Raw genomic sequence first — 55,828 nt, forward strand, 5'->3', positions numbered from 1 at the left:
ACAGCGCCCCGCCCCCCTGGGCGGGCGCTTTCCGTTTCCGCTACTTGCGATGGGCCGGGGCGCCCGGGAGCAGTCGCAGCGTGTACAGCTTGACGAAGCCCTGCACGTCGCGCTGGTCGTACACCGAAATCTCCCTGAAGGCGTGGAGGCGGAAGCCTGTTCGGGCCCTTGCGGCCGGCCACGATGACGTTGCCCTTCCAAACCTTCAGCCGGACGGTGTTGTTGTTGACCCGCTCCATTAGATGCCAAACCAAACATATTCGGCGGGAGCACTGATCCTGAATCAGCGAGCGGATGCAGTCGGTCGCCGCTCGGGGAGCAATATAGGGAGCTGGGTCGCCAGATCCTCACGGAGACCTACGTGAGTAACCATTCCTTGAAGGATTCAGCTTTGAGACCTTTCCCTCTGACTTCCGCTATTTGGGGAATTCTGTTGATCAGCGGCGTGGTGAACGTGCTTGCGCTGATCTCGCCGGTGTTCATGCTTCAGGTCTACGACCGCGTTCTGGCAAGTGGCAGCGTATCGACGCTAGTGGGGCTCGTCGTGCTTGCTACAGGGCTTTATGCGTTCCAGTGCCTGCTCGACATTTTGCGCGCGCGCGTGCTGCTGCGGATTGGCGAGCGTTTCGATGAACAGTTTTCCGGACGCGTTCACGATGCGATCGTTCGCCTTCCGCTTTCAACGCGCATGCCGGGCGACGGCTTGCAGCCGCTACGCGATCTCGACAATGTTCGCGGATTCTTAGGTGGAAACGGCCCGACAGCGTTCTTCGATCTGCCATGGATGCTGCTTTATCTTGGCATTTGCTTCCTCTTTCATTTCTGGATCGGCATGACGGCACTTGTCGGGGCGATCGGTCTCACATCTCTGACACTCCTTACCAACACTCTCTCGCAAGGGTCGATACGCGATACCATTGACCACAACATGGTACGCAATGGTCTACTGCAAGCAGCGCGTTGCAATGCCGAGGTCGTGCAAGCTCTCGGTCTGGGAAAGCGGATCGCTGCCCGATGGCACAAGGCCAATGCCAAGTATCTGGCCGCCAGCCGGAAAGCCGGGGACGTGGCAGGTGGGCTGGGTGCCATTTCAAAGTCGCTGCGCGTGCTGCTGCAATCGGCCATTCTTGCCGTCGGCGCGTACCTTGTGATCAGGCAGGAGGCTAAGGCCGGGGTCATGATTGCAAGTTCGATCATGATGGGGCGTGCGCTGGCTCCGGTCGATCTGGCCATTTCAAGCTGGAAACCCTTCCTCATGGCGCGCCAGGGTTGGGCGCGGCTGGAGGACCTCCTGGGAAAGGTTCCTGAAACCGCTCCTGTTATGCCAATGCCTGCACCTGAACGCGAACTCCGCCTCGAAGGCGTGACAATCGTTCCGCCCGGCGAAAGGAAGCCGACCGTGACCGGCCTTGCGTTTGCCGTTCAGGCGGGAAGCGCACTCGGGATCATCGGTGCATCGGGTTCGGGCAAGTCGACACTCTCGCGCGCCATCGTCGGCGCATGGACGCCGGTCGCCGGAAAGGTTCGCATCGACAGCGCAAGCCTCGATCAATGGGACCGGGAAGCGCTAGGCCGTCATATCGGCTATTTGCCGCAAGGTGTTGAACTGTTCGACGGCACCATTGCCGAAAACATCGCTCGTTTTGAAGATAATCCTGACCCTGAGGCTATTGTCACCGCGGCGAAAGCAGCGGGCACGCACGAACTGATCCTCCGATTTGAGCACGGCTACGAAACTCCGATTGGTGAGGCCGGATCGGCACTTTCCGCCGGGCAGCGCCAGCGTATCGGTCTTGCCCGTGCTCTTTATCGAGATCCTTTCCTTGTTGTGCTGGATGAACCCAATGCCAATCTCGATGCGGAAGGCGAGGCTGCGGTCGTCAAGGCGATCGCCTCCGTGCGCGGGCGCAAGGGCATTGCGGTTGTCGTCGCCCATCGGCCGAGCGCCATCCGCGCCGTGGATTTTGTGTTGGTCATGGAAGGTGGACGGCAGCGAGCATTCGGTGCGCGTGATGAAGCGCTTTCCAAAGTCTTGAAGAGGGCAGCGATGGCACCAGGCGCTGGCGTCAAGGCCATCGAGTCTACACAGGATAACGTGGGAGAGCGCGCTGACATGGAGGATCCCGGTGTCCGGCATTCATCAGAACAATGACGTTTCCAGGTCCATTCGCCGGCACCTGGTGGCGGGCCTGCTGGCGAGCGTGATCTTTGTGGGAGGAGCCGGAGCCTGGGCGGCCTTCACGAATCTCTCCGGCGCGGTTGTCGCGTCCGGACACTTTGTCGTCGATTCCTATGTGAAGAAGGTGCAGCACCCGACCGGCGGGGTGGTGGGAGAAATCCTGGTGAGCGAAGGTGATAGAGTAAAAGCCGGCGACATCCTCATGCGGCTCGACGCCACCCAGACGCGCGCCACTCTCGCTGTAGTCACCAAGCGGCTCGATGAGCTGGCCGCCAACCTGGCACGACTCGAAGCTGAGCGTGACGATCTGGCGGAGATCGCCTTCCCGGACTGGCTGCTCGCCCGCAGAGATGTTCCGGACGTAGCTTCGGCAGTACATGGCGAGACGCGGCTGTTCGAATTCCGCAGACAATCCCGCGACGGAAGGCAGGCGCAGCTAGCGGAACGCATCACTCAATATGAGCACGAGATCGAGGGGCTCAAGGCGCAGGAAATCGCTTGTGAGAAAAGCACCGAGATTCTCGAAAAGGAAATTGCTGCCTTGAGTGGGCTGCGCGACCAAGGCATTGTCTCGGACCAACGCTTGAACAGTCTGAAGACGCAGGTTGCCACTTTCGGCGGCGAACGCGGTGAGAAGATTGCACATCAGGCACAGACGGCAGCCCGCATATCCGAAACGCGCCTGCAGATCCTGCAGATGGATCCGGATTTCAAGACGGAAGTCGGCCAGGAGCTCAGAGAGGTTCAGGCGCAGGTTGGGGAGTATGTTGAGCGCAAGGTGGCGGCTGAACAGGAACTGCGACGGATCGATATTGTCGCGCCGCAGTCAGGCGCCATTCAACAACTCGCAGTTCATACGGTCGGAGGAGTGATCACGCCCGCCGATCCGATTATGCTAATCGTGCCGGAAGGCGACGATCTTGCGCTTGAAGCACGAATCACCCCGAAGGACATCGACCAAATCCAGCTTGGTCACAAGGCCGTGCTGCGGATGTCAGCCTTCAATCTGAGGACCACGCCGGTATTGAACGGATATGTCAGCCGGATCGCAGCCGATCTGGCGACGGACGAAAAAAACGGCGTTTCGTATTACCTGGTGCGTCTGTCGGTTCCGCATGCGGAACTGACGAAGCTCAAGGACCTGACGCTCGTGCCCGGCATGCCGGCCGAAGCGATGATCCAGACGGGCGAGCGTACGGCGCTTTCTTATTTTGTGAAGCCGCTGTCGGACCAAATCAGTCGCGCATTCCATGAGGAATGAAAGTGATCCACAGAAATATTTTGTTGGTATTCTTGTTGGTTGTTACGCATGCATGAGAGTCACAACCGTCTGAAAACACAACCATGCGTTCCTCAGTTGGATTGCGCCTCTGACTCAGATACGTGGTTCCGCGGTCATTTTGCCCTTGCAAGTCGCCGCCCATTCAGTTCTTGGCCTCGAGCGCATTAAGATACCCATCATCGTACACAAAGGCTGGAAAAGAGTCCGGTGTCTTGAGCGATCCTAGGTCTGGAGACCTAGGGTGAGCCTGCAAGCACAGGGCCAGGACATGATTGAGCGTCTGCAATATTCGGACAGGTGCATAGAAAGACAGGCAGGCGCCAAAGACGCGCTTTCAACGCACTAAACCGATGCTGCGCACCCCGAGCGTCTTGCCGCCCTCGCTCCCGCCGGTAGGAATCAATCGCGAGCAGGCTGCGACGTTCATCGGCGTAAGCTCAACGACCTTTGATGAAATGGTCCAGGACGGCCGGATGCCGCAGCCACGAATGCCGAGCAAGGGGCGCATTGTTTGGGACGTCGAGGAACTTGTATTGGCGTTTCGAAAGCTCCCTCACCGCCAAATCGGAGGAGCACCAAAGCTTGACGAAGATTCGCCGCCACTAGACAATCCTTGGGATCGAAAACCACGAACATGACGGATGAGCCCGTGAAGGTCGCTCTTAAGGGCGTAGTGAAGGACACTGATCGCCACGGCAATGATCGGTACTATTTTCGCGCACCGGGTCGGAAGAAGGTCCGGCTCCGTGAACCGACCGGCAGCGACGAGTTCCTCGAGGAACTGCGGTGCGCGCGCGCCGCGGTCACTTATGTTCGGCCCGGCACTCTTCCCGAGATTTGCCGGCGCCTCCCCAAGCCTTCCGAGCCAGCGAAGAAAGGCACGTTGCTGTGGCTTTGCCAGGAGTATTACCGTCGGGGCGGCACGGAAATCACCCAAGACACTATGGCGCGCCGACGAGCAATTCTGGAGCGCGTATGCGAATTACCTCATCCCCTCGAAGGTGACCCGGATCCTCAGTATCCCACCAAGGGATCTCTGCCATTCGCCGGTATGAAACGGTCTCATGTTAAGGAGATCAGGGACACCAGGCTCGACGCCCTTGGCGCGGCAAACAATATCGTAAAAGCCATCAGCGCGATGTTTGAGTGGGCAAAGGACACAGAGATTCCGGGCGTCGACTCCAATCCCGCCCGCGGCATCAGACGGCTAAAGAGCGGCGACGGCTGGCACCCATGGGACGTGTCGGAGATCGTTCAATATGAGAAGCGGCATCCGCTGGGTACCGCAGCCAGACGTGCGCTCTCGATCTTCATGTTTACTGGCCTGCGGTTGTCCGACGTCGCGATCTTCGGTCGACAGCACATCACGCTCGTCTACAACGAGGAGACCGAGCAGTGGGAGAAGTGGATCAGAATTAAGCCTGGGAAGACCAGTCGTAACAAGGATGCGGTGTTGGTGGAGCTCCCGCTTCTGCCCGAACTAGAGGCGGAACTTGAGCACACGCCCTCCGACCAGATGACCTTCCTGGTCAATGAGTATGGTCGCCCGTTCTCGGAGAACGGTCTGGGCAACAAGATGCGCCAGTGGTGTGATCAAGCTGAGCTGCCGCACTGCAGTGCTCATGGAATTCGCAAGGCCGGCGCGACGATCGCCGCTGAGAACGGCGCGACGCACGAGCAGCTGAAGGCGATATATGGGTGGACTACGTACCAGCAGCCCGACCACTACATCAAGAAAGCGCGTCGCCGGAAGGTAGCGAGAGCGGCGAAATACCTGCTGGTTATCGATCGAAAAGAGAACAAAATTGTCCCACTTTCTGAGGGGGTTGAAAGAGGTGGGACAAAAATGGCCAAAAAATCCAATTAAATCAAGGGCCACAAAAGCCAATGGTGGGCCCGGAGGGACTCGAACCCCCAACCAAGCGGTTATGAGCCGCCGGCTCTAACCATTGAGCTACAGGCCCCACGGCGTTGGATTAGTGTTTTTCCCTGAAACGCACAAGGCTTTCAGAACGGCTTTCCGAGGGGGCTGGCCGAGACCGCCAAATCAGCCCATATTGATAACCTATTGCACGTCCCCCATTGGAGCCGCTCGACACTCGGCAGTCTTGGGATCGCAGATCGAGGAGATTTCATGACCAGACGTATTTTGCCACTGGCGATTGCCGCCGCAATCGCATTTCCGGCGATCGCCGGCGCCGCCGATTCGCCGCCGCCGCCGCGCATCGTCGTCACCGGCGAAGGCGAGGCGGCAATAGCACCCGATCTGGCTCTGCTGACGCTCAGCGTCATGCGCGAGGCCAAGACGGCGCGTGCCGCGCTCGATGCCAATAACGACGCCATGGCCGCGGTGATCGCGGCAACGAAATCGTCCGGCATCAAGGAGCGCGACCTGCAGACCGCGGGCATCCAGATCAACCCGCGCTATAACTACACCAACAAGCCCGACGGCAGCCAGGAGGCCGAACTTGTCGCCTATCAGGTGACCAACACGCTTTCGGTGCGCATCCGCGACATCGACAAGACCGGCGACATTCTCGACAAGGCGGTGTCGCTCGGCGTCAACCAGGGCGGCGGCATCTCCTTCTCCAACGACGATCCGGCGGCAGCCGTCACTGAAGCGCGCAAGAAGGCCGTCGCCAATGCCATGGCCAAGGCCAAGACGCTGGCCGAAGCGGCCGGCGTCGGCATCGGCCGGGTTCTGGAAATCACCGACCAGAATTTCGCACCGCCGCCGATGCCAATCAACGCCAAGGCTTTCGATGCGGCCGGCGCATCGGTCCCCGTGCAGGCCGGCGAGAATTCCTATACCGCGCAGGTGACGGTGACTTTCGAACTGAAGTGATCGTCGATCGCAGCACATAAAAAAACCCCGGAGGACCGATCCTCCGGGGTTTTCGAGCCGCACCTTTCCGTCCTGGCGGAAAGAGGCTCCGCTACTTTACCGACTGAAAGACGCCGGCCGCAAAGCTTCGACGGGCTTAGCGATAGATAATCGGACAACCGCGCTCGTTGGCGAATACGATCACCACGCGGTCGCCGTACTGGCGGCCAGCGACCTTGACCGTGCGGCGGTTGATGTCGACGATGCGGGCGCGGCGCAGGCCCATACGTTCGGCCTTGTCGAGGGCACGCTCCGGCGAACAGGAGCGGCGCCAGTTGCGCTCACGGCGGTGTTCGCGATAGTAACCATCATCTTCGTCGCCGGTATAGACGCCGACGCGCGGATCTTGGTTGTTGCCGAAGCCGAGATAGATACTGTCTGCATGGGCTGGGATGGCAGCAAGCGTGCCAAGGCCGACAAGAGCCGAAAGAGCAGCCGTCTTGATGGTGTTGAACATTGTCTTCTCTCCTTGTTTGAGGGTTTCCACCCGTTTTCGTCGAACCGATGGGAGGAGAATGCACCCGCCTGTCTGAATTTTTTGCGAACCGGCCGTTCATCTCCGGTTCATGCGGCAGAACCGGGATAGTCTCTCGCTTCCGGAACCGGTGCTATGGACGGCGGTCCTACATAGGGTGGACCGGCATGGGCGGATAGGCAACGTCCGTTTTGCTGTCGGTTCTGGGTCCTCGATTCCGGAGTAAATCCTAAGGCTCGTCTGCAAGCATATGGTCGAAATAATCCTCCGGCTCGGCAAGCTCCGTCTCGCTGGCGCTGACCCGGCCGCGCATCGAGATGCCGGCCTCGTGCACAGTCTCGTCGCTTCCCGACACCAGCCTGTGCCACCAATAGAGATCGCGGCCCTCGGCAACCAACCGGTAAGCGCAGGTCTTGGGCAGCCAGCTGATGGTGCGCACATTCTGCGGCGTCAGCCCGACGCAATCCGGAACACGCGCCAGCCGGTTGGTATAATCGGAGCAGCGGCAGCTTCCAGCGTCGAACAGCCGGCAGCCGACGCTGGTCCAGTAGATATCTCCGGTGTCCTCGTCTTCGAGTTTGGACAGGCAGCATTTGCCACAGCCGTCGCAGAGCGATTCCCACTCGGCCGGGGTCATCGCCTCCAGCGTCTTGGTTTTCCAGAACGGCTTTTCCATCGTCGGCATGTGGACCTCGGAGGCGTCAAGGTCAAGCGCAGCAACCCATGCACCCTCGTCCGAACAATACGCCGGGACCATACGCCAAGACCATACGAATGACATGAAGTCGCCTTCAAAACGCCGGTCAATCGCCCTGTGCCACCGCTAAGACCTACAAACAGGAACCAAACATGGTTGCTGAAAGTTTGGGCAGGGATGGGACGCCACAAGGAGTGTTTATGATGAAACGCCAACCACGGATTCTGGCAGGCACGGCGCTTGGCCTGTTGATGGCGTCCGCGCCGTTAGGCGCGTTCCCGCTGCCAGGCAGCGCCGCATTCGGCCCCGCTCGGAACAGCGCAGTGCTTATCCCGGCGCAGTCGAATTGCGCCGAAGGCGAGTCGGCCGAAGCCTGTGCCCAAGGCGGGCAGGCGGAGCCGGAACAGAAGCCCGGCAAGAGGCGCGAACGGCAGGAGCGAACCGAAGCACCCGCCGAACAATCAGGCGAGTCCGAGCAAAAGCCGCGCCGGAACAAGCGCGAGCAGCAACAGACCGAATCCGCGCCCGCCGAACAACTCGCGCCCTCGGGCGGAGAGGAGCAGGGCAATCAACGCAGGAAAAAGAGGCAGCAACAGCAGATCGAAGCCGAACAGCCGGCCGAGCAGGCTGCACCCGCGAATGACGATCAGCAGATCAAGCCGCGCAGGAAGAAGCGCGACCAGCAACAGCGGGAAGCCGCACCTGCTGAACAGCCGGCCGAGCAAGCTGCGCCCGCGAGCGACGATCAGCAGCAGCTCAAGCCGCGCAGGAAGAAGCGCGACCAGCAACAGCAGGAAGCCGCACCTGCTGAACAGCCGGCCGAGCAGGCTGCGCCCGCGAACGACGTTCAGCAGCAGCTCAAGCAGCGCAGGAAGAAGCGCGACCAGCAACAGCAGGAAGCCGCACCTGCTGAACAGCCGGCCGAGCAGGTTGCCCCTGCAAACGACAACGAGCAGGGCAATCCGCGCAAGAGGAAGAATAAGCAGGACCAGCAGGCGGCGCCGGCTCTCCCACAGGCCGAGCCACGTCCAACCGACAAGCAAGCCGCTCCTGCTCAAGCCGAACAGCCCCAGGACCAGACGAAGAAACGCGGCAAGAAGCCCGTTGGGGAAGAGCCGGTGACAGGCGAACAGCAGCCCGCAACCGGTGAGCAACCCGCCACCGGCGAACAGGCAGCACCCGCCGAGGGTGGGCCCCCTGCTTCGGGCGAAGCCGCGGCCAACCCGAACGAGGCGCCCATACTGGACAGTCAGAAGGATGTCAGGCGCAGGCACGGCAAGGACCAAGGCGGCCAAAACGCGGGTCGCCAAAATGGCGGCAAAACGGGTGGTCAGGAAGGCAACCAGCCCGTCGAGGAGAACGGCAACCAGGCGGAAGTCTCGAAACCGGCTCCGGTCGACCAGGGGCCGCCCCCGACCGACGACCGGGCAGCGCAGCAGGAGATCAAACCTGAAAAGATCGCTCCCGTGACCGAGGAAAAAGGTAAGCGCGTCGAGCGCTCAGCCGATTTCGAGGATGTTCGTCGTCGTCGGCGCCCGCAAGGCACCAATGTCCTCAGGGAATTCGGCGACCGCGTCATCCTCCAGTTCAACAACCAGACGTTCGTCGAAAGCAGCGACGCCCCGCGTATGCACCGCGGCGCCAGGAATGTCTATTATGAGGACCTGTCGGGCGATCGCACCCGGGAAATCGTGGAGCGTGACAACGGTTTCCGGATCGTCACCATCCGCAACCGCTACGGCGACGTGATCCAGCGTTCACGCATCGCGCCTGACGGACGCGAATATGTGCTGAGCTATGTCGACGAGCGGAACTATGACGATGATGCAGACTGGCGCGACCCGGGCGACGACCTGCCGCCGATGCGCCTTACCATCCCGCAAGAGGAATACATTCTGGATTCCGAAGAGGTCGAGGATCCGGACGACTACTACACCTTCCTCGAACGACCGCCGGTGGAGAAGGTCCAGCGCCTCTATTCGATCGACGAGGTCAAACGCTCGGCCCGCGTGCGCGACATTGCCCGCCGCATCGACCTCGATACGCTCAACTTCGAATTCGGTTCGGCTTCGATTTCCGACACCGAGGTCCAGAAGCTGGAGGGTGTTGCCAACGCCATGGACAAGCTGCTGAAGAAAAACCCGGCCGAGACCTTCCTGATCGAAGGCCACACGGATGCAGTCGGCAAGCCGGAAGCGAACCTTGCATTGTCCGACCGCCGCGCCGAGGCAGTCGCCGAAGCCTTGACCAATGCCTTCGGCATCCCACCGGAGAACCTGACGACACAGGGCTATGGCGAGGAGTATCTCAAGGTAGACACGTCGGGACCCAACCGTGAGAACCGCCGCGTCGCTATCCGCCGCATCACCTCGCTGGTGGCGCCAGTGGCCAGCGCCCAATAAGCGGAATGTGAACCGCGCGATCCGATCAACCATTGAATCGCGCGGTCACCAATCTTGAAACGTGAGGTCACCAATCCCAAATTTTGGAAAGGGCGTCCCTGCCCCGTCCCGACTCCAGCGGGACACACGAGCCCCGCCGGTTCCCCTCCCCGGCGGGGTTTCGTTTTTTAGAACCTTGCAAACCGCCGCAGCCTGCCCGAAATACGGCACTCCGACAACGGAGCCCGGAATCGCCGCATGAAGCGCCTCGAACTCGCCATCGAATCGATCATTCTCGCCTCGCGCTGGCTGCTGGTCGTCTTCTATCTCGGACTGGGCGCGGCGCTTGCCATCTATGCCGTGTCCTTCGGCAAGAAGCTGTTCGAGTTTGTCTCCGTGGCCTTCACGCTCGACGACACCGATACCATCCTGAAGATCCTCGGCCTCATCGACGCCGCGCTGGTCGCCTCACTGGTGGTGATGGTGATCATCTCGGGCTACGAAAACTTCGTAAGCCGCTTCGATGAAAATGACGGCAAGGTGCATTGGCTGGGCACGATCGATGTCGGCTCGCTGAAGGTCAAGGTCGCCTCGACAATCGTCGCCATCTCCTCGATCCACCTCTTGCAGGTTTTCCTGAACTCGGTGTCCTACACGACCGGCCAGCTGATGTGGCTGACCATCATTCATCTGGCCTTCGTTCTGTCGGCACTGATGCTTGCCTATATCGACCGGCTGATGGGTCTTGGCAAAGCCAAGAAAGCCGAAGGCTGAGCACGCGTCTGTGCCGGTCTTTAAGAGATACGCCTGTCAGCTAGATGCTTTCCATCAGTAAATACCTTTGATTTTGGTATCAGTCCGCTCGAACACCTCGTCCGGCACAAAAAAGTCGCCGGCGAGCGGGCCTGTCGCGCCCGGCGCATAGGCTGAGAAATCGCTGACGCCTTCGGCGCGCAGCACTTCTTCGTCGATGTAGAAATTACCGGTTGCCCCGCGCGACGGCCTGACCAGGATGGCGTGTGCGGCATCGGCCATGATGTCGGGCGAACGGCTCATCGTCGCCACCGTCGCCCCGCCCAGGAGGTTGCGCACCGCCGCCGTGTCGATGGTCGAGATCGGCCAGAGCGAATTGACCGCAATGCCATCCCTAGCGAACTCGGCGCTCATGCCCAGCGTGCACATCGACATGCCGAACTTCGCCATCGTGTAGGCGACATGATTCTTGAACCACTTGGCCTTCATGTCTAGTGGCGGCGCCAGATTCAAAATGTGAGGATTTTCCGCCAACCTCAAGTGTGGAATGCACATTTTGGAGACGAGAAAAGTACCGCGCGTGTTGATCTGGTGCATCAGGTCGTAGCGTTTCATGTCGGTCTCCAGCGTGCCGGTGAGTTGGATGGCGCTGGCATTGTTGATGCAGATATCGATGCCGCCGAACGTCTCCACGGTCTTGGCGACGGCTTCGGCGACCTGCGCTTCATCGCGGATGTCGCACAGCGCCGGCAGCGCCTTGCCGCCGGCCCGCTCGATCTCTTGCGCCGCTGTGTAGATCGTCCCCGGCAGCTTCGGATGCGGCTCGGCGGTCTTGGCCGCGATCGTCACATTGGCGCCGTCGCGCGCGGCGCGCAGCGCAATCGCCAGCCCGATGCCGCGTGACCCGCCAGAGATGAACAGCGTCTTTCCCTTGAGCGACATCCTCGCCCCTCCCTGTGCTACTCTCTTTTCTACCATCTTTTCTCCTTGCGATCCTTGCCTGCACCGCCGGCGGATACAAGCGCCCTTAACCCGCAGCGGTGGTGTGACGCTACGGAGGGTCGTGGATTTCGCGGGAGCGCGCGTTGAATCTGTCGGGCAAGTTGGTATATATTCTATACGAAAAGGGAGAATATATAAATGGCCTTATCGATCAAGAATATGGCGGTCGAGCAACTGGCACGTGAGCTCGCCCGCCGGCGCCAGGTATCGGTGACGGAGGCCATCCGTCAAAGCCTCGAGCGCGAGGTTGCGCGCGAGCGGCTTGTGCCGCGCGACGAGACCGGTGACCTTTTTCAACGTCTGATGGCGATTGCGGAACGAGCTGCACGAATACCGGAGCGCAAAGACGCGATGAGCGACGATGAAATTCTCGGTTATGACGAACTGGGTATCCCGACGCGATGATCATCGATTCCTCGGCGCTGGTCGCCATTTTACGCACGGAGCCGGGTTACGACCGCTTCGTTTTGGCGATCACCCAGGCTGAAAGACGTTTGCTTCCGGCACCGACACTGCTTGAAACGACAATGGTGCTCGTCGGCCGCTGGCAGGACCAGATTATCGATCGCTTCGAAACTTTTTTGCGCACCGCCTCGATGGAGACGATCCCCTTCACGGCCGATCACGCCGCGGTCGCTCGTCAGGCGTTCCTGCGCTATGGCAAGGGCCGGCATCCGGCCGCCCTCAACTTCGGCGACTGCATTGCCTATGCTGCGGCACGTATCGAAGCCATGCCGTTGCTGTTCAAGGGTGACGATTTCCGGCTGACCGACATCGAACCGGCTGTTTGATCCACGGCTAGACCAGCACCAGGCCCTGCCGCATGGCGATGGCGATCGCATCGGTGCGGTTGGCGGCACCGAGCTTCGTCAGGATCGCTGCGACGTGGAATTTCGCCGTATGCACGGAGATGTTCAGCCGCCGCGCGATGACCTTGTTGGGCGCGCCTTCGGCGAGCAGTGCCAGCACCTCGCTTTCGCGCGGCGAAAGCGTCGGCCGGACGATTTGCTCGTTACTCGGTTCCTCGTCGAACCGGTCGCTGTCATGAAAGGTAAAATCGTGCCCGTCTGACAGAGCGTGGCTGTCACGCCAAATCCGGTAGCCAGCCGCCGCCAGCCGCGCCGCAGCGGCGATCAGCACGTCGTCCGCTGCCACCGGCAGCACGGCAAACACTGTATCGGCCGGCCGCTCCCCGGCCGCTCGCGACGATAGCAGCACCCGAGGCATAGCGGCGTCGACGAGCCCGCCTTGCACCCCATGATCATCGACGATGGCGACATCCGCCGCCCAACGCCCGTCGACTTCGCCCGCCAGAAAAGGCTGCAGGTCATCGGTCGCAGCGAGAGCCGCGGACAGACTTCGCGCGCGCTCGACGTCACCGAGCACGATCAGCACCGTCAGCCGTCTGCCAGCGACCTCACCGCTTACCATCTATCCCTCAGCTCAGTGGTTTTTCACCGATGGTCAGTGAGACCTCACGGTTCTCGCCGCCGCGCACCACGCCGAGTGTCACCAAGGCACCGGCGCTGTCCGGCCCGAGCTTGCGGATCAGCTCGCGCGGGCCATGCACCGTCTCTGCGTTCCACGATACGATGATGTCGCCGAGACTGAGACCGGCGGCTTTCGCCGGGCCGCTATCGTCAAGGCTCATCACCATGGCGCCCTGTGTATCACCATTGCGGACCGGATGCAGGCCGGCACCAAGATAGCCCCTCGCCACATGACCCTTCTCGCGCAGCGTCGTGACTGCCCGCTCGATCGTTTCGTAAGGCATGACCAGCGCCCGCCGGCGTGGCCCGAACAGCAGCATGCCGATCAGTCCGCCCTTGGCGTCGAGTACAGGGCCGCCCTCGAAACGGCCGCCGGCATTGACGGCAAGGTTGATGCGCCGGTCGATCGTGCCGCCGCGCATTGAACGCCAGGCCGGGCCGACCTCGCCGACCGTGCCGAAGGTAGCGAGCGAGGTGCCGTCGCTATTGCCCGCGACGATCGCCAGATTGCCCGGCCGCACTGCATCCGCCTTCACCAGGGACGGCACGCTTGGTGCGCCGGTGGGTTTCAAAACGGCCGTGCCGGTGGACGGGTCGCGGCCGACCAGCTCGGCCTTGACGGTTTCGCCCGAAGGAAACGTCAGCTCGATCTCCTCGCCGGCCTCGACCGCCTCCTCGGCAGTGACGAAATAGCCGTCCTGCCAGTGGAAAGCGGTAGACGTGCGGTGGTGGTGCGTCGCGAAGCTGGCCGTCGCTGGAGCCGCGGCTGCGGCGATGTCGGCAATGGCGTCGGAAAATGTGCTCAGATTGAAATCGCTCATGATTTGTCTCCTGGGTTCCTCGTGACCCAGATATCGCCCGGCAGGGCGTTGGCGGATACTCGCCTGACGGCTAGTTGGGCGTTTGACTGGCCATCTGGTCAGGTCGCGGCCGGTCCGGCCGCTCCGCACATATAGGCATTGTTCATCTTGTTCCAAAAGCTACGGAGCCCCGCAGATGGCCCTGCCCGCCCAGCAATTGCAATATGACGATGCCCTTCTCGATGCCTATTCGGCGACGGTCGCCGATGCCGTCGACCGCATCGGGCCCGCCGTCTGCCGCATCGAGCGTGTCGGTGGCCCGGGCGGCCATGGCTCAGGCTTCGTCATCACGCCGGACGGGCTGGTCGTCACCAACTTCCACGTCGTCGGCGATGCGCGCAGTGTGCGCGTGTCGATGCCGGACGGCGCCTCCAGGGAAGGCCGCGTGCTCGGCCGCGACCCCGACACCGACATTGCGCTGGTGCGCGCCGACGGCAACTTTGCCGACGTTGCGCCGCTTGGCGATTCCAAGCGTTTGAGGCGCGGCCAGATTGCAATTGCCATCGGCAACCCGCTCGGCTTCGAATGGACCGTCACCACCGGCGTCGTCTCGGCGCTCGGCCGCTCGATGCGTGCCTCCACCGGCCGGCTGATCGACGACGTCATCCAGACTGACGCCGCGCTCAACCCCGGCAATTCCGGCGGACCGCTGGTGTCCTCGGCCGGCGAGGTGATCGGCGTCAACACCGCGATGATCCACGGAGCGCAAGGCATCGCGTTCGCGGTTGCCTCCAACACCGCCAATTTCGTCATCTCGGAGATCATCCGCTTCGGCCGCGTGCGCCGCGCCTTCATCGGCGTTTCCGCCGACACCACCAACCTGCCGCGCCGCGCAGCACTCTTGTCGCAAGTGTCGAGCAGCACGGCGGTGCGCCTGCGCAGCGTCGAGAAGAACAGCCCGGCGGACAAGGCCGGCCTCAGGGAAGGCGACATTATTGCCGCCATCGACGGCCGCCCGGTCACCGGCGTCGACGATCTTGTGCGCATGCTCGACGCCGAGCGCATCGGCCGCGAGACACTGTGCACGGTGGTGCGCCGCTCCGGCATTGCCCAGGTCACGGTGATGCCGTTGGCGAGGGCAAGCTAGCTCGCTGCAGCACCCTGCGCATATTGCGCCAGGAATTCCGGGCTCGGCGGGATCGGCCTGATCACGTCGATCAGCACGCCGTTGGGATCCTTGGTGATGAAATGGCGCTGGCCGAAGGGTTCGTCGCGCAGCGTTAGCAGGATCGGCAGGCCGGCGGCGGTGATCCGCTCATAGACGGCTTCGGGTCCCTGACCTCGAAATTGATCAGCACGCCAGACGCGCGGCCCCGCCCCTCCTCCGGGATCGTCTCATGATCGCCCTGGACGATGCCGAGGTTGACGCGGCGATCTTCGGCTGAGCGCAGATGGATGTACCAGTCGGCCTCGAACAGCGGCTTGAAGCCGAAATGCGCGACATAAAAGGCTGCAGTGCCGGCAACATCGCCCGTCATCAGCACCGGATAATAGCTCGTCGTCCTCATCTTTCCTTCTCCCGGCGAACAACATACAATCTGCATGTAAATGTAACTAACATACAGGCTGAATGTATGCTACAGCGATCCGCTCGCCGCTCCAACCGTGATCGCACCGAAGCGACACGCGCCGAGCTCATCGCCGCGGCGCGAAAACTGTTCACCGAAAAATCCTATGCCGAGACCAGCACACCCGAGATCGTCGCCGCTGCCGGCGTAACGCGCGGCGCGCTTTATCATCACTTTGCAGACAAGCAGGCGCTGTTTGCCGCTGTGGTCGAACAGGAGGCGCAAGCCGTGGCGGAAGAGATCGAACGCGCGTCGCCGCCTTCGCTATTTGCCCGCGATGCGCTGATTGCCGGCTCGGATGCCTATCTGGCTGCCATGCGCGCCCCCGGCCGAACTCGGCTCTTGCTGCTTGATGGCCCCGCCGTGCTCGGCCGCGCCGCCATGGATGCGATCGACAATCGCCATGGCAACCGTTCGCTGCGTGAGGGCCTTGTTGCCGCGATGCGCTCGCACTCTATGACGAGATTGCCTGTGGAAGCACTGACCGCTTTGCTCGCCGCTGCCTTCGACCGCGCAGCGCTCGCCATTGAAGCTGGAGCATCGATCGAAGACTATCGCGCCGTTCTCATCGCGCTGATCGACGGTCTGTCTCCGGCTCCTCCTTAGGCACCTCACCCGGCTCGAATTCGTTGAAACAACCAAGCTGGCGCTTGAACTGATCGATCAGCCAGGCGGCCGCCGGTTTCGGGCTGCGATCGGCGCGGTGCATGGCATAAAGCGGCGAGCGGACTTCGCTGTAAGGCTCGAGATCGAGTTCGACGAGCCGGCCGTTCGCCAGATCATCGGCAATCAGCCATCGCGGCAGCCCGCCCCAGCCCAGCCCCTCGCGCATCAGCACGTGCTTGGTGCGCACATCCGTCAGCCGCCAAGTGCGGTAGGCGAAGACGCCATAGTCGCGCCCGCGCGTACGCTCGGACTGGTCCGAGACGACCAGTTGGATGTGTTCGCGGACATCCTCCAGCGCCACTGGTCTGGGCAGCAGCGCCAGCGGGTGATCAGGCGCTGCGGCCGGCACCAGGGAGAAGAAACCGATGCGCAGCAGATTCACGTCCGCCTCGCCCAGAAGCCCTCCGATGCCGAGATCGGCCTGTCCGCCGACAACATGATCGAGGATAAGGCCAAGCGAGCCGATATGCAGACGCAGTGTCACGGCCGGAAACTGCACCTCGAATGCCTTTAGCACCCGAACCAGCACCGGCGACGGTAGCGTCACGTCGACCGACAGCGCAACTTCCGCCTCCAATCCCTGCCGATATCCGTCGATACGCGAGCGGATGCGTTGCAGCACGCCGACCATGCGCCGCGCATCTTCCAGCGTCGCCTTGCCGACATCGGTCAGTTGCGGCTCACGCGTGCCCTCACGCTCAAACAGCTTCAGCCCAAGCTGCGCTTCGAGGTTGGCAATGGCGTAGCTGATGACCGACTGCGCGCGGTTGAGCTTACGGCCGGCAGCCGAGAAGGAACCGGTGTCGGCCACCGCAACCAGGATCTGCAGTTGGTCAAGCGTCGGGTTGGGCTGCATCTTTCAATCCACAATTTAGATGGATCATATACAAAATATGCCAGTTTTTCAAATGGGTCTGCGCACACATATTTGCCGGGAGATTTTAATCCAACCCTGGAGAGTCACCATGTCCATCCTTCTTGTCACATCCAGCCCACGCGGCGCCGCCTCGCACTCGACCCGCGTCGCCAACCCGCTGCCGCATATCGACCCCGACTATTCGACCGGCATCTATACGCCGGCCGAAGCGCGCACCCAGCGCCAGGCTGAGGTCGTCGGCGTTTCCGATACTGTACTGGACGAGCTGTTTGCGGCCGACACCGTCATTCTCGCCACTGGCTTCATCAACTTCAACATCTCGTCGACGCTGAAATCCTGGGTCGACCACGTCGCCCGCTCCGGCAAAACCTTTGCTTATGGCGATGCTGGCCCGAAAGGCCTCGTCACCGGCAAGAAAGTCTATATCGTGCTGGCCTCGGGCGGCATCTATTCCGAAGGTGCAGCCGTGCAGTTCGATCATGCCATTCCCTACCTGCGCAGCGTGCTCGGCTTTCTCGGCATGACCGATGTGGAGGTCATCCGCATCGAAGGAGTCGGCATGGGCGCCGATGCGGTAGCAGCAGCGCTGGCCAAGGCCTCGACCAAGGTCGACGCCATTGTGGCTGCAACCGGAAGCGCCGAGCGCGTCGCCGCCGCGGCGTAAAGCCAGCATCGTTTGAATTGAACAAGGGCAGGCGCTCGGTGCCTGCCCTTGCTGTCGTTGGCGACAACCTATTGTGGTGGGCCAACAACTGCCATTGGTTATTCCGCTTGTCTGCGCTATCGGTCGCGGATGTTCCTGTCCGTTGCCACAACGCACCGTCCGGCCACCGATCTCGGTTTCCTGCTGCACAAGCATCCCGATCGTTTGCACGAGACCGACCTCTCCTTTGGCAAAGGGTGGCTATTCTATCCCGAAGCGACCGAAGAGCGTTGCGAGGCAGCACTCCTGCTCGATGTCGACCCGATAGGGCTAGTGCGCGGCAAGGGGCGAGCGGAAGGCTTGCTGGACCAATATGTGAACGACCGGCCTTACGCGGCATCGTCTTTCCTGTCCGTGGCGCTAAACAAAATGCTGCGGACGGCGATGACCGGAATGTCAAAGGAGCGCCAGGAACTGGCTAGCGGCGAACTGCCGCTGGAGGCAGTCGTGACTCCACTGCCGATGCGCGGCGGTGAGGCTCTGGTTCGAAGCCTGTTCGAACCCTTGGGCTGGACAGTCGATCTGACGCCAATCGAGGGAATCGGGTCTGGTGCAGGCGAGTCCCGGTACGGCCATCTGAAGCTGACCGGCACGGGCCGGCTCAGCGCCTTGTTGAACCACCTCTACGTGCTGATCCCGGTGATGGACGATGCCAAGCATTATTGGGTCGGCGAAGCAGAGGTCGACAAGCTGCTGTCCAAGGGAGAGGGCTGGCTGGAAAAACATCCCGCCAAGGACCTGATAGTTCGCCGATACTTGCGCAACCGCGGTGCCTTGGCCCGCATCGCTCTGGAACGACTGGTTCCTGAAACGGCCAGGGAGACTTTGCCGCCCGAACTGCGTGTCACACCTGAGGAAGCGCTGGAGACGCCGATCCGGCTCAACGATCTGCGCATGGAAGCTGTTGTCCGAGCCATCCAGGCAACGGGTGCAACCACGGTTGCGGACCTGGGATGCGGCGAAGGCAAGCTACTTTATCGGCTCGTGCGCGAGCGATGGGTCCATAAGCTGTTCGGGTTGGATCCAGCGGCACGCGAACTGGAATGGGCTGCAAAGCGTCTCAAGCTGAACGAGTTTGGCGGGCCGCCGGAGGGCCGGGTTACGCTGCTGCACGGATCTCTGACATACCGGGACGGCCGCTGGGCGGCAGCCGACGTCGCCGTGCTGGTCGAGGTCATCGAGCATCTCGACGAGGACAGGCTGCCCCTGGTCGAACGCATCGTTTTCGGCGAGACGGCGCCTAAATCCGTCATCGTGACCACTCCGAACGCGGACTACAACGCTCTGTTTCCCAGATTGGCCCCTGGCGCATTTCGCCATCCCGATCACCGTTTCGAATGGAGCCGGGCTCAGTTCGAAACCTGGGCGGCCAAAATCGGTGAGATCTATGGCTATGCAGCCACCTTCAGCGGTATCGGAGCCCAGGATTCTACCCTCGGCGCGCCCACGCAGATGGCGGTGTTCACCCGATGAGAGAACTGGACAAGACCGATCTCGCCATTCCTGACTTTGCCCTCGTCGTGCTGATCGGCTCGACCGGATCGGGCAAGTCGACTTTCGCGGCCAGCCATTTTCTGCCGACCGAGATCATCTCCTCGGATCAGTGCCGGGCGCTGGTCTCCGACGATGAGACCGACCAGGACGTCTCTGCAGATGCCTTCGATCTGGTGCGCGAAATAGCCGGCAAGCGGCTTAAACACCGCAGGCTGGCCGTCATCGACGCCACCAACGTGCGAGCCGCCGACCGCAAGGCCTGGATTGAGCTGGCGCGCAAGTGGCACGCTTTGCCCGTCGCCGTGGTCCTCGATCCAGGCGTCGAGGTGTGCGTCGCACGCAATGCGGTGCGAGCCGACCGGCCGGTCGGCGCCGGGGTCGCCCAGCGCATGACAACCGAGATCCGCAAGGGTCTTGGCGGCCTGCAACGCGAGGGCTTCCGCCAGGTCTGGACGCTTACCAGCGAGGCCAGCATCGACGCGGCCGAGGTGTCGCGGCAGCCGCTATGGACCGACAAGCGCGACGACCACGGCCCGTTCGATATCATTGGCGACATCCACGGCTGTTCGGATGAACTTCAGATGCTGCTCGCTCGACTGGGCTACAGCGTCGCCTGGTCTGAACATCAGGGCGACCGAACGGCCACTGTGATCCCGCCGGAGGGCCGCAAGATCGTCTTTGTCGGCGACCTCGTCGATCGCGGCCCCAACTCGCCCGACGTACTGCGCATCGCCATGAGCATGGTCGCGGCCGGGACCGCCTATTGTGTCCAGGGCAACCATGAACGCAAACTCGGCCGCTGGCTGGAAGGTCGCAAGGTCACGGTCGCCCACGGCCTCGAGCAGACGATAGACCAGTTGAACACGCAGGACCGCGGCCTGCGAGAGGCGCTGCCGGCCTTTCTCGACGGCCTGCGCAGCCACGTCTGGCTGGACGGCGGACACCTCGCCGTCGCCCACGCCGGTCTCAAGGAGGAAATGATCGGACGCGGCTCCGGCGCCGTGCGCGAGTTCGCTCTGTACGGCGAGACCACAGGCGAGACTGACGAGTTCGGGCTGCCCGTCCGCGCGGACTGGGCCGCAGCCTACCGTGGCAAGACAGCCGTAATTTATGGACATACGCCAACGCTGTCGGCCGAGTGGGTCAACAACACCCTGTGTATCGACACTGGATGCGTGTTCGGCGGCAAGCTGACGGCCTTACGCTGGCCGGAACGCGAACTAGTAGAGGTGCCGGCAATCCAGACATGGTCGGAGCCGATACGTCCGCTGGGCGGGTCCTGTCTGGGCAAATCGGCACAGGCCGACGCCGACGGCGTGCTCGATTACCAGGATGTCTCCGGTCGCCGCTGGATCGAGACCGGGCTGAGGGGCCGGATTGTGGTGGCCGAGGAGAACGCCTCGGCGGCACTGGAAGTGATGAGCCGCTTCGCGCTGTCGCCGCAATGGCTGATCTATCTGCCGCCGACCATGTCGCCGTCCGAGACCAGCAGCCAACACGGCTGGCTGGAACGTCCGGAAGATGCCTTCGCTTATTTCCGCGAACGCGACGTCGCCCAGGTCGTGTGCGAGGAAAAGCATATGGGTTCGCGGGCGGTGGTCGCGCTGTGCCGGAACGCGCAGGCGGCGCGCAGCCGCTTCGGGATCCCGGGCGACGAGACCGGCGCAATCTGGACCCGCACCGGACGTTCCTTTTTCAACGACGGCACCATGACGGAAGGCCTGCTCGCTCGTCTCCGGGTCGAGGTCGACGCGGCGGATCTGTGGACGGAATTGAACAGCGACTGGCTGCTGCTGGACACCGAGATAATGCCTTGGTCGGCAAAGGCCGGCAGCCTGATCGAAAGCCAGTATGCGCCGGTGGCGACATCCTCAGCCGCCGGTTTCAAGGTCAGCCGCGAGGCGCTAGCCCGTGCGATGGCGCGCGGCGTCGATGCGGCCGGCCTGAACGCACGCCTTGAAGACCGGGCCGCCCGTGCGGCTAAATACGCCACGGCCTGGGCGCCTTACGTGTGGCCGGTCTCCGGCGTCGACGACCTTAAGGTCGCGCCTTTCCACCTGCTCGCCAGCGAGGGACGTGTTTGGTTTGACCAGGATCATGTCTGGCACATGTCGCTCGCGGACCGTCTGGCTGCCCATGTTGGCGTGGTCACGCCGACCCGATGGCGTACGGTTGATCTGGCCGACGGCAGCGCGTGTGCGGAGGCTATTGCCTGGTGGGAGGCGCTGACTGGCCCGGGCGGCGAAGGCATGGTGGTCAAACCACGCGACTTCGTCAGCCGTGGCAAGAAGGGACTCATCCAGCCGGCGCTGAAGGTCCGCGGCCCGGAATATTTGCGCATCATCTATGGTCCCGAATATGACGCGCCGGACAATCTCATCCGCCTGCGAGAACGCGGCCTGAGCGGCAAGCGCAGCCTGGCACTCAGGGAGTTCGCGCTCGGTCACGAGGCGCTGACGCGATTTGTCGCCAAGCAGCCGCTACGCCGCGTTCACGAGTGTGTCTTCGCCGTGCTGGCGCTGGAAAGCGAGCCAATCGACCCAAGGCTGTAATAACGATCTACCCGAAGATCTTCTCGCCTTGCTCATCGACCAGCTGGATGCCCTTCTTGATCGAGATGTCGACAGCGTCATCAAGCCCGGCAAAGCGATCGGCGCGGATGAATTTGTGCTCCTTCATCACGCCGTCGATCTCCTTCGAAACCACGCCGCAGGTCTGGTACTGGCCCTCCGCCTTGTAGGGCGTGGCGCTGATCAAAAATCCCTTGTGCTCGATTTGCTTTACCGGCGCCGCTGTCTTTGGCTCAGCGGCTTCGTTGCCGCCGCCGAAAAGACGCTTCAGAAAAGACATGGGGTATCCTCCAACGGCAATCATCCTGCACCACATAGCGTGGTGCAGGATGATTTTCAGTACCGGTCCTTGGCCGAGCGGGCAAGGGCCGCAGCTGGCTTGGCACTCAGGGGTCAGTCGCGCGACAGCGCTTCCAGGGCCTCTGCGGCAGCTTCCAATATGCTGATTGCCTCGGCCTGCTTTGCTTCAGGCGCATCTACGATTTCGCCGAGCGCGGCGCGCAGCCGGTGGCGCACGGCGCGGAATTCGTCGCGCTTTTCCGAGCGGCCGCGGCCGCGCCGGCCACCGTCGCCGTCATCGTTCCAGCCGAACCACTCGCGCGCCTTCGCCATCTTGCGGCCGAAGCGCTCGAGATGGTCGAGCACGTGGTCGATCATCTCGCGATTTTCGTTGAGATGCGCCTGCCCTGCCTCGGTGATCGAAAACACCTTCTTGTTGCCTTCCGCCGCAGAAACGGCATAGCCGGCCTCTTCCAGGAAGGTCAGCGTCGGATAGACGACGCCGGGGCTCGGGCTGTAGACGCCGCTGGTGCGCTCCTCCAGCGCCTTGATGATGTCGTAGCCGTGCCGCGGCGCCTCGGCCAGCAGCGACAGCGTGATCAGCTTGAGATGGCCGTCAGCCAGCATACGCCCGGCGCGGAACATGTCGCCTGGTCCGCCGCGTCCGCCGCCGCCTCTCATGCCATGCCCGAACGGGCCGAACCCGCCGCGTCCGCCGAACTTGCCGGCCATATGCATGAAAACGCGCTCGGCGTGTTCGCCAAAACGATGATGCCCGAAATGATTGTCTTTGTGCATTGTCTGCTCCTTGAGTTATGTCTTACGATATATCTCAATTAGGTGCTCGCCACGATCGAGTCAAGATATATCTTACGATGTATCTGAAAATGCGCCAGCAGGATTGATTTCGCCGGCAAGGGCAGCTAGGAAGCGCGTGAGGGTCGAAGACCCCTCCGTAAGCGTCTGACGTGAAGCAACGCATCCACCCCGGGCGTTTCCGGGCAGTTACGCCGGAAGACCGGCGAATGGATGCCAATGCGACGGACCGGATGCTTCAGGGAAAAATCCAAATGACCATGAAAACCCCGCGCAGGAAGCTGCCTGCGCGCTATGCCGCCGTCCTCGGCCCGCTGGTGCTGTCGTTGCTGATGACGTTCATCGTGTCGTTCATCTCGACACTGAAAAGCCTTGGCTTCCAGCCCGATCTGCCGGCCACCTGGCTGACGGCTTGGGGCCTGTCCTGGATGGTGGCCTTTCCGACGCTGCTGCTGTTGCTGCCGGCGGTGCGCCGCATCGTTGGCTGGCTTTGCGAGCCCGTGGCTCGATAGCAGGCTGCGCCAAGGGCCCGAAGCAACTTACGGGTCTTTCAGTGCGAAGTGAACGGACACTATCACCAACGGCCTTTGCGGCGGTTCCAGGCATAGAGCAGATCGGCGAAGCGATCATAGGCATAGCGCGTCAACGGCAGCGTGGCGGGATTGCCGAACAGCGTCGCCAACCAGCCCTCGCCCGGCGTTATCAGCCAAGCCGCAACGGCAACATCGGCGCCGACCAGCAATTTGCCACCGGCGTCGGTCGCATGCAGCCGGCGCCGGATATCCTCCAGCCCGATGCCGTAGCGGGCCAGCGCCGTCGGTTCGGCATTGATGTCGCGAAATTCGATCCGCCCCGCCTTGACCGCCTCGATCAGCCGCCGCTTCTGCCGGCTGATGCCGGCATCGCAGACCGGACAGCGCGTATTGTACCAGACGGTCAGCAGAGGCTTGGCCATGGTTCGCAACACCAGCGGAGGACGCGCGACGACTATCCAGCAACTGCCGTTGCGCCGCAACGTGACGCGACACCGCGGAATGTCCCGGCTTCGGCTAATGCACGTCGCCCCAAAAACATGTCCTCGGGCCTGGCCCGAGGGTGCGCGGCGGTTTGCCATACCGACCTGTTTAAAAAGAAGAGCGTAAAGCGCGTCGCAAGAGGCCGTTCAAGCGCGACGCGCTTCAGGCACGGCACTCAGCCGAGCGAGGTAATGATCTCGCGATAGGCATCCTCCGGGAAAGCCTTGAGTGTCCGCGTCCTGACGTTTCCGCCCGCCGCCAGCATCAGCGAGAAACGAGCTAGTACGGCATCGTCGGGGGCTTCGACCACCGCCACCATGTCGCAATCCCCCATGGTGAGATAAAATGCCTTGAAGGACCCGCCCATGTCTCCCAACAGCTTCTTGGCGGCATCGAGCCGCTTCGGCGACTCGCGCACGTTTTTGGCGCCTTGCTCCGTCCAGTTGATCAGCACGATGTAAGTTGTCATGGCACACCTCCCTCCGGGGCCACGGAGCACGGCGTCACAGCCGGGGCGGGCATCCGGGTTTGTCGCCCAGAAAATGCATCCGTCGCGGAATTATCCTCTCGTAGGGCACGACCCGCAAGAGCGGCGCGTCCAATCGTGATCGCCTGTGCCCAAACGGAAAAGGACGCCACCGGCGCCCTTTAAACTGCTTATCCGTCACCCAGACTCAGCTGTCGAGGAAGCTTCTGAGCTTGCGCGACCGGCTCGGATGCTTGAGCTTGCGCAGCGCCTTGGCTTCGATCTGGCGGATGCGCTCGCGGGTGACCGAGAACTGCTGGCCGACCTCCTCAAGCGTGTGGTCGGTGTTCATGCCGATGCCGAAGCGCATTCTGAGCACGCGCTCTTCGCGCGGCGTCAGCGAGGCCAGCACGCGCGTCGTCGTCTCGCGCAAATTGGCCTGGATCGCCGCGTCGATCGGCAGGATCGCCATCTTGTCCTCGATGAAATCGCCGAGATGCGAATCCTCCTCGTCGCCGACCGGCGTTTCGAGCGAGATCGGCTCCTTGGCGATCTTCAGCACCTTGCGCACTTTTTCCAGCGGCATTGCGAGCTTTTCCGCCAGTTCTTCCGGCGTCGGCTCACGGCCGATCTCATGCAGCATCTGACGCGAGGTGCGTACGATCTTGTTGATCGTTTCGATCATGTGCACCGGAATGCGGATGGTGCGCGCCTGGTCGGCGATCGAACGGGTGATCGCCTGCCGGATCCACCATGTCGCGTAGGTCGAGAACTTGTAGCCGCGGCGGTATTCGAATTTGTCGACCGCCTTCATCAGGCCGATATTGCCTTCCTGGATCAGGTCGAGGAACTGCAGGCCGCGATTGGTGTATTTCTTGGCGATGGAGATGACGAGACGCAGATTGGCCTCTACCATTTCCTTCTTGGCGATCGCGGCTTCGCGCTCGCCCTTCTGCACCTGGTTGACGATCTTGCGGAATTCCTGGATCGAAATCGCCGTCTCGGTGGCGAGGTTCTGGATTTCGGCGCGCAGATCGCGGATGGCGTCCTTCTCGTTCTTGGTGAACTCCTTCCAGCCGCGCGAGGTCAGATTGCCGATCGAACGCGTCCAGTTCGGATCGAGCTCCGAGCCCTGATATTCCTTGAGGAACTCCTCGCGGCGCACGCCATAGCTTTCGGCCAGCCGCAACAGCTTGCCCTCGTTCTGCACCAGGCGCTTGTTGATGTCGTAGAGCTGCTCGACTAGCGCCTCGATGCGCGCCGTGTTCAAGGACAACGACTTCACCGCCTTGATCAGCTGGTCCTTCAGCTCCTTGAGCCGACGGTCCTGGCTTGGCGACAGCGTGCCGGCGGCGGCCAGCCGGTTCTCGACCTGCTGGTCCTGCAGCTTGCGCAGCTTCTTATAGGTGTCGGCAATGACGTCGAGCGTCTCCATCACCTGCGGCCGCAGTTCCGCTTCCATCGCCGCCAGCGACAGGCTCGCCTCGTCATCGTCCTCCTCGTCGTCGTCCACCAGGCCACGGGTGTCGCCGCCGACATTGGTGATGTCGTCCTCGTCCTCGCGCGAACGGCGCGGCTTTTCCTCGGTCTTGGCTTCCTCGATACGCTCGACCACCGGCGCCTGCTTGGCCTCCGGCCCGGCATAGGTCGCCTCGAGGTCGATGATCTCGCGCAGCAGGATCTTCGATTCGTTGAGCTCGTCGCGCCAGATGATGATGGCCTGGAAGGTCAGCGGACTTTCGCAGAGGCCCGCGATCATCGTCTCGCGGCCGGCCTCGATGCGCTTGGCGATCGCGATTTCGCCCTCGCGCGACAGAAGCTCCACCGAGCCCATCTCGCGCAGATACATGCGGACCGGATCGTCGGTGCGGTCGGTCGGCTCTTTTTTGGTCGTGGTGGCGGCGACGGCGGTGCCGGTCTGCTCAGCCAGCTCGTTGGCATCCTCCTCGGCGTCAGCGGCGGTATCGGCGGCTTCGGGCTCCTCGCCCTGCTCGTCGTCCTCGACCACGTTGATGCCCATGTCGGAAAGCATGGCCATCGTGTCCTCGATCTGCTCGGAGGTCACTTCCTCCGAGGGCAGCACCGAATTCAGCTCGTCCATGGTGACATAGCCGCGCTTCTTGGCGGCCTTGATCATCTTCTTGACAGCATCGTCGGAAAGGTCGAGCAGAGGGCCATCGGTCGCGGCCTCGCGTTCGGTCTCGACTTCTTCCTTTTCTTTTGTCGCCATAGTCTTTATTTTCTCCAAGCGGCTGAGTATCAAAACCGCGTAAGCTGCCGGTCCGGTCAAATTGGATGCGCTCTTTCCAGAACGCGCTTTACCGGGCCAGTAACTGCATCTCTCGTTAAGTCCAGATTAACCCTGATATCTGTGGCAAGCTGACTGCCTGTCCAGTGATCAGTACCTTACATCGCTGCATTCCCGTCGATGCCGGGGCGGGTTAACGTTTCGAATCGACCTGATTCCGCCATTCTGCCGGAAGGTCAAGCGCCTCTCGCATGATTCGCATGAAAAAAGCGAATCAATTACCCGACTTAGAGCGCCGCACGCTTGATTCGACGCGCAAGCACGTCCTTACATTCAGTCTTCTGGGGGCTTCGATCTAAACGCGCCCAGCCCTGCCCGACGATACGCCAAACCCTTCGATCAGCGCTTCCGTTGCCTGCACATCACGAAATTGCGCCTGGATTTCGACCAGGTGCCGGTAGTTTTCGTCCGTGGGGTCGCTGGCGAGCGCTGCTTCCGCCTGCTTCAGCTCCTTATGTAAGGTGCGCGCGCTGCGCTGCAAGTGGAGGGCCTGGCTGAACGCATCGCGGGCATCGTCGAGTGCCGCCGTTTCCAGCGCCGGCCATTGCCGCGCACGTTTGATCAGCGCCACCGCACGCTGCCAGATCTCGCCGCAGCCGGCCCGCTCGATCGTCGCGATCACCGCGTCGCGGTCATTGGCCATATCATGCGCCATGGCGTCGAGGATCGCCGCATGCAGCCGCTTCAGATCGGAGTTGGCGAGATCGAGGAACTCGACATGGGCGAAATTCTCGTCGATCAGCACGGGATGGTTGACGAGGGCGGCAATGATCGTCGCCTCGCGTACCGACATGCCCTCGCCGCCGCGCTTGACCAACGCCGAGCGACCGAGGCTTTCGGTGATCGCGGTGCGCCCACCGGCATTGCCGCCGCGCGCAAACTGTCCGCCGGGTGCTGAACCCTTGCCCTGGAAACGTTCGCCGGGCCGTCCGTCCTGACGCCCCTGGCGTCCGCGCTGGGCACCGAAGAAGCTCTGCACCCGCTCGCGCATTTCCTGTTGGTAGTGATAGCGAAGGCTCTCGTCGCGGATACGGCTGGTCAGTTCGCGCAGCGTCTTTTCGAGCTCGGCTCGCCGTTCCGGCGTGTCGAAGATGCCGCCGGCCGTCTCGCGCATCCACAAGAGGTCGGCCAGCGGCCGCGCCTCGGAAAGCACGGCGCGGAACGCATCCGGTCCGTCACCCTTGACCAGATCGTCGGGATCCTTGCCCTCCGGCAGCAGGGCGAAGCGAACCGAGCGGCCCGCCTGGACCGCCGGCAGCGCCATGTCGGCGGCGCGCCATGCTGCCTTCAACCCGGCGTGGTCGCCGTCGAAGCACAGCACCGGCTCGCCGGCCATGCGCCATAGAAGTTCGAGCTGGTTTTCAGTCAATGCGGTGCCGAGCGGCGCCACCACGTTTTCGAAGCCGGCCTGCGCCAGCGCGATCACATCCATGTAGCCTTCGACGGCAATGACCGTGCCGCCCTTGGCCAGCGCCCCCTTTCCCAGCGCCCCCTTTCCCAGCACTTGGCGTGCACGAGCGAAATTGTAGAGCACGTTGCCCTTGTGGAAGAGCTCCGTATCGGGCGAGTTCATATATTTGGCCAGCGCATCCGGCGCTAGCGCCCGCCCGCCGAAGGCGATGATCTTGCCCCTGGAATCCGGGATCGGGAACATAATGCGGTCGCGGAACCAATCGTAGGAAACCGGGACGTCGTCGCCATGGCGCACCAGCCCGCACGCCTCGATGTCGGCCTTGGGGACGCCCTTGGCGGCAAGATGCTCCTTCAGCGCGTTGCGGCTGTCGGGCGCATAGCCGAGGCGGAAGGACTGCTGCGTCGCCGGTGTCAGTCCCCGGTCGCGCAGATAGGCGCGGGCCTTTGCGCCTTCCGGTCCCTGCAGCCGTTCCTGGAAGAACACCGTCGCCGTCTCCATGACATCGGTCAGGCTGGCGCGTTCCTTTTCGCGCCGTTCCTCATCGGCGTCGCGAACCGGCATCGGCACGCCGGCCATGTCGGCGATCTTCTCGACGGCCTCGGGAAAGCTCATCCCGTCGAGTTCGGTCAAGAACTTGAAATGGTCGCCCGAAACCGAGCAGCCGAAACAGTGATAGCGGCCCTTCTTGTCCTCGCAATGGAAGGACGGGCTCTTCTCGCCATGGAACGGACAGCACGCCCAATAATCACCGCGCGGCGCGTTTGTCTTTTTCCTGTCCCACGCGACGCGCTGGCCGATCACCGAAGAAATCGGCACGCGGTCGCGGATCTCGTCGAGGAAAGCAGGCGGAAAGCGCATGAGGGACAGCTCGTTTGGCCTCCATATAATCACACGGGCCAAGCCCGACGACTCCTAATGCGGAACCATACCCGGTTTTCACAGGCCAAAAAGAGAAGGCGGCCTGCGGGCCGCCTTCTCGATCTAATCCGGCGCAGCGCCGGTCAGCCGTTCCGCACCTACTGCGCGGCGATAGCGCCGAAGATCAGGCCCGAGAGGTTGCTGACCAGCAGATAGTCGTTGCCGACCCGGATCCACTCCTGGCCGGGACCGGGACGGCGCAAGCCGTAGTGGCGATAGTCGCGGATCGGCTGGTGACGCTTCCAGCTGGAATATCTCTGGCCGTTGCGCCAATGGCTGCGCTTCACCACGATCTTTTTCGTCACTACGACGCGCTTGTTCACCTCGACATGCTTGTTCACGTCGACATTGCCGGGCTTTTGCCAGTCGACCTGGCTATAACTCGATTGCGGTGCGTTTGGTGGGTTCAATGGTGCAGCCTGGCCCTGCAAGGCCGTTGCACCCAGCATCGAGAAGGCAATGGCGGAAAGAACGATGCGTTTCATAGCGGGTACTCCTTGGTTGTCGATGCCTCTGGAATAGAGCCGGAAGGATGAACCGAAACTGAACGCAGAGATTACGTTTTCGTAATGATTTCCTACGCTTAGCACGCCTAATTCAGCACTACCTTTAAAGCGGCTGTCCGAGCACGGACGCATGACCCTCCGCAACTCCGCGGGCAATGCAACCATTTTGCCGGCCATCCATTTCCGACACGCCCCGTCGCGGGGCAACACTCGTCCGAACCGGGCAAAATTTATTATTCGGCTAAAATAAATCGGAGTAATATCAACCTCTGCAATGTCCACGATTCGCGCCCACTTTTGCCCTCGTGACGTCACGGCGCCCGCGTCGCTGATACCGGTCGGGTTGCGGGGTCGGGCATGAGCGGCTCGGTCGTTTTGCTGCACCTTGCCGGTGCGGTCGCACTGATGCTGTTTGCCACCCGTTTGGTGAAGACCGGCGTCGAGCGCGCCTATGGCGATGTGCTGCGCCACAAACTGCGCGCCACCATGCGCAATCCCTTCATGGCGGTTCTGGCCGGCTGCGGCCTGGCGGTCGCGCTGCAAAGCTCGACCGCCGTTACCTTGCTGGTCGGCTCATTCGCCGGCTCCGGCATTGTCAGCGGCATGTCGGGCCAGCTTGCGGTGCGCGGTGCCGAGATCGGCTCGGCGCTGGTGGTCAAGCTGCTTACCTTCGATCTGTCGCTGCTGGTACCGGTCTGCCTGGTCGCCGGCACCGTCATGTTCATGGCCACCGAGCGGCGCGACTGGCGCCAGTTCGGCCGCATCCTGGTCGGCATCGGCCTGCTGCTTCTGTCGCTGGAGATGATCGGCCAGGCGTCGGAGCCGCTGCGCCAGAGCACGCTGATGCCGCTCATCGTCGATTACTTCTCGGGCGATCCGGTCACCGCCTACCTTCTGGCGGCGTTGGTCACCTGGCTGTTCCATTCCTCGATCGCCGCGGTGCTGCTTATGGTGACGCTCGCCGGCCGCGGTTTCATCCCGCCCGAACTCGGCATCGTGCTGGTGCTCGGCGTCAATCTCGGCTCTTCGATCATCGCGCCGCTTCTAACCCGCAACGCAGAACCCGGTGTTCGCATCGTGCCGATCGGCAATCTCCTGATGCGCGGCATGGGTTCGCTGATCATGCTGATCCTGTTTCTATCGTTCAAGCCGCCAGTCGCCTTCTTGGGCAGCACCGTGCCCGAGCAGATCGTCAATGCCCACATCGTCTTCAACATCCTGATCCTGATCGCCGGCCTGCCGCTGGCGCGCCTGGTCTATCGTGCCTCGGAAAAGATCGTGGCGCTGGGCACCAGGCCCCAGCCCGCCAACGCGCTCGACGTCATTGAGCTTTCGGCGCTCAACGAAAGTGCGCTCGACGTGCCGAGCCAAGCACTCGCCAATGCCACCCGCGAGGTGGTGCGGGTCTGCGAAACGGTCGAGATCATGCTGAAACGGATCATCGAACTCTACGAGAGCGCCGACGCCGACAAGATCAGCGCGCTGGCCGCGCTCGACGACCGTGTCGACAGGAAGCACGCGGCGATCAAGCTCTATCTCGCCAAGGTCACCAAGAACCCGCTGAGCGAGGACGAGGCCCTGCGTTGCCAGGAGTTGATCGGCGCCTGCGTCAAGCTGGAGCAGGTCGGCGACATCATCGTGCGCAACATGCTGGTCCACGTGAAGAAGAAATTCGAGCGCGGACTGGAGTTCACGCCGGAAGGCTGGCGCGAGCTTTGCGCCTTCCACGCCTTGGTGCTTGCCAATGCCAGGCTAGCCTTCAACGTCCTGGTGTCCCGCGATCCGGAGACCGCTCGCCAGTTGGTGCTGGAAAAGGACCGGCTGCGCGACCGCGAGAAGGAAACCAGCCAGAGCCATTTCGTGCGGCTGCGCGACGGCACCGCCAAGAGCGTCGAGACCAGCTCCATCCATCTCGACACCATTCGCGACCTCAAGCAGATCAACTCGCTGCTCGCCTCGATGGCCTATCCCGTGCTTGAGGAACGCGGCCTGCTAACCGGTTCGCGGCTGAAGGCCGGATAGATTGCGTCCACAGGCCGGTAGCTTCAGAAGCTCACCTATGCTGTGAGCCAATGCGCAAAATTACCTTTGCGCCACCTCCTGTCTGTCGGCTAAAGATCGCCAGATCTACCGGAAGGAAAGTCGATGGACACCCATTCTCGCAGCTTCGCCAAGGCGCTTTCCTGGCGTGTCACCGGTACCATCGACACGATGATCATTTCGCTCGTCGTGACGGGAAGCATCAAGCTCGCCGCGGCCATCGGCCTGACCGAGGTCGTCACCAAGTCGCTGCTCTACTACCTTCATGAGCGGGCGTGGCTGAAAATTCCTTACGGAAGGAAGGCGGCCGCGTAGCTCTTGCCGCCGCGGCCGGCACCTGACCGGTGACAAAGAAAATCTAAAGCGGCGTCGCCAATTTCTGGATTGCCCGCTGCCCTTATCCGTGGTTTGAGGTCACCTTATCCGAGGATCGCCTTCCCGCCATGCTCCCCCTCATTGCCCTGTTCATTGCCGCCTTCGCCTTTGGCACCACCGAATTCGTCATCGCGGGCGTGCTGCCGCAGGTGGCGGGTGGCCTTGACGTCGCGATCCCGACCGCCGGCTATCTCGTTTCCGGCTATGCCGGCGGCATTGCAGTCGGCGGCCCGCTGCTGGCGCTCGCCACCAAAAGATTCTCCCGCAAGGCCCTACTGCTTGGACTGACTGCGGCTTTTGCCATCGGCCAGGCGGCCTGCGCGCTGGCGCCCGACTTCGCCTCGATGCTGCTGTTGCGGATTGCAGTGGCCGTGGCACACGGGGCCTATTTTGGCGTTGCCATGGTGGTGGCCGTCGGCCTCGTGCGCGAAGACCAGCGCGGCATGGCGGTGGCGCTGATCCTGTCCGGCCTCACCGTATCGAATGTCATCGGCGTTCCGGCCGGCACGGCAATCGGCAACATCTGGGGATGGCGTGCGACATTCTGGGTGATGTGCGCTCTCGGCGTGGTGGCCTTCGCCGCCATCGGCGCCCTGCTGCCGCGCAAGACAGGATCGTCGAGCCCGTCCGTCAGCCTTGGCAGCGAGGTACGCGTGCTCGCACGCCAGCAGGTCTGGACCTCGCTCATCATGATGCTGATGCTGATGATCGGCCAGTTCGGCCTGTTCACCTACATCACGCCGACGCTGCTCGAGCTCACCGGCCTCGACGAGAAATGGATACCTTGGGTGCTCCTGCTCAACGGTGTCGGCGCGACGATCGGCGTCTTCGTCGGCGGGCGCCTCGCCGACTGGAAGCTGATGCCGTCGCTCATCGTCATGCTTTTCTTGCAGGCGGTAGTGCTCGCCTCGATCTACGCCGTCAGTTCTTACCCACTGCCGATGGTGATGGCGATCTTCGTCTGGGGCGGCCTCAACTTCGCCATCGGCACGCCGATCCAGACCCGCATCCTGACCTGGACCGCGGACGCCTCCAATCTCGCCTCGTCGCTCATTCCGTCGGGCTTCAATGTCGGCATCGCGCTCGCCGCATCGCTCGGCGCGGCGATGCTCAATGCCGGCTATGGCTATCGCAGCCTGCCGGTGGTTGGCGCGATCGCCATGCTGGTCGCGGTCGCGGTTGCGCTTGCCTCGCATGTCTGGGAATGGCGGAGCCGGGCTGCGCCGCCGCTGCCGGCTGCCGCCGAATAGGGTTACAGATCGATCCGGTAACGCAGGCTTTCCGCGCCGCCATAGGAAGCATCCTCGAAGAAACGCCCGACGAGCCCGCCGCCATTGGCCAGAACGACCTTCTGCGAGGGCACATTGTGAGGCTTGCAGGTGATTTCGACGAAGGGCAGGCCAACCGCCCTCGCCTCCTCCAGCATCAGCCGCAGCGCCTCCGTCGCATAGCCGCATCCCCGTTTCCACGGCACCACCGCATAGCCGATGTAGCCGAGCACGTGCGATGGCAGCGCCGCGGTTCCGGGCTGCCAGCGCAAGCCGATCGAGCCTGAGACTTCCCCGTCCCAGATCCAGCGTCGAAATCCAGGCAGCCGCGGCACCGTCGAACCGTCCGGCAAGGCGATCGGCGGTCCCTTACCTTCAGGATCGTCGAGATCGGCAAGGAAAGTCGCTGGATCCTTTTCGATAGCCGCAAGCTGCTCGCGCGTCGCGTCGAGCAGCCGCACATTGTCCGGCGACCAGCCGCGCTCGAGGGCCGCCTTGTAGGACGGCAGGTGTTCAAACGCCGGTTTGACGAGTTCGATCATGAGCGCGACCTTTTGGCTGTCCGCCCTCAACGGCGGGCGTGCGGCTGTAGCGACGACGACAAAACTGCCCCGCCATCGACCGCAATTCCCAAGTTTTCCGCATTGCGCCCATGTCACGCAATGATTGCGACCGGGCGCATAGGGCTGGCCCCGCTTGGATGAAGCAAGCCGGCCAATTGCCGGCGAACGACCGTGAGATGGATCTCGAACTATCCAAGGGCGTCTGCAAGCACCTCATTCAAGCGTGCGAACGCTGCGGACTCGTCTGGCGCATGGGCCGGATTAACTTCTGTGATGGTCAGGCCGCGCCATTGCGGCAGAGCTGTCAGCTGCTTTAGGACAAAGGCGACTTGCTCCAGTTTGAGACCGTCGCAACGGCGCACATTCTCCGCAATCGGAAAATCGATAAAGGAGAGCACATCGACATCGAAGTGGATAAGCACGCAGTCAAAGCGCGCCGCCCATTCGGCCGCGCGCGCCGACGCCGCCTCGATGTCGCTCAAAGCTTCCTCACGCGATATGATCTTGATCGCGTGATTTCCGATCACGGCCGCTTCGGGCGGGGTGATGTTCTCGATGCCGAAATAGAGGAGTTGCTGAGGCACGAGCATCGGGCGGGTCGGGCCGAGCCTCGCGAGCGAAGGCTCGCATCCATGGATATTGAGCAGATGGGCGACGCCGGTCCAGTCCAAGGCGCCGTCGCTCGTGTCAGGTGTGTTGAGATCGGCGTCGAAGTCAATGTAAACGAGTCCGATCCGCGCGCCGGCCGCATTCGCCCCGGCGACCGTCCCCAGTTCCACAGTACAATCGCCACCTAAAACAAGCACGTCTTCCTGCGCTGCGATCGCCGTCCCTACGTGGCTTGCGACCAACTCACAGGCGTCGCGCACGGCTTCCAGGTTCATAGCCTGCGACCGCGAAGGGTCCGGTCGCCATCGGAACGATGCAACATCGCCACGATCCCTGATGGATCTGCCTCGGTTCATGATCGCTTCTGCGAGCCCATTTCGCCGAAAGGCCGCGGGGGCCTGTTCCTGACCCGGCGAATAGGCGCCGGCACTCGTGGCCGCACCGACAATATTCAACAAACGCGCCGCCAAATCGAAGCTCCATTTTCGCATGATCGTCTCGCAAACGTGTCCGCAGGGAGGAAGGTTCCTCCTCGACTTGAGACGTTGCCGCCCGGCATCGGCACGAGGCCTAACAAGCAAACGGCTCGCCGCATCGATGCCGTCGTGAGACGCCAGACGTCGAACATACAGGTTCATTCGCGCGGCCGTGGCGATGAACATGTCGGTGCGAACTGCCGTCCGCTCCGCCCGCTCCTGGCCTGGCTCCTCGCGATGGTCTCTTCGAGTCTCATGAGCACCGCTAAGGCGGGAAAAATCCCTACTGAAGCAGGCTCTTGACGATGCCGCTCGCCTTGGAGAAATCCATCTGGCCAGCATATTTCTCCTTGAGCGCCGCCATCACCTTGCCCATCTCCTTGACGCCGCTGGCACCTGTCTCGGCGATAGCGGAACGGACGGCGCTTTCCGTCTCGGCCTGGCCCAGTTGCGTCGGCAGGAAGTCGCGGATGATCGCCATCTCGTCGCGCTCCTGCGCGGCAAGTTCCGGCCGCTTGCCGTCATCGAACGCCTTGGCCGATTCCTCGCGCTGCTTCACCATCTTGGCCAGGATCTGCAGGATCTCATCTTCGCTGGTCGGCTCCTTGCCGGCCCCGCGATTGGCGATGTCGCGATCATGAATGGCCGCCTGAATCAGCCGCAATGTCGGCAACCGGCGCTTGTCCTGCGCCTTCATCGCGCTCTTCAGGGATTCGGCGATTTTGCCTCGCATGGTGCTTCTCCTTCGAATGCGGTGGACAATAGCCGTGCCGAAAGCCCAAGGCAAATTCGACTATGTCCGGCAAATCCCTGATATTGTTCGACGAAATAAATCCAGGCACGTACGGCGCGGCATCATTGACCGCCTTGGCGCCTTCCCCTATGTACTGTGCCTTGCATGAATTGAATTCTAGTGCACGTCGCCCAAAAGTGCGTAGCGGTTTTGGGGCAACGACATGCAGCGCGCCGAGGCTGTGAGATTGCCGCTTCGCGCTTTTTGTTGCGCCGATTGAGGAGCGCAGCCTTTAGGAGTGCCGCCATGGCAACGATGACCGCCGCATCGACCCCCCCTTGGGCCACCGAGAAGCCGACCGCTCTGCTGGTGCTGGCCGACGGCACCGTCATCGAGGGCCGTGGTCTGGGCGCTTCCGGCTCCGCCGTTGCCGAGGTCTGCTTCAACACCGCGCTGACCGGCTATCAGGAGATCCTCACCGACCCCTCCTATGCCGGCCAGATCGTCACTTTCACCTTTCCGCATATCGGCAATATCGGCACCAATAACGAAGACATCGAGGATCTCAATCCGCTGGCCCGCGCCGGCGCCGTCGGCGCCGTGTTCAAGGCCGATGTCACCAACCCGTCGAATTACCGCGCCGGAACCGGTCTCGACCAGTGGCTGAAGAAGCGCGGCATCGTTGCACTTTCGGGCATCGACACGCGCGCGCTGACCGCGCTGATCCGCGAAAAGGGCATGCCCAATGCCGTTATCGCGCACGCCCCAGACGGTATCTTCGACATCGAAGACCTCAAGCGCCGCGCCGCCGCATGGTCGGGGCTTATCGGGCTTGATCTGGCCAAGGAGGTCACCTCCGGCCAATCCTCGGTCTGGCGCGAGACACCCTGGGCCTGGAACGAGGGCTTTGGCGAACAGGCCGACCCGTCGATGCACGTCGTTGCCATCGATTATGGCGTCAAGCGCAACATATTGCGCCTGCTTGCCGGCCTCGGCGCCAGGGTCACCGTGGTGCCGGCCAAGACCGGCGCCGAGGAGATCCTGGCGATGCGGCCCGATGGCATCTTTCTATCCAACGGCCCCGGCGATCCGGAAGCCACCGGCGACTACGCCGTTCCGGTCATCCAGGATCTGTTGAAGACCGATATCCCGCTGTTCGGCATCTGCCTCGGCCACCAGATGCTGGCGCTGGCGCTGGGCGGCAAGACCGCAAAAATGCATCAGGGCCACCACGGCGCTAATCATCCGGTCAAGGACCACACCACCGGCAAGGTCGAGATCGTCTCGATGAACCACGGCTTTGCCGTCGACGCCGACTCATTGCCGAGCGGCGTCGAGGAAACCCATTTCTCGCTATTCGACGGTTCGAATTGCGGCATCGCGCTCACCGGCAAGCCGGTCTTCTCGGTCCAGCATCATCCGGAAGCCTCGCCCGGCCCGCAGGATTCGCACTATCTGTTCCGCCGCTTCGTCAACCTGATCCGCGAAAAGCGTGGCGAACCGGCACTGGCCGAGCGTGTTTAGCACCCGATCTCAAGCCACCGGGCGGCCTTCGCTCGCTTCCAGGACCGCGAACCATTGCTGGCGGTCGAGCACGATATCCAGCGCCTTGACCATCCCGGCGAGCCGTTCAGGTTTCATCGTTCCCAGCACTGGCACCAGCCGGGCCGGATGGCGCAGCAGCCAGGCGATGGCGACCGCCGCGAGATCGGCGACGCCGGCTTCCGCCGCGACCGCCGCAAGCGCGGCACGCACCCGCGCTTCTCGTTCTCCCGTGCCGGTGAACAGTGATCCGCCGCCGAGCGGCGACCAGATCATCGGCGAATACGAAAGCCGCTGCGCATGGTCGAGGCTGCCATTGGTCAGCGCCGCGGTCTTCAGCACAGACACCTCGATTTGATTGGTCGCGAGCGCAAAAGGCAGCCGTGACGCCAGCAGATCGAACTGAGACGGCGTGAAGTTGGAGACACCGACTGCACGTATCTTGCCGGCCTTGACCAGCCCGGCCAATGCTGCTGACGTCTCGCCCGCGTCCATCAGCGGATCGGGCCGGTGCAGCAGCAGGACATCGAGATAGTCGGTGCCGAGATTGGCCAGCGAGCGCTCCACCGAGGCAATGACATGACCGCCGCTGGTGTCATAGTGCCTCAATCGGTTGCCCGGCCGGTTGGCTGAGTTCGCCATGATGCCGCATTTCGAGATCAGCTCAATGCCGCCGCGCTTGCCTTTCCGGTGCGCCAGCGCCGCCCCAAAGGCCGCCTCCATCTCGTAGTTGCCATAGATATCGGCATGATCGAAGCTGGTTATTCCGAGATCGACCGCCGTGTCGATCAGCCGGGCGATGGCGTCCGCGTCTGGTCGCGGATCCGCTTTGAGCAGGCGCGATGTGCCGAACGCCAGGCGCGACAGCGACAGCCCGTCCTTGGTCAGGGCGATGCGGCCGTCATGGCTCATATCTGTGCTCCGTCTTCAGCAACGCCGGACGTGACGTTTCTGAGCGCCGCCGGCTTGGCTACTTTCGTGACGAAGACGATGAGCGCCAGCGTCAGGAAAATCGCGCCGAGCAGGTAGGGCGCGCCGCCGAAGGTCACGGGCGCGTTCGGCCCCGTGAACCAGGAAAAGATCGCCGTATAAAGCAGCGGCGTGATGATCGAGGTGATCGAGAAGATCGACGTCATCGCGCCCTGGAGTTCGCCTTGTGCCGAAGGCGGCACCTTGGCGGCGGCAAGGCTCCTGAGCGGCGGATCGGCAAACGCCTCGAGGCAGCCGACGACGATCACTGCATAGATCATCCAGCCTTGCGACGCGAATGCGTAGCCGAAGGCGCTGAGTGCCGTAAATGCCAGACCGATTACCGCCGTCTTCCACTCGCCGAGCTTGGGGATCACGCGCGGCAGGACCGTCGCCATGACGATAGCCCCGCACAGGCCGAAGGCACCGAGCGAGAAGCCGATCTGTTGTTCGCTCCAGCCATAGCGATAACTGGAGACGAACGACCAGACCGCAGGATACATCATGTGCCCCAGCGTCATCAGAAAGAAGACAAGCCCGATCCAGCCGATGCCTTCGTAGTTGCGCATCTGGACAAGCGTGCCGACCGGGTTCGCGCGTTTCCACTCGAAGCGGCGACGATGCTTGCTATCAAGCGTTTCCGGCAACAGAAACAGCGCGATCAAAAAGTTTACGAAGGCAAGCCCGGCAGCGAAATAGAACGGAACGCGCGGCCCGAACGTGCCGAGCAACCCGCCCAGGACCGGCCCGATGACGAAGCCGACGCCGAAGGCAATGCCGAGCAGGCCGAAATTCTTCGCACGATTTTCGTCGGTCGAGATATCGGCAATGAATGCCGATGTCGTGGAATAGCTGGCGCCGGAAATGCCGGCCAGCACCCGGCCGATGAACAGCATCGGATAGGACCAGGCGATGGCGCAGATCAGATTGTCGATGGAAAACGTCAGCACCGAGGCGAGCAGAATCGGCCGCCGCCCGAACCGGTCGCTCAACCCGCCCATCACAGGTGCGAAAATGAACTGCATCGCCGCATAGGCGAAGAACAGCCAGCCGCCCTCGATAGCCGCCTCACTGATGCCGACGCCGGTCAATTCCCTGAGATAGGCCGGCAGCACCGGCATGATGATGCCGAAGCCGATGATGTCGAGCAGCAGGGTGGTGAAAACAAGCGCAAGGCCCCGCCTGGCGGTTTTGGGGTCTATCATGATGGTATCTCCTCGGGCCGCCCGGGGCGAAGGCGAACGCACCTTATAGGCGAACACATCGCTGGGAACAATGAGGGAACGGGCAGGGTGTTTTCATCCTGACATCCCCTGACTGCTATCCAGTCTCTCGGATTCGCGAGAAAACCGTCGGCTCAGATCGGATTGTTGAACGTGTCGCAGTCCGAAAGCTTGCCGTTCTGGAAGCCTCGCGCCAGCCAGGCCTGCCGCTGCTGCGACGTGCCGTGGTTGAAGCTTTCCGGCACGACGTAGCCCTGCATCTTCTTCTGCAGCGTGTCGTCGCCGATCTGCTTTGCGGCGTTCAATGCCTCCGCCATGTCGCCCTGTTCCAAAATGCCCTTCTGGCCGGTGAAATGTGCCCAGATGCCGGCAAAGCAGTCGGCCTGCAGCTCGACCTGCACCGACATGTGGTTGGCGTCGGCCTCGCTCATATTCTGCCGCATCTGGTTGAATTTGGGCAGGATGCCGACGAGGTTCTGCACGTGATGGCCAACCTCATGCGCGATAACATAGGCCTGTGCGAAATCGCCCGAGGCACCGAACTGCTGATCGAGTTGCTGGAAGAAGGTGGTGTCGAGATAGACCTTGCGATCGTTGGGACAGTAGAATGGTCCGGCCGCTGACGAGGCAGAACCGCAGGCGGAGCGAATCTGGCCGCTGAACAGGACCAGTTTTGGATCTTGATAGGTCAGGCCCTCGGACTGGAAAATACCAGTCCAGGTATCCTCGGTCTCGGCCAGCACGGTCGACACGAACTGCTTCATCTCGTCGGAGGCCGGCGCACCGGTACCGCCGCCTTGCTCGCCGCTATTGTCGGTGATCTGGCCGCCGCCGCCGGGCTGCAAGCCGCTGTTATCGAGGATCTGACTCGGGTCGAAGCCGAAATACCACCCTGCCAGGAAAATCAATCCTACGATGATGATGCCCGACATGCCGCCGCCGCCGGCGCGACCGCCGATCGGGATGCGAAACTGCCCCGGCCCGCCGCCAAGCCCGCCGCTCTGGCCGCGCTCGTCCTCGACATTGTCACTCTGACGACGGCCCTTCCAGAGCATGGCAACTCCCCGTGATGCACGTTTGCAATCAACCCGCCGATGTCCTGGCCGGTTCCAACCCAGCAAACAATTATCCCAATGGTTACGCCAAGTCACAGTATTTTTCGCGCTAACAAGCAATGCCTGCTGACGCGGGTCTGCTCTGGCTTAGACGTCGCAAGGTCTGTAGCATCTACCGTGGCTGTGGAAGCGAGGGGGCGCTTGCGGATGATCGGGCGGGTTCTGTTGCTGTTTGCGGCATTGTCTTGCCTAGGCCCCGCGCCGGCCAGCGCCGTCACTCTCGATTCCAGTGTCGCAATCACCGATCCCGAGACCTTGCAGGCGCTCGAGCGCGGCGGGCTATCGATCAGCCGTCTGCTTGGGCCAACGCTCGGACTGACACGCGACGTCGACAATCGCGGGCTGTTTTCGGTGCGCGCGCTGAGCCCGGTCCGCAACGCCGTCAAACAGCAGATCGTAGACGAACCAAGGAACAGCCCCGACTCCTATGTAGCCGCTCTGGCAAACTCGAAAGATATCACCCAGAAGTTCAATCCGAAATACATCGACGACGACGGTTCGACGCTGGACCTGACCGGCATCGTCAATCGCATGGATCGCGGCTATCTCGGCCACACCGAATGCGGCGAGATCAGGCTGATCTACCGCTTCCACTATTCGGTCGAGGAGAAGCCTGGGCAACGCATCTCGTCGCGCCTGCCGCTGACCCTGAGCCTGGTCTTCAACGCCATACCGACTTCGGCACAGACTCGCGCCTCGAAGGACCGTCCGCGCTCGGCTAACGGTTCCTGCGCGGACGTGGCGAAGCGCTGGCTTGGGCAGAAGATCTGGAGCCGGATCAACTGGCGGCCTGGCTGCGCTCGGAAGAAGGCCCGCTTTCCAGCGCGATGTTGAATTCTTCGCAGATCATGCGGCTCGAGCTCAACATGCAGGTCGTGCGCCTATCGGCTTCGAGCCGGCGCGATTTCGGCGGCCACGCTGAGTATCTGTTGAAGATATTCAAGTGGGACCCGGCCAAAGCCATTTTCCAGGAAGCGAAAATGGAGAACCAGATCGACCGCAAGCTGGTGCTGGCCGACAGGCAAACCTTCGAAAGATGGCTGCTCACCGACCGCAACATCTATGATCTCGACCGTGGCCGCCTGGTGATCGACGAAAAATTCCTCGCGACCACCGCGGTTTCGGTGGCACCCGGCGGTATGAGCCGGTCGCAAAACAATTTCGCTTTTAGGCTGCTCGATGACGATGCTATCGACAAAGCGCTCAAGGTCTATGTCGCCAAGGGCAATACGCTTCGCACCGTCAAATCGGTGGCCGGCTTCAATCTGCGCCTCAACGAGATGACCTGCACCGGCTGTCACCAGACGCACGGCATCGCCGGGTTCCATTACACCGGCGCCGACCCGGCCAGCGAACCGCGCCGCAACGCGGTGTTCGTGCCGGGCTCGGCTGTGTTTTTTGCCGACCTGCCGCACCGCCGCGCCATTGTCGAGTCGTTCGCCGCTGGTAGACACCCGGATTTCAGCCGCGGCTTTGCCGGCCGTCAGGAGGCAAAATACGCCGAAGCGCTGAAAAGCACCGATCTCTACAATGGGGCTCGACCTGCTATCGCGGCACCGACCCAAGTTTCGCAGACTGGACCTGCGACGAAGGCCTGCGTTGCGCCGGGGTCCACGAGAGCGCCATCCATCCGGGCTTTGGTACCTGCGTCAGCGAGGCCGGCACCGCGGTTGGCGATCCGGTGGAGTTCGGCGAGATCAGGATGTCGAAATGGGGCAACGACCAATATTGCCGTCTTTCACCGGCAACCGCGAAGGCCTGCGCCATCGACCCGGCCAGGGATAGAAAACCGCCGATAAAGCTCGCCGGCTATGGCGCGGCGCGCCAGCGTTACGATAATCCCGAGCAGAAGACTGGCGGCTTTCCCGGCGGCATGCTGCGCAAGGCGACCTGCGAAAAGCTGCCCGACGAGGCAAGCTGCGGCCGCCTCGCCAAGACCGGCTTCAACGACTGCATAGGCTCCGGCAAGGACCACGAATTCTGCACCAGGGAATTCACCAAGACCGCTGGTCTGCGTGCTTGCGACAAGGCCCATCCCTGCCGCGAGGACTATATCTGCACCGCCGGTTTTGACGATCTGCCGGAAGCAAAGCCCGGCAAGGGCACTTGCATCCCACCCTATTTCATCTTCCAGTTTCGCGTCGATGGTCACCCGCGCAACTGGGTGCAGGATACGAACGAGTGAGCAGGTCAGTCGCACTGCATATCGCTTCGATCAATCAGCGGGCGGCGATTATTGCCTTGCGAAAGGCTTCGAGCGTCTCGGCGCTGACATGGTGCTCGATGCCTTCGGCGTCGATGCGCGCCGTCTCGGCGCTGACGCCGAGCGAGCGCAGGAAAGCCTCGACCGTCTGGTGGCGAATGCGGCTCTCTTCCGCAACCTTCCGCCCGGCATCGGTCAGGAACACGCCGCGATAGGGTTTCCGGGAGACCAGCCCGTCTGCGCACAGCCGCGTCAGCATTTTCGCCACCGTCGGCTGGGCGACGCCGAGCCGTGCCGCGATGTCGACCTGGCGCGCCTCGTTGCCGTCCTCGATCAGGTCGGCGATGAGCTCGACATAATCCTCGACCAGCGCGCTGCGGCGCGCTTCACGCGTCTGCCGGAACCCTTCCGAGTGGATTTCTGCGTCAGGCAGCGGCTTTTCGCGAGGAACCGGTCTTTTCTTCAGCGCCAATACGCGCTCCTCCCGGCAGTTTGAATCGGCATTGCAGTCATAACACGGAACCCTATTGGTTCTGGCCGTTTATTTCCATTCGGTGGCCGGCGCAACCGGCGTTCACTGCCGTTCCGGTCGCACCGTCAAGCGGGCACACGAAAAAGCACGAACAATGAAATATAGCATATTGCATAATGTTCAGCCGTGGCATAGATAAGGAGACAACATCGATCGTTCCAGTGGAAAGCCATTTCATGTCGGAAGCCGAAGCCACCTCAGCCCCCCGATCCATGTGGCGATTTGCCCGCCCGGAAGACGACGAGCAGCCCAGCCTTCGCGAAGTCAACGCAACGATCGCGGTGCCGCACTCGGGGATCTGGCTTCGCCGGCTGTTCGCCTTCGTGGGGCCGGGCTACATGGTTTCGGTCGGCTACATGGATCCGGGCAATTGGGCGACCGACCTCGCCGGCGGTGCCCAGTTCGGTTACACGCTGCTATTCATTATCATGTTGTCGAACCTGATGGCGATCCTGCTGCAGGCGCTCGCCGCCCGGCTCGGCATCGCCACCGGCCGTGACCTTGCGCAGGCGTGCCGCGCCTATTACCCGCGGCCAGTCAATTTCATGCTGTGGGTCGCTTGCGAACTGGCCATCATAGCGTGCGACCTGGCCGAGGTCATTGGCACGGCGATCGCCTTGCAACTGCTGTTCGGGATTCCGCTGATCGGCGGCGCCATCATCACCGCGCTCGATGCCTTCTTGCTGTTGTTGCTGATGAACAAGGGCTTCCGTTTCCTCGAGGCCTTCATCATAGCGCTTTTGATTATCATCTTCGGCTGCTTCGCCATTCAGATCTTTGCCGCCGCGCCGCCGGTCGGCTCCATCCTGCACGCCATGTTCGTGCCGTCGTCCGAGATCGTCACCAATCCGGCGATGCTTTACATTGCCATCGGCATCATCGGCGCCACGGTGATGCCGCACAATCTCTATTTGCACTCCTCGATCGTGCAGACCCGCGCCTACGAGCGCACCGATCGCGGCAAGCGCGACGCCATCAAATGGGCGACGACCGACTCGACCATCGCGCTGATACTGGCGCTGTTCGTCAATGCTTCCATCCTGATCGTGTCGGCGGTGGCGTTCCACGGCACCGGTCATCATGACGTCGCCGAGATCGGCCAGGCCTTCGAGCTTCTGTCGCCGCTACTCGGCCTCGGCATTGCTTCCATTCTGTTTGCCGTGGCGCTGCTTGCCTCCGGCCTGAACTCGACGGTGACGGCGACGCTGGCCGGCCAGATCGTGATGGAAGGCTTCTTGCGGCTGCGCATCCCGCAATGGGCGCGCCGCCTGCTGACGCGCGGCATCGCCATCATCCCGGTGGTGGTCGTCACCGCCCTCTATGGCGAGAAGGGCACCGGCCAGTTGCTGGTCTTCAGCCAGGTGATCCTGTCGATGCAGCTTCCCTTCGCGGTCGTCCCGCTGGTGCAGTTCGTCTCGGACAAGCGCAAAATGGGCAATTTCGCCATTTCCCGCGCCGTCGCCGTGCTGGCCTGGGTGGTTGCCGCCCTCATCCTGGTGCTCAACTTCAAGCTGCTCTACGATACGGTCGTCGGTCTGGGCTGAGCGTCTGCTCCAAACTGACGCAACTAAGGTCGGCAGTCATCCGCCCTTCCAGCCCTGGAAATTTGCCGGCCGCTGTCGGACAAATGTCCGTTCGCCCGTCCTTGGCTCGAAGTCCGGCCATGACGGCACGGATCAGGGAAAGGGAGCTCCAATGAGGAAGATCATCGCCGCAACATTCGTCAGCCTCGACGGCGTCATGCAAGCGCCCGGCGGCCCGCACGAGGACCCGGTCGGCGGCTTCAAGTTCGGCGGCTGGACGTTCCACTACTGGGACGATGTGATGGGCGCCGCCATGGGCGAGACGTTTTCAAAACCGTTCGCGCTGCTTCTCGGCCGCAAAACCTACGACATCTTCGCCGCCCACTGGCCTTATCAGAAGAATGACCCGATCGCCGACAGCTTCAACGCCGTCACCAAATATGTGGCGACGCACAGGCCAGATACGCTGTCCTGGCAAAACAGCCAGCCGCTCGGCAGCGACGTCGTGGCGACATTGCGCCGGATGAAGCAGGAGGACGGCCCGGACCTGCTCATTCAGGGATCGAGCGAGCTGATCCAGACCTTGCTCGCCAATGACCTGATCGACGAGATCAGCCTGCTGATTTTCCCGCTGGTGCTGGGCAAGGGCAAAAAACTGTTCGGCAGCGGCACAATACCTGCCGCCTTCAAGCTGACCCGCTCGCAGGCATCGACCACCGGTGTCATCATGGCGAGCTATGAACGCTCCGGCGAGATCAAGACCGGGTCCTTTGCCACGGAGCAGCCGTCCGAAGCCGAGATCGAGCGGCGCAAGAACTGGAAATAGAGGCTGCCGAGGCGATCAAGGACGGCTGAACACTGGCCGTCCTTTTTGCTGTTTTCTAAGCCGCCTCCCGTCGCCGTGCCAACCCATCGCGGAGGTGGCCCGCGAACGCCAGTGCAGCCGGCGCAAGGCCGTGCTTCGGCAAATGCAGATTGATCGAAAAATTCGGCAGCGACGGCAGTTCCGGATCGTTGGCCAAAATATCGAGGTCGGCAGGCACGGTCGACGCCAACCAGGTGGTGACGGCCAAGTCCGAACGCACCGTCGCCGTCGTCGCGTCGATGCTGCCGTTTTCGAATACGGTGCGCCATTCCAGGCCGTGCTCGTTAAGCGCCTCCAGCACCACCGGGCGGAACGCGCAGGTCTCGGCCACCATCGAAACCGGCAGGGGGCGCTTGCTGCGAGCCCCGCCGCCTTTGGCGCCGACCCAAACTAGCCGGTCGACAACAAGGCATTCGCCGGCCGACCGACCGATCGGCTCCTCGATCACCGCGAGCTCTATCGTGCCGGCCGCCAAGGCCGCAGCCAACTCCGGCGACGAAGCACAGATCAGCGAAATCTCGACCTGCGGATACGCCTCGGCATAGGCCTTGAGCACCGGCGCAAGCAAGGTGCCGACAAGGTCATACGGCACGCCAAGCCGCACCTGACCGGCAACCGCATCGCCCGCCATCTCCGCCAGGATCTCGTCATTGAGGGAAAGCAGGCGCTTGCCCTTGCCGAGCAATCGCTCGCCGGAGCGGGTCAACCGCAATGCACGCCGGTCGCGCTCGAACAGGCTGCAGCCAAGAACCTCTTCCAAGCGCTTGATATGTTGGCTGACGGCGCCTTGGGTCAAATGCAGCGCGTTGGCCGCTGCCGTCATGCTTGCCTTATCCGCAACGGTGACGAAGGTTCGGATCAAGGCGGTATCGAGATTGCGAGCCATCTGACTATTATGCTTCTTAATAGTGACCATCGCAAACATTGCATTTACTGATGAGCCAAAAGACCTACCGTGCAGGCTTCAAAGGAAGCAGCATGCTTGAAACCGTCCTTCCCCTCGTGCTGTTCGCGCTGGTCTCAACCTCAACGCCCGGCATGGCCACGACCTTGTCGACGGCGTCCGGCGCGCAGTTCGGCTTTCGCCGCTCTATACCGCTGATGGCCGGAAGTGCGGCCGGCCTGGCCACGGTGGCTGCGGCAGGTGCTGCCGGGCTCGCCGGTCTGCTGGCCGCCGCCCCTTCTTTGCAACTGGCAATGAAAATAGCCGGCACCCTCTATCTGGTATGGCTTGCCCTCAAGATCGGCCGCAGCGGCCCGCCCAATCTGAACGTGACCATGGCAAAGCCGAACAGCTTTTTGGGCGGCGCCGGCCTGCAATGGATGAACCCAAAGGGCTGGGCCATGGGGCTGGGAGCGGCGGCATCTTTTGCCGCGCTCGCCAGCGGGCCACTGCAGCTCGCCTTGCTGCTCGGCACGGTCTTCGGCCTTGCCGCGGCGCTATCGCTGGCGGCGTGGTGCGTGGCGGGCACGCTGCTCGCCCGGTTGCTGCGAACCGAGCGGCAGTGGCGCATCCTCAACGCCGTGCTTGGCTTGCTGCTGGCCGCCTCGATCATTCCGATGTGGCGGACAGCGTAAGACCAGTTATTTCAGGCAGCGTAGCGTGCCGCCGGCTTGCCGGCCAGCAGGCTACCGAAGAAGCCTTGTCGGACGCCAAGAAAGGCATCCACCCCGGCAACGTCGGCAAGACCCGGTGCCGTGAACGCTTCACCCTTGGCCAGGCCGGCAAGCGCGGCATCGACCAGATCGTCCGCAGTCATGACAATCTCTTGGGGCACATTGGCAATATCGCTTCCGGCGACTTCCCAGAACTCGGTCCGCGTGGCCCCCGGCAGCACGACCTGTACGGCTACACTGCTGTCGGCGACTTCCCGCTGCAGGGCCTCGGTGAAGTTGACGACATAGGCCTTGGTGCCGCTATAGATGCCGCCGAACGAGGTGTCGAAGGCCAGCACCGAGGCGATGTTGACGATGACGCCGCGGTTGCGCGCCAATAGTCCCTGCAGCACCGCGCGCGTCAGCCGGGTCAGCGCCACCACATTGACCTTGATCATGCGCTCGGCGACATCGGCGTCGGCCGTTGCCACCACCTGCGCGCCGCCAAGGCCGGCATTGTTGACCAGCAGCGTCACGCTGTCGTCGGTTGATATCGCCTGTTCGACCCGTCGCAGATCGGCGTCGTCGGCCAGGTCGGCGCTGATGACGCTGACCTTGATGCCATACGCGTAGCGGAGCCTCTCCGCCAATTCCTCCAGCCGGTCGGCGCGCCGCGCCACCAGCACCAGATCATACCCTTGGCCGGCGAGCCGGTCGGCATAGACCGCCCCGATGCCGGAAGAGGCGCCGGTGACGACCGCCGTGCCTTTGTCCTGATTGCTCATTGTCTTGTTCCTTCTGGTTCGATCCCAAATGCCGGTGCCGCAGCGCAACACCCTTGCTTCGACTGGCAGATCGATTAATGGCATATGCCACTATCGATACGTAGGCATATGCCACCATCTTGTCAATCCGCGGAGCAAGGACTATTTCTGGTTTGCATCGAGGGTCCCTTCCGGTCCCCTCATCGGAAATCCGCCAATGTCCCAAACCACCCTGCCCGGCCTGGTGTTTTGCAACAACGCCATGCTACGCCGCGCAACGCGGAAACTCGGCCAGTTCTATGACGATGTGCTCGCGCCCTCCGGCATTAAGGCCACGCAGCAGGGCCTGCTCTATCAAATCCACGTCGGCAATGAACCGACCATGGGTGCCATTGCCGCAGCCCTCGTCATGGACCTGTCGGCCCTCGGTCATACGCTGAAGCCGCTGATCCGGGACGGTTATGTCGAGGCCTTCGCCGACCCTGCCGACCGCCGCATCAGGCGCGTCAGGCTGACACCGCAGGGCTGGACCAAGCTCGAAGAAGCTCTGAAGCTGTGGCAAGTCGCCCAGCAGCGCTTCGAGGAGATGTTTGGAAAAGAGCAGGCGGCAAGCCTGCGAGCGGCGCTGGACGAAATCGCCGCGCTGGATTTTGACGCAGCGCCGGCCGCGAGTTGAATTATCGGCGGCCGGCAGCCAAGCTTTGCTAACAAGCCTTATTCGGCCGGCATCGCCACCGGACGTGCGGCCAGGTGTCCCGCCAGCATCACGCCCAAACCAATGATCGGGAATGCCGCCGCGACCACGCCGAGGTCGGCCGGTGCGCCATAGCGCAGCACCGCGGCGCCGACCACGGCCCCCAGTGCGACGCCGAGATAGAGCGCCGAAGCGTTCAGCGACAGCACGATGGGCGCGGCATCGGGCGCCAGCTTGATGATGCGGCTGGCCTGCGCCGGTGGGAACGCCCAGCCGACGATACCCCACGGCACCATCATGGCCATCAGTGCCGGCCCGGCGATCTCGCGCGGCAGGAATGTCGGGATCAGCGAAAACGTGACCAGCATGGCGGCACTCAGCGCCAGCGACCAGCAGACGGTGCGCGTCGCGCCGAAACGGTCGGCGGCCTGCCCACCGCCGATATTGCCGATGACCGCGCCGACGCCGAAGGCGAGCAGCATTCCGGGTAGCGCGATCGGGCTCAGGCCGCCGCCTTCGATGGCGAGCGGCGCGACAAAGGCAAAGACAGTGAAGGCGCCGATCAGTGCCAGGATCGTCGTCACCAGGATGGGCATGACGCCGGGGCGAAGTGCCGCTGCCAATCGCATCCGGAGCGGCAGCCTGGTGCCGACGATGCCGCGCGGCAGCCGGTACCACAGGATCGCGCCGGCGAGCGCGCCAAGGCCGGCAATGGCAAAGAAGGTGCCGCGCCAGCCGGCAACCGTCGCAACAAGCGCGCCAAGCGGCGCGCCGACCGCCACCGCAACCGTGGTGCCGCCGACGACCACGGCAATGGCGCGGGCGCGGTGATGATCGTCGACAAGCGCAACGGCCGTTCCCTGCGCGGTCGCCGCGAACAGGCCTGACGACAGCGCCATGACGATGCGCGCGATCAACAGCAATTCGAAGGAGGAACTCAGCGCCGCGGCGACGTTGCCCAACACGAAGAACACCAGCGTCCACAGGATGACGCGGCGCCGGTCCCATTCGCCAGTCAGCGTTGCCAGGATCGGCGTGCCGATCGCATAGGCGAGCGCAAACGCCGTGATCAGCGTGCCGGCGAGCGGAACGGAGATGGCGGCATCCTTTGCAATGTCGGGCAAAAGGCTGGAGATGACGAAACCTTCGGTCGAAATCGTGAATGATCCGAGCGCAAGCCAGATGAGGCGCTTATCCATGGCCATTTCCTTAGTTCAAAGGTTATTGAACAATTGGACATAACAGGGCATGATGTCAATGAGCTTGTGCAGACTAATCGAACCCTACTGACAGCCCTGTGTCAGGACAGGCCCGAATACCACCAGAACCGCGAAGGATCAGATGCGTTGAAATCGGCCCCGAATGTGCTTAATTCCTGGTCATGACCTTGCCCCATCCCACCGCCGACCAGATCAGCCTGCCGAACGTGCTTGCCGTGCTCGGCGACCCGACGCGACTGGCCATCGTGCGCTATCTCGCGAGCAAGGAGGGCGTGCCGCTGAATTGCAGCCGGTTCCTCGACCTCTGCTCGAAGACCAATCTGAGCTACCATTTGGCCAAGCTGCGTGAGGCCGGCGTTACCCGCACCGAGGCGGTTGGCACCAGCCGGCTGATCACGCTGCGCCGTGACGATCTCGACCGCCGCTTCCCGGGCCTGCTCGACAGCGTGATTGCCGCGGCCGGCGACGATGCATCGTTGCCGGCGGTCGGCGGCCATGAGATCGAAGTCCGCGCCTAGAGCGACCCCGAAGCTGCATTCCGCTCTCGCCCGCTTCGCGAGGTGAGGAAGATAATTGTCCTCCAGCCATTCCAACAAACGGAGCCTGCCATGCGCATTGCCGTCCTCGCCGACATCCACGGCAATGTCCTGGCGCTCGACGCCGTGCTCGATGATCTGCGGCGACGCGGCAGCGCCGACCTCATCGTCAATCTCGGCGATTGCGTTTCCGGCCCTCTCTGGCCGCGCGAGACTATGGAGCGGCTCGAAGCGCTCGAGCTGCCGACGGTGCGCGGCAACCACGACCGCCGCGTTGCCTACGACACCGCCGACGAGACCATGTGGCCTTCCGACCGCTACGCGCATGAACGGCTGGCGGCAGCCCAGCGCGAGGCGCTGTTCGCGCTGCCCGTCACGCTGGAGGTGGCGCCTGGCGTGCTCGCCTTCCATGCCCGGCCCGACCACGATGAAAAATATCTTGCCGACGCGATAGTCGACGGCCGGCTGGTGCGCGCCCCGCTGGCTGCCATCGAGCGGCGGCTCGGCGCGATCGATCCCGCCTGCCGCATCATGCTTTGCGGTCACAGCCACCGCAGCGAGCTGGTCCGCATTCCCGGCGGTCCGGTCATTTTCAATCCAGGCAGCATCGGCTGCCCGGCCTATCACGACGACACGCCGCCGGCGCATGTCTCCCAACAAGGCTCGCCGCACGCCCGCTATGGCATCGTCGACCTGCATCCCGATCGCTTCGAGGCCATCGCCGTCGATTACGACCATGAGGCGGCAGCGCGTCAGGCCGAGCAGGCGGGACGGCCGGAATGGGCTCACGCGCTACGCACCGGCTTCATGCCGGGTTGACCGCGTTCATACCGGGCCGAACGAGGAACAGGCTGAGCTTGCCCATGCCAGGCTGAACGGATGACCGCCTTCGAGCGGCAGGCAAGCAGCCTCAGAAGCCGCGACCGGTCCAATCTTCACTTGTCGGACGCGGATCGCTTCGATCGCCTGGCAGGACGTCCGGTGCTGGCCGCCGAAATCTTGGTCACTGAAGTCTTGGGCGATGAAGCCTTTGGCCGTGAGGTCTTGGGCGCCAGTTGCGTTGGGTTGAAAGTCTGTGCGGGGGCCGATTCGGATCCGGCCCGAATGTCGGCGTCGCGCACCTGCTGGCCAAAGTTCAGGCCAGTCAGTTCTTCAATCTCGGCCACCGTCGAAAGGAACTCCGATACCCTGGCAATTTCAAGCGGGTCGTCGAATGCCTCGGCACGCCCACCGAACGCTTCGGGCATCACTTCCAAAACCGGCTTTTGATCCGCCAGCAGCGCGATGGCGCGCAGGCCAGTTTGATCGGACCACAGCGCGATCTTCCAGAACTTGAGCGGAATATGGCTGTCGAAGCGGTAAGGAGGATCGTCCTCGCGGAACACTGGGCCTGCAAACACCGTGACACGGCCTCGCGTCGTATAGGCGTTGCGCAGCACATAGGTTTCCACCGCGCGCCATCTCAGTTTCCCCTTGGAGCCGGGATGGTCAAGCGAGCTTCCCTGATTGAAAAAGCCGACTTGCGGCGCAGCATTGGGATAGAAGAACGTGTCCCGTTCTGCCGCGACCGCCTCCTGATCCACTCCCCATGCAGGGTCGCCGCGAAGCGTAATATGGCCCTTCTGGAACATTCGAGCTATTCGTTCCTTGAATTTTGGGACGGGAAATCCAGGCACATTCTGGCTCGAATAGAATTCCTGGGTCATCTGCTCGCCAGGGTCGATGCGACGGTCGGGCCGGAAAGCGTCGCTGGCTTCCGAACCGGAAATCGACTCTACCCCCAATTCGACAAGCGACGGGTTGTCGATGACGGTCTTGTCCTCACGATTGACCGCCTTGGTGCGGGATCCATCGATATTGCAGGCGGTGACGAAGGCAAGCCTGCGATCGGCGTTCATCAAGATCGAAAAATGATGATAGCGCAATTCGTGTGGGTCCTCGCCCGGTTTGGCAAGGAGGTTTTTGGCCAACCGGTAGGGTGAATTGGCAACCGTCGGCATTGGCAGGACAAAGCCCGGTATGAAGCCGGGTTCATACCCTCCGCGATCGTCGAAATCCTCCGTTTTCCAACCCGCGGCCTCGGCGATGGCCACCTTCGCGGGTTCGCTTGCCGGGCCTTTGCCGTCGTTTCGTCTTGCATCGCCTCCGTCGCGGTCGATCAAGGGCGCCCGGACATTTATCTCGACGGGAAAAGTCCAGGTGACCGAGCCATCGGCGTTGTGTCTCGTCGCCGGTGGATTGTCATCCGGTTCCGGCCGCTGCACCGACTTGTCCAGCACATCTTCGCGAATGTCGGCGTTCAGCCGAACTGTCTCGTCCATCATGCGCGGCGTGCCGGCCCAAATCGCCAGAGCTTGCGAAACCGCCGATGCCGAGGAGCCCGGCAGCCTGGACTTTCTAGCGCCCAGATCGTCAACGATGGCGCTGATCCTTATGCCTTCGTTGATCTCGCGCGTCAGCGCATAGCCACCTATGCCCGTCACCTCGTGGAATGGCCCTGCCCAATGGTGCAGGGCAATTGGCTCCCATTCATTGTTGAAAACCGGTGAACCGGACGAACCCTGTTCGGTATCGGCAACATAGTGCAGCACTTGAACCGTTTCGTCGCGGGCCACCAGCCGGTTTTCACGCAGCACCAGTTCCTTGAAGCGGCCATCGGGGTGCTGAACGATGTTGGCGATTTCGCCAAGCATATGCTTGTCGCGCGCATCCGACAGCGAGATAAAACCGAACTCCCCCAGTTCCTTTGGGCCGGAACGCCGCTCGCCGACCCCGATCAGCGTATAGTCCAGACCCTCTATGCTATCGGTCACGAAACAGAATTCAGGATCGAACAGGAACGTCGTCGGCGTGCGCACGGCATTCGCACCGTCCTGCTCATAATCGAACTGGACCTGGAAGCGCCGGGAATCTGCCGGCGACGAAATCACATGGTTGTTTGTGAGGAACAGCCTTGGCCCGACCAGAAAACCCGATCCTTGTGGATTGCCGTTGAGAAAGGCAACGCGGCCGACCGCATCGGCCACACGGCGCCCACGCTCCAGAAATGCGACACCGATGAAATCGAGCGTTGGGCCGAGAATTGCCTCCGGTCCTGGCTGTTTGGCGGCGGCCTTTCTCTCCCCGGCAGACCTCATGTCGATTGCTGCCGATATCATCTCCGCTTCGGTGCGGCTGAGCGACGCTTTTACCTGCAACCTGTCGAGTCGCCTGGAGAGGGTCTGTTCGGCGGCCAGCGGATTGCCGTTGGCGATGTGACCAAGTGAAGCCTCAATTTCCGCGCGCGTTTTCTTGATACGCTGGCGAACTATGTTTTCCACTTGCGCGAATATTTCAAGGTCGACCATCTTTCCCTCCCAAACCTTACTTGAGAGAGTGCATATTTACATGAAATGTGCAATATTTTGCCGGCTTTCAGCTCACGGAAGTGGCCTGCTCCGCGATTCAACACGCGGCACCTTACTCATTTTCGGGCTTACGCAGCGCCGCCTCGTCGCCTATAAAAACCGGCTGGCGTGCGATGGCGTTTCCGTGCCTGGCCGCGCCTTCGGCAATGCAACCTACCGCCCATGGCAGATGATTAGGCGCACAATAACACTCCGATCCCCGCTGCTTGCGCTGATTGCCGCTCCGCTGATGCTGGCGGGCCCGCCGGCCAGTGCCCAGGAGCCGGAGCCCATCATCTCGATTGTGACTGGTCTCGCTCCGGGTGATCTCCTGAACGTGCGCGCCACGGCATCGGCGATGGGCAAGATCGAGGCGCGGCTGCCGATTGGTTCGAGCGTCAAAAATCTCGGCTGCGGCGACGTCAGCGGCCATCGGTGGTGCAAGGTTGAAGACATTGACGACCCCAAGCTGAGCGGATGGGCGCCCGCGCGCTACCTCGACCCTATCAATCCCCAGCAAGTGACACCCCAGGCGACGGCCAATACGGAGAGCCCTGCCTCCCAACCGCTACCCGATCTGACAACGCGCCTCGGCGCGACCGCTCCCGAAACGGCGCTGAGCTCCGCTGACGCAATCGGCAGGGTGGCGATCGAGGATGCTTACCGCCTGGCCCTGGCCGCTGGAAACCCCTCGACTGGACAGGTTGATGGATCGGCGCCCGCGGCTGCCGACCTCGTCCAGAATTTCGGCGCGGCCAACGCGGCGCCTCCGCCCGACGCACAGACCGTTGCGCGGCTACAGCCGCCGGGGACACCGGTCCCTGGGACCGGCAACGCCATCCCCTGCGCGCGCTATCTCGGCCAGCCGATGACCAGTTGCAAGGCGGCGGTCGTGCGCACCGGCGACAAAATCGACGTGACCGTGACCTGGCCCGATGGCGGCACGCGCATCATCAGCTTCCGGGCCGGCAAGCCGGCCGGTGCGGACGCACCCGGCGAATTCCGCTTCACCCGCGAAGGCAGCCTGAACATGATCCGCATCGGTGCTTCCGAGCGTTTCGAGATTACGGATGCTTTGGCGTTGGGGGATAGTGGTAAGGGAATAAGGCAGTAGGGCAGTAGGGCAATATGTTTAAAGGGCGCTCGAACCTACTGCCCTACTGCCCTACTGCCCTACTGCCCTACTGCCCTACTGACCTACTGCCCTACTGCCCTACTGCCCTACTGCCCTACTGCCCTACTGCCCTACTGCCTTATTCCCCTACCCCCCTACTCCCCTACTCGCATTTTAGGGGGTTACATCCGGCAAAACTCTTCCCTATAAGGCCCTCCTAGCCTGATACCAGAATCGCGAGCACAACCGGCCGGGTCATCCCGTCCGGCTTTTTGTGCAAGCCGCCCGCCGAACGGACCCTCGACATGCCAAGACGCACCGACATCAAGTCGATCCTGATCATCGGGGCCGGCCCCATCGTCATCGGCCAGGCCTGCGAGTTCGACTATTCCGGCACCCAGGCCTGCAAGGCGCTGAAGGAAGAGGGCTTTCGCGTCATCCTGGTCAATTCCAACCCGGCCACCATCATGACCGACCCGGAACTGGCCGATGCCACCTATATCGAGCCGATCACGCCCGAAGTGGTGGCCAAGATCATCGCCAAGGAGCGGCCCGACGCGCTGCTGCCGACCATGGGCGGCCAGACCGCGCTCAACACCGCTTTGTCGCTGCGCCGCATGGGCGTGCTCGACCGCTATCAGGTCGAGATGATCGGCGCCGACGCCACGGCCATCGACAAGGCCGAGGACCGCGCTTTGTTTCGCGAGGCGATGAACAAGATCGGCCTGGAAACGCCGAAGTCGATGCTGGCCAACGCCACCGACGTCAAGAACGCCGACCGCAAGACGCACGAGGCCGAGCGCGCCGCGCTGAAGGCCGAGAAGCCCGAAAACCTCGACGCCGCGCTCGACGCGCTGGAGACCAGCTGGAACCTCGGC

54 protein-coding genes, 1 tRNA gene and 1 pseudogene (1 of these 56 cut by a window edge) are annotated in these 55,828 nt (G+C 62.5%); 28 read left to right on the plus strand and 28 right to left on the minus strand.

Annotated elements, in window-relative coordinates:
- Window positions 1-376 precede the first annotated feature (376 nt).
- The 3 genes from NKH43_RS17870 to NKH43_RS17880 all read left to right on the plus strand — a co-directional run bounded on the left by NKH43_RS17870 (window position 377) and on the right by NKH43_RS17880 (window position 5,328).
- On the plus strand, window positions 377-2,152 hold the full coding sequence (locus tag NKH43_RS17870; protein ID WP_352623590.1) for a type I secretion system permease/ATPase: 1,776 nt from the start codon (window positions 377-379) through the stop codon (window positions 2,150-2,152).
- Entirely contained in the window at window positions 2,127-3,440 is a 1,314-nt protein-coding gene (locus NKH43_RS17875; RefSeq protein WP_352859208.1) for an HlyD family type I secretion periplasmic adaptor subunit, read from the plus strand. Before NKH43_RS17870 ends, NKH43_RS17875 begins: the two co-directional genes overlap by 26 nt.
- 670 nt (window positions 3,441-4,110) lie before the next feature.
- Entirely contained in the window at window positions 4,111-5,328 is a 1,218-nt protein-coding gene (locus NKH43_RS17880; protein ID WP_352623578.1) for a tyrosine-type recombinase/integrase, read from the plus strand.
- A 21-nt stretch (window positions 5,329-5,349) separates the two neighbouring features.
- On the opposite strand, the gene NKH43_RS17885 is transcribed toward NKH43_RS17880, so the two are convergent.
- Window positions 5,350-5,425, minus strand: a tRNA-Ile gene (locus tag NKH43_RS17885).
- Between the two features lie 170 nt (window positions 5,426-5,595).
- On the opposite strand from NKH43_RS17885, the gene NKH43_RS17890 reads away from it, so the two are divergent.
- Complete coding sequence (locus tag NKH43_RS17890; RefSeq protein WP_352859210.1) at window positions 5,596-6,306, plus strand: SIMPL domain-containing protein; 711 nt, start codon at window positions 5,596-5,598, stop codon at window positions 6,304-6,306.
- Between the two features lie 136 nt (window positions 6,307-6,442).
- On the opposite strand, the gene NKH43_RS17895 is transcribed toward NKH43_RS17890, so the two are convergent.
- From NKH43_RS17895 to NKH43_RS17905, 3 genes are all read right to left on the minus strand, one after another.
- Complete coding sequence (locus NKH43_RS17895) at window positions 6,443-6,802, minus strand: hypothetical protein (RefSeq protein WP_023719320.1); 360 nt, start codon at window positions 6,800-6,802, stop codon at window positions 6,443-6,445.
- A 247-nt stretch (window positions 6,803-7,049) separates the two neighbouring features.
- On the minus strand, window positions 7,050-7,496 hold the full coding sequence (locus tag NKH43_RS17900) for a YcgN family cysteine cluster protein (RefSeq protein WP_023719321.1): 447 nt from the start codon (window positions 7,494-7,496) through the stop codon (window positions 7,050-7,052).
- Between the two features lie 482 nt (window positions 7,497-7,978).
- Window positions 7,979-8,671, minus strand: a complete 693-nt coding sequence (locus NKH43_RS17905) for a hypothetical protein (RefSeq protein WP_352859212.1) — start codon at window positions 8,669-8,671, stop codon at window positions 7,979-7,981.
- Between NKH43_RS17905 and NKH43_RS17910 the strand changes: the two genes are divergently transcribed.
- Together NKH43_RS17910 and NKH43_RS17915 are read left to right on the plus strand one after the other, a co-directional pair.
- Window positions 8,636-9,919 (plus strand): OmpA family protein, encoded by a 1,284-nt coding sequence (locus tag NKH43_RS17910; RefSeq protein WP_348633220.1) that lies wholly within the window; start codon window positions 8,636-8,638, stop codon window positions 9,917-9,919. The two genes, NKH43_RS17905 and NKH43_RS17910, sit on opposite strands and share 36 nt — an antisense overlap.
- A gap of 237 nt (window positions 9,920-10,156) precedes the next feature.
- Window positions 10,157-10,672: a TIGR00645 family protein gene (locus tag NKH43_RS17915; RefSeq protein WP_352859214.1), complete on the plus strand. Its 516-nt coding sequence runs from the start codon at window positions 10,157-10,159 to the stop codon at window positions 10,670-10,672.
- Between the two features lie 54 nt (window positions 10,673-10,726).
- On the opposite strand, the gene NKH43_RS17920 is transcribed toward NKH43_RS17915, so the two are convergent.
- Window positions 10,727-11,593, minus strand: coding sequence for an SDR family oxidoreductase (locus NKH43_RS17920; RefSeq protein ID WP_352859341.1), 867 nt, complete (start codon window positions 11,591-11,593; stop codon window positions 10,727-10,729).
- Between the two features lie 198 nt (window positions 11,594-11,791).
- Here NKH43_RS17920 and NKH43_RS17925 point away from each other — a divergent pair, with 198 nt between their 5' ends.
- Window positions 11,792-12,058 (plus strand): type II toxin-antitoxin system VapB family antitoxin, encoded by a 267-nt coding sequence (locus NKH43_RS17925; protein ID WP_023719325.1) that lies wholly within the window; start codon window positions 11,792-11,794, stop codon window positions 12,056-12,058.
- Window positions 12,055-12,444, plus strand: a complete 390-nt coding sequence (locus NKH43_RS17930) for a type II toxin-antitoxin system VapC family toxin (RefSeq protein WP_352859216.1) — start codon at window positions 12,055-12,057, stop codon at window positions 12,442-12,444. The genes NKH43_RS17925 and NKH43_RS17930 overlap by 4 nt, the downstream gene beginning before the upstream one ends.
- A gap of 7 nt (window positions 12,445-12,451) precedes the next feature.
- On the opposite strand, the gene NKH43_RS17935 is transcribed toward NKH43_RS17930, so the two are convergent.
- A complete protein-coding gene (locus NKH43_RS17935) occupies window positions 12,452-13,084 on the minus strand; it encodes a helix-turn-helix transcriptional regulator (RefSeq protein WP_352859218.1) in 633 nt (210 codons plus the stop codon).
- Window positions 13,085-13,091: 7 nt separating this feature from the next.
- The gene (locus NKH43_RS17940) at window positions 13,092-13,964 is read right to left on the minus strand and encodes a S1C family serine protease (protein ID WP_023719328.1); all 873 of its coding nucleotides are present in this window, start codon (window positions 13,962-13,964) and stop codon (window positions 13,092-13,094) included.
- A 175-nt stretch (window positions 13,965-14,139) separates the two neighbouring features.
- Between NKH43_RS17940 and NKH43_RS17945 the strand changes: the two genes are divergently transcribed.
- On the plus strand, window positions 14,140-15,090 hold the full coding sequence (locus tag NKH43_RS17945; RefSeq protein WP_352639932.1) for a S1C family serine protease: 951 nt from the start codon (window positions 14,140-14,142) through the stop codon (window positions 15,088-15,090).
- Here the strand turns inward: NKH43_RS17945 and NKH43_RS17950 are convergent.
- A pseudogene (locus NKH43_RS17950) lies at window positions 15,087-15,511 on the minus strand (VOC family protein). The gene NKH43_RS17945 and the pseudogene NKH43_RS17950 overlap by 4 nt on opposite strands.
- A 66-nt stretch (window positions 15,512-15,577) precedes the next feature.
- Between NKH43_RS17950 and NKH43_RS17955 the strand changes: the two are divergent.
- Window positions 15,578-16,177, plus strand: coding sequence for a TetR/AcrR family transcriptional regulator (locus tag NKH43_RS17955; RefSeq protein ID WP_352859220.1), 600 nt, complete (start codon window positions 15,578-15,580; stop codon window positions 16,175-16,177).
- On the opposite strand, the gene NKH43_RS17960 is transcribed toward NKH43_RS17955, so the two are convergent.
- Window positions 16,137-17,093: a LysR family transcriptional regulator gene (locus NKH43_RS17960; RefSeq protein WP_352639934.1), complete on the minus strand. Its 957-nt coding sequence runs from the start codon at window positions 17,091-17,093 to the stop codon at window positions 16,137-16,139. The two genes, NKH43_RS17955 and NKH43_RS17960, sit on opposite strands and share 41 nt — an antisense overlap.
- A 109-nt stretch (window positions 17,094-17,202) precedes the next feature.
- Between NKH43_RS17960 and NKH43_RS17965 the strand changes: the two genes are divergently transcribed.
- The 3 genes from NKH43_RS17965 to NKH43_RS17975 are packed head-to-tail and all read left to right on the plus strand — an operon-like array spanning window position 17,203 to window position 21,863.
- The gene (locus NKH43_RS17965) at window positions 17,203-17,778 is read left to right on the plus strand and encodes an FMN-dependent NADH-azoreductase (protein ID WP_352859221.1); all 576 of its coding nucleotides are present in this window, start codon (window positions 17,203-17,205) and stop codon (window positions 17,776-17,778) included.
- Between the two features lie 48 nt (window positions 17,779-17,826).
- Entirely contained in the window at window positions 17,827-19,290 is a 1,464-nt protein-coding gene (locus tag NKH43_RS17970; protein ID WP_352639935.1) for a 3' terminal RNA ribose 2'-O-methyltransferase Hen1, read from the plus strand.
- Window positions 19,287-21,863 carry a polynucleotide kinase-phosphatase gene (locus NKH43_RS17975; protein ID WP_352859223.1) on the plus strand — a complete coding sequence of 859 codons (2,577 nt, stop codon included), beginning with the start codon at window positions 19,287-19,289 and terminating at the stop codon, window positions 21,861-21,863. Before NKH43_RS17970 ends, NKH43_RS17975 begins: the two co-directional genes overlap by 4 nt.
- 7 nt (window positions 21,864-21,870) lie before the next feature.
- On the opposite strand, the gene NKH43_RS17980 is transcribed toward NKH43_RS17975, so the two are convergent.
- Window positions 21,871-22,161 (minus strand): HlyU family transcriptional regulator, encoded by a 291-nt coding sequence (locus NKH43_RS17980; RefSeq protein ID WP_023719334.1) that lies wholly within the window; start codon window positions 22,159-22,161, stop codon window positions 21,871-21,873.
- Between the two features lie 113 nt (window positions 22,162-22,274).
- Window positions 22,275-22,958, minus strand: a complete 684-nt coding sequence (locus tag NKH43_RS17985; protein ID WP_352859225.1) for a PadR family transcriptional regulator — start codon at window positions 22,956-22,958, stop codon at window positions 22,275-22,277.
- A gap of 272 nt (window positions 22,959-23,230) precedes the next feature.
- Here NKH43_RS17985 and NKH43_RS17990 point away from each other — a divergent pair, with 272 nt between their 5' ends.
- Complete coding sequence (locus NKH43_RS17990; RefSeq protein WP_023719336.1) at window positions 23,231-23,488, plus strand: DUF2798 domain-containing protein; 258 nt, start codon at window positions 23,231-23,233, stop codon at window positions 23,486-23,488.
- A 62-nt stretch (window positions 23,489-23,550) separates the two neighbouring features.
- Here NKH43_RS17990 and NKH43_RS17995 read toward each other — a convergent pair whose 3' ends face one another.
- From NKH43_RS17995 to NKH43_RS18015, 5 genes are all read right to left on the minus strand, one after another.
- Window positions 23,551-23,931 carry a thiol-disulfide oxidoreductase DCC family protein gene (locus NKH43_RS17995; RefSeq protein ID WP_352494943.1) on the minus strand — a complete coding sequence of 127 codons (381 nt, stop codon included), beginning with the start codon at window positions 23,929-23,931 and terminating at the stop codon, window positions 23,551-23,553.
- A 236-nt stretch (window positions 23,932-24,167) separates the two neighbouring features.
- Complete coding sequence (locus tag NKH43_RS18000) at window positions 24,168-24,461, minus strand: GYD domain-containing protein (protein ID WP_023719338.1); 294 nt, start codon at window positions 24,459-24,461, stop codon at window positions 24,168-24,170.
- A gap of 205 nt (window positions 24,462-24,666) precedes the next feature.
- Complete coding sequence (rpoD, locus tag NKH43_RS18005; RefSeq protein ID WP_023719339.1) at window positions 24,667-26,688, minus strand: RNA polymerase sigma factor RpoD; 2,022 nt, start codon at window positions 26,686-26,688, stop codon at window positions 24,667-24,669.
- Between the two features lie 373 nt (window positions 26,689-27,061).
- Entirely contained in the window at window positions 27,062-29,038 is a 1,977-nt protein-coding gene (gene dnaG / locus NKH43_RS18010) for a DNA primase (RefSeq protein WP_352859227.1), read from the minus strand.
- 158 nt (window positions 29,039-29,196) lie between these two features.
- Window positions 29,197-29,583, minus strand: coding sequence for an RcnB family protein (locus NKH43_RS18015; protein ID WP_352859229.1), 387 nt, complete (start codon window positions 29,581-29,583; stop codon window positions 29,197-29,199).
- 378 nt (window positions 29,584-29,961) lie between these two features.
- On the opposite strand from NKH43_RS18015, the gene NKH43_RS18020 reads away from it, so the two are divergent.
- The 3 genes from NKH43_RS18020 (at window position 29,962) to NKH43_RS18030 (ending at window position 33,269) form a co-directional block, all read left to right on the plus strand.
- Window positions 29,962-31,626 carry a Na/Pi cotransporter family protein gene (locus NKH43_RS18020; RefSeq protein WP_352859231.1) on the plus strand — a complete coding sequence of 555 codons (1,665 nt, stop codon included), beginning with the start codon at window positions 29,962-29,964 and terminating at the stop codon, window positions 31,624-31,626.
- Between the two features lie 123 nt (window positions 31,627-31,749).
- Window positions 31,750-31,959, plus strand: a complete 210-nt coding sequence (locus NKH43_RS18025) for a DUF2061 domain-containing protein (RefSeq protein ID WP_023678301.1) — start codon at window positions 31,750-31,752, stop codon at window positions 31,957-31,959.
- 128 nt (window positions 31,960-32,087) lie between these two features.
- On the plus strand, window positions 32,088-33,269 hold the full coding sequence (locus NKH43_RS18030) for an MFS transporter (RefSeq protein WP_352859233.1): 1,182 nt from the start codon (window positions 32,088-32,090) through the stop codon (window positions 33,267-33,269).
- A gap of 2 nt (window positions 33,270-33,271) precedes the next feature.
- Here NKH43_RS18030 and NKH43_RS18035 read toward each other — a convergent pair whose 3' ends face one another.
- The 3 genes from NKH43_RS18035 to NKH43_RS18045 form a co-directional block, all read right to left on the minus strand.
- On the minus strand, window positions 33,272-33,829 hold the full coding sequence (locus tag NKH43_RS18035; protein ID WP_352859235.1) for a GNAT family N-acetyltransferase: 558 nt from the start codon (window positions 33,827-33,829) through the stop codon (window positions 33,272-33,274).
- A 209-nt stretch (window positions 33,830-34,038) separates the two neighbouring features.
- Complete coding sequence (locus NKH43_RS18040; protein WP_352859237.1) at window positions 34,039-35,121, minus strand: arginase family protein; 1,083 nt, start codon at window positions 35,119-35,121, stop codon at window positions 34,039-34,041.
- 97 nt (window positions 35,122-35,218) lie between these two features.
- Window positions 35,219-35,668, minus strand: coding sequence for a GatB/YqeY domain-containing protein (locus NKH43_RS18045; protein ID WP_352859238.1), 450 nt, complete (start codon window positions 35,666-35,668; stop codon window positions 35,219-35,221).
- Window positions 35,669-35,974: 306 nt separating this feature from the next.
- Between NKH43_RS18045 and carA the strand changes: the two genes are divergently transcribed.
- Window positions 35,975-37,192 (plus strand): glutamine-hydrolyzing carbamoyl-phosphate synthase small subunit, encoded by a 1,218-nt coding sequence (gene carA, locus NKH43_RS18050; protein WP_352859240.1) that lies wholly within the window; start codon window positions 35,975-35,977, stop codon window positions 37,190-37,192.
- Window positions 37,193-37,201: 9 nt separating this feature from the next.
- Here carA and NKH43_RS18055 read toward each other — a convergent pair whose 3' ends face one another.
- The 3 genes from NKH43_RS18055 to ypfJ all read right to left on the minus strand — a co-directional run bounded on the left by NKH43_RS18055 (window position 37,202) and on the right by ypfJ (window position 40,457).
- Entirely contained in the window at window positions 37,202-38,122 is a 921-nt protein-coding gene (locus NKH43_RS18055) for an aldo/keto reductase (RefSeq protein ID WP_352859242.1), read from the minus strand.
- Window positions 38,119-39,384 carry a TCR/Tet family MFS transporter gene (locus NKH43_RS18060; RefSeq protein WP_352859243.1) on the minus strand — a complete coding sequence of 422 codons (1,266 nt, stop codon included), beginning with the start codon at window positions 39,382-39,384 and terminating at the stop codon, window positions 38,119-38,121. Before NKH43_RS18060 ends, NKH43_RS18055 begins: the two co-directional genes overlap by 4 nt.
- 152 nt (window positions 39,385-39,536) lie before the next feature.
- Entirely contained in the window at window positions 39,537-40,457 is a 921-nt protein-coding gene (gene ypfJ / locus NKH43_RS18065) for a KPN_02809 family neutral zinc metallopeptidase (RefSeq protein WP_023719351.1), read from the minus strand.
- A 207-nt stretch (window positions 40,458-40,664) separates the two neighbouring features.
- Here ypfJ and NKH43_RS18070 point away from each other — a divergent pair, with 207 nt between their 5' ends.
- Window positions 40,665-41,351, plus strand: coding sequence for a hypothetical protein (locus tag NKH43_RS18070; protein WP_352859245.1), 687 nt, complete (start codon window positions 40,665-40,667; stop codon window positions 41,349-41,351).
- A 47-nt stretch (window positions 41,352-41,398) separates the two neighbouring features.
- On the opposite strand, the gene NKH43_RS18075 is transcribed toward NKH43_RS18070, so the two are convergent.
- A complete protein-coding gene (locus NKH43_RS18075) occupies window positions 41,399-41,971 on the minus strand; it encodes a hypothetical protein (RefSeq protein WP_352859247.1) in 573 nt (190 codons plus the stop codon).
- A 227-nt stretch (window positions 41,972-42,198) separates the two neighbouring features.
- Between NKH43_RS18075 and NKH43_RS18080 the strand changes: the two genes are divergently transcribed.
- Window positions 42,199-42,702 carry a hypothetical protein gene (locus NKH43_RS18080; protein ID WP_352859249.1) on the plus strand — a complete coding sequence of 168 codons (504 nt, stop codon included), beginning with the start codon at window positions 42,199-42,201 and terminating at the stop codon, window positions 42,700-42,702.
- Window positions 42,703-42,736: 34 nt separating this feature from the next.
- On the opposite strand, the gene mntR is transcribed toward NKH43_RS18080, so the two are convergent.
- Window positions 42,737-43,192, minus strand: coding sequence for a manganese-binding transcriptional regulator MntR (mntR, locus tag NKH43_RS18085; RefSeq protein ID WP_023678308.1), 456 nt, complete (start codon window positions 43,190-43,192; stop codon window positions 42,737-42,739).
- 236 nt (window positions 43,193-43,428) lie between these two features.
- On the opposite strand from mntR, the gene NKH43_RS18090 reads away from it, so the two are divergent.
- Complete coding sequence (locus NKH43_RS18090) at window positions 43,429-44,796, plus strand: Nramp family divalent metal transporter (RefSeq protein WP_352483177.1); 1,368 nt, start codon at window positions 43,429-43,431, stop codon at window positions 44,794-44,796.
- Between the two features lie 151 nt (window positions 44,797-44,947).
- Window positions 44,948-45,601, plus strand: a complete 654-nt coding sequence (locus NKH43_RS18095) for a dihydrofolate reductase family protein (RefSeq protein WP_352494935.1) — start codon at window positions 44,948-44,950, stop codon at window positions 45,599-45,601.
- A 55-nt stretch (window positions 45,602-45,656) separates the two neighbouring features.
- Here NKH43_RS18095 and NKH43_RS18100 read toward each other — a convergent pair whose 3' ends face one another.
- Entirely contained in the window at window positions 45,657-46,526 is an 870-nt protein-coding gene (locus tag NKH43_RS18100) for a LysR family transcriptional regulator (RefSeq protein WP_352592404.1), read from the minus strand.
- A gap of 92 nt (window positions 46,527-46,618) precedes the next feature.
- Here NKH43_RS18100 and NKH43_RS18105 point away from each other — a divergent pair, with 92 nt between their 5' ends.
- Window positions 46,619-47,218 (plus strand): LysE family translocator, encoded by a 600-nt coding sequence (locus NKH43_RS18105; RefSeq protein WP_352494934.1) that lies wholly within the window; start codon window positions 46,619-46,621, stop codon window positions 47,216-47,218.
- Window positions 47,219-47,229: 11 nt separating this feature from the next.
- Here NKH43_RS18105 and NKH43_RS18110 read toward each other — a convergent pair whose 3' ends face one another.
- Window positions 47,230-48,021 (minus strand): SDR family NAD(P)-dependent oxidoreductase, encoded by a 792-nt coding sequence (locus NKH43_RS18110; protein WP_352859251.1) that lies wholly within the window; start codon window positions 48,019-48,021, stop codon window positions 47,230-47,232.
- Between the two features lie 196 nt (window positions 48,022-48,217).
- On the opposite strand from NKH43_RS18110, the gene NKH43_RS18115 reads away from it, so the two are divergent.
- A complete protein-coding gene (locus NKH43_RS18115) occupies window positions 48,218-48,676 on the plus strand; it encodes a MarR family winged helix-turn-helix transcriptional regulator (RefSeq protein ID WP_352516007.1) in 459 nt (152 codons plus the stop codon).
- A gap of 38 nt (window positions 48,677-48,714) precedes the next feature.
- On the opposite strand, the gene NKH43_RS18120 is transcribed toward NKH43_RS18115, so the two are convergent.
- Window positions 48,715-49,893 carry an MFS transporter gene (locus NKH43_RS18120; protein ID WP_023719359.1) on the minus strand — a complete coding sequence of 393 codons (1,179 nt, stop codon included), beginning with the start codon at window positions 49,891-49,893 and terminating at the stop codon, window positions 48,715-48,717.
- Between the two features lie 182 nt (window positions 49,894-50,075).
- Between NKH43_RS18120 and NKH43_RS18125 the strand changes: the two genes are divergently transcribed.
- On the plus strand, window positions 50,076-50,432 hold the full coding sequence (locus NKH43_RS18125; protein WP_023719360.1) for an ArsR/SmtB family transcription factor: 357 nt from the start codon (window positions 50,076-50,078) through the stop codon (window positions 50,430-50,432).
- A 90-nt stretch (window positions 50,433-50,522) separates the two neighbouring features.
- Window positions 50,523-51,269, plus strand: coding sequence for a metallophosphoesterase family protein (locus NKH43_RS18130; protein ID WP_352859253.1), 747 nt, complete (start codon window positions 50,523-50,525; stop codon window positions 51,267-51,269).
- Window positions 51,270-51,385: 116 nt separating this feature from the next.
- Here the strand turns inward: NKH43_RS18130 and NKH43_RS18135 are convergent, their stop codons facing one another.
- Window positions 51,386-53,797 carry a DNA/RNA non-specific endonuclease gene (locus NKH43_RS18135; protein WP_352859255.1) on the minus strand — a complete coding sequence of 804 codons (2,412 nt, stop codon included), beginning with the start codon at window positions 53,795-53,797 and terminating at the stop codon, window positions 51,386-51,388.
- Window positions 53,798-53,981: 184 nt separating this feature from the next.
- Here NKH43_RS18135 and NKH43_RS18140 point away from each other — a divergent pair, with 184 nt between their 5' ends.
- Both NKH43_RS18140 and carB read left to right on the plus strand, forming a co-directional pair.
- Complete coding sequence (locus NKH43_RS18140) at window positions 53,982-54,950, plus strand: SH3 domain-containing protein (protein WP_352859257.1); 969 nt, start codon at window positions 53,982-53,984, stop codon at window positions 54,948-54,950.
- A 305-nt stretch (window positions 54,951-55,255) separates the two neighbouring features.
- Window positions 55,256-55,828, plus strand: the 5' portion of a protein-coding gene (gene carB / locus NKH43_RS18145; protein WP_352859259.1) for a carbamoyl-phosphate synthase large subunit. 2,931 nt of this gene lie beyond the right edge of the window; only the first 573 of its 3,504 coding nucleotides appear in the window; it begins with the start codon at window positions 55,256-55,258; its stop codon lies off the right edge, out of view.

It is taken from the genome of Mesorhizobium sp. M1163 (assembly GCF_040318415.1).
Taxonomy (GTDB): Bacteria; Pseudomonadota; Alphaproteobacteria; order Rhizobiales; family Rhizobiaceae; genus Mesorhizobium.

Excerpts from the sequence above, each read along its gene's own strand:
- NKH43_RS18125 (WP_023719360.1), top strand. The coding sequence starts at position 50,076 with ATGACCTTGCCCCATCCCACCGCCGACCAGATCAGCCTGCCGAACGTG.
- NKH43_RS18020 (WP_352859231.1), top strand. The coding sequence starts at position 29,962 with ATGAGCGGCTCGGTCGTTTTGCTGCACCTTGCCGGTGCGGTCGCACTG.
- NKH43_RS18130 (WP_352859253.1), top strand. The coding sequence starts at position 50,523 with ATGCGCATTGCCGTCCTCGCCGACATCCACGGCAATGTCCTGGCGCTC.
- NKH43_RS18045 (WP_352859238.1), bottom strand. The coding sequence starts at position 35,668 with ATGCGAGGCAAAATCGCCGAATCCCTGAAGAGCGCGATGAAGGCGCAG.
- NKH43_RS18030 (WP_352859233.1), top strand. The coding sequence starts at position 32,088 with ATGCTCCCCCTCATTGCCCTGTTCATTGCCGCCTTCGCCTTTGGCACC.
- NKH43_RS18090 (WP_352483177.1), top strand. The coding sequence starts at position 43,429 with ATGTCGGAAGCCGAAGCCACCTCAGCCCCCCGATCCATGTGGCGATTT.
- NKH43_RS18095 (WP_352494935.1), top strand. The coding sequence starts at position 44,948 with ATGAGGAAGATCATCGCCGCAACATTCGTCAGCCTCGACGGCGTCATG.
- NKH43_RS17945 (WP_352639932.1), top strand. The coding sequence starts at position 14,140 with ATGGCCCTGCCCGCCCAGCAATTGCAATATGACGATGCCCTTCTCGAT.
- carA (WP_352859240.1), top strand. The coding sequence starts at position 35,975 with ATGGCAACGATGACCGCCGCATCGACCCCCCCTTGGGCCACCGAGAAG.
- NKH43_RS17925 (WP_023719325.1), top strand. The coding sequence starts at position 11,792 with ATGGCCTTATCGATCAAGAATATGGCGGTCGAGCAACTGGCACGTGAG.
- NKH43_RS17980 (WP_023719334.1), bottom strand. The coding sequence starts at position 22,161 with ATGTCTTTTCTGAAGCGTCTTTTCGGCGGCGGCAACGAAGCCGCTGAG.
- NKH43_RS17915 (WP_352859214.1), top strand. The coding sequence starts at position 10,157 with ATGAAGCGCCTCGAACTCGCCATCGAATCGATCATTCTCGCCTCGCGC.
- NKH43_RS17985 (WP_352859225.1), bottom strand. The coding sequence starts at position 22,958 with ATGCACAAAGACAATCATTTCGGGCATCATCGTTTTGGCGAACACGCC.
- NKH43_RS18135 (WP_352859255.1), bottom strand. The coding sequence starts at position 53,797 with ATGGTCGACCTTGAAATATTCGCGCAAGTGGAAAACATAGTTCGCCAG.
- NKH43_RS17890 (WP_352859210.1), top strand. The coding sequence starts at position 5,596 with ATGACCAGACGTATTTTGCCACTGGCGATTGCCGCCGCAATCGCATTT.
- NKH43_RS18015 (WP_352859229.1), bottom strand. The coding sequence starts at position 29,583 with ATGAAACGCATCGTTCTTTCCGCCATTGCCTTCTCGATGCTGGGTGCA.
- NKH43_RS18000 (WP_023719338.1), bottom strand. The coding sequence starts at position 24,461 with ATGACAACTTACATCGTGCTGATCAACTGGACGGAGCAAGGCGCCAAA.
- NKH43_RS17920 (WP_352859341.1), bottom strand. The coding sequence starts at position 11,593 with ATGTCGCTCAAGGGAAAGACGCTGTTCATCTCTGGCGGGTCACGCGGC.
- NKH43_RS17895 (WP_023719320.1), bottom strand. The coding sequence starts at position 6,802 with ATGTTCAACACCATCAAGACGGCTGCTCTTTCGGCTCTTGTCGGCCTT.
- NKH43_RS18035 (WP_352859235.1), bottom strand. The coding sequence starts at position 33,829 with ATGATCGAACTCGTCAAACCGGCGTTTGAACACCTGCCGTCCTACAAG.
- NKH43_RS17995 (WP_352494943.1), bottom strand. The coding sequence starts at position 23,931 with ATGGCCAAGCCTCTGCTGACCGTCTGGTACAATACGCGCTGTCCGGTC.
- NKH43_RS17955 (WP_352859220.1), top strand. The coding sequence starts at position 15,578 with ATGCTACAGCGATCCGCTCGCCGCTCCAACCGTGATCGCACCGAAGCG.
- NKH43_RS17965 (WP_352859221.1), top strand. The coding sequence starts at position 17,203 with ATGTCCATCCTTCTTGTCACATCCAGCCCACGCGGCGCCGCCTCGCAC.
- NKH43_RS18115 (WP_352516007.1), top strand. The coding sequence starts at position 48,218 with ATGTCCCAAACCACCCTGCCCGGCCTGGTGTTTTGCAACAACGCCATG.
- NKH43_RS17990 (WP_023719336.1), top strand. The coding sequence starts at position 23,231 with ATGACCATGAAAACCCCGCGCAGGAAGCTGCCTGCGCGCTATGCCGCC.
- NKH43_RS17935 (WP_352859218.1), bottom strand. The coding sequence starts at position 13,084 with ATGGTAAGCGGTGAGGTCGCTGGCAGACGGCTGACGGTGCTGATCGTG.
- NKH43_RS17960 (WP_352639934.1), bottom strand. The coding sequence starts at position 17,093 with ATGCAGCCCAACCCGACGCTTGACCAACTGCAGATCCTGGTTGCGGTG.
- NKH43_RS18105 (WP_352494934.1), top strand. The coding sequence starts at position 46,619 with ATGCTTGAAACCGTCCTTCCCCTCGTGCTGTTCGCGCTGGTCTCAACC.
- NKH43_RS18040 (WP_352859237.1), bottom strand. The coding sequence starts at position 35,121 with ATGTTCATCGCCACGGCCGCGCGAATGAACCTGTATGTTCGACGTCTG.
- NKH43_RS17975 (WP_352859223.1), top strand. The coding sequence starts at position 19,287 with ATGAGAGAACTGGACAAGACCGATCTCGCCATTCCTGACTTTGCCCTC.
- NKH43_RS18100 (WP_352592404.1), bottom strand. The coding sequence starts at position 46,526 with ATGGCTCGCAATCTCGATACCGCCTTGATCCGAACCTTCGTCACCGTT.
- NKH43_RS18110 (WP_352859251.1), bottom strand. The coding sequence starts at position 48,021 with ATGAGCAATCAGGACAAAGGCACGGCGGTCGTCACCGGCGCCTCTTCC.
- dnaG (WP_352859227.1), bottom strand. The coding sequence starts at position 29,038 with ATGCGCTTTCCGCCTGCTTTCCTCGACGAGATCCGCGACCGCGTGCCG.
- NKH43_RS18055 (WP_352859242.1), bottom strand. The coding sequence starts at position 38,122 with ATGAGCCATGACGGCCGCATCGCCCTGACCAAGGACGGGCTGTCGCTG.
- NKH43_RS18120 (WP_023719359.1), bottom strand. The coding sequence starts at position 49,893 with ATGGATAAGCGCCTCATCTGGCTTGCGCTCGGATCATTCACGATTTCG.
- NKH43_RS18060 (WP_352859243.1), bottom strand. The coding sequence starts at position 39,384 with ATGATAGACCCCAAAACCGCCAGGCGGGGCCTTGCGCTTGTTTTCACC.
- ypfJ (WP_023719351.1), bottom strand. The coding sequence starts at position 40,457 with ATGCTCTGGAAGGGCCGTCGTCAGAGTGACAATGTCGAGGACGAGCGC.
- NKH43_RS18025 (WP_023678301.1), top strand. The coding sequence starts at position 31,750 with ATGGACACCCATTCTCGCAGCTTCGCCAAGGCGCTTTCCTGGCGTGTC.
- NKH43_RS17900 (WP_023719321.1), bottom strand. The coding sequence starts at position 7,496 with ATGGAAAAGCCGTTCTGGAAAACCAAGACGCTGGAGGCGATGACCCCG.
- rpoD (WP_023719339.1), bottom strand. The coding sequence starts at position 26,688 with ATGGCGACAAAAGAAAAGGAAGAAGTCGAGACCGAACGCGAGGCCGCG.
- NKH43_RS18070 (WP_352859245.1), top strand. The coding sequence starts at position 40,665 with ATGATCGGGCGGGTTCTGTTGCTGTTTGCGGCATTGTCTTGCCTAGGC.
- NKH43_RS17940 (WP_023719328.1), bottom strand. The coding sequence starts at position 13,964 with ATGAGCGATTTCAATCTGAGCACATTTTCCGACGCCATTGCCGACATC.
- NKH43_RS17930 (WP_352859216.1), top strand. The coding sequence starts at position 12,055 with ATGATCATCGATTCCTCGGCGCTGGTCGCCATTTTACGCACGGAGCCG.